Below are 53,415 nucleotides of genomic sequence, written 5' to 3'. Positions count from 1 at the left end.
ACGACAACCTGAACCAGAGCTTCCGGTTGAACAACGCGGTGAAGTTCCGCAGCGACACGATCGCCGGCTTCACGGCCGATCTGCTCTATGCATTCAGCAACCAGGCCAATGGCGGCACGGGCACCGGGTTCTCGAACAACAACGCGTGGGGCGCATCGGCGAACTACGTGAACGGCCCGCTGTCGATCGGCGGCGGCTATGTGCGGTTCAATCATCCGAATGCGGCGTCGAACACCAGCGGCGCGGTGGGCGGCGCGACCTCGACCACCGGCAACGACTACAGCGGCGCATTCTTCTACGGGCTGAACGGCGGCGTACTGAAGCAGCAGATCGGCGCGGTGGGCGCGAACTACGCGCTCGGCCCCGCGACGCTCGGCTTCGCATGGAGCCACACGCAGCTCAACTATCTCGACGGCTCGTCGCGCAAGTTCAACAACTACGACGTGAACGCGCGCTACCAGATCACGCCGGCGACGACGCTGATCGGCGTCTATACGTTTACCGACGGGCGCGCGAGCGGCCTGCCGGGCACGAGCGGCCAGACGCTGAAGCCGCGCTGGCACCAGTTCACGCTCGGGTTCGACTATGCGCTGTCGAAGCGCACCGATATCTACGTGTCGGGCATCTACCAGCTCGCGGCCGGCGATGCGAGCACCGCGACGTCGGGCGGCTATCGCAAGATCGCGGCGATCTCGAACATCGGCAGCGCGTCGTCGACGAACCGCCAGCTTGCGTTCGTCAGCGGGCTGCGCGTGAAGTTCTGAGGGCACGCGCGTCGGGCGCGGCGCAATCGTCACGATAAGCAAAGCGGGAATCGTTGTTTGCCGTGCCGCGCCCGGTTGCCGAGAATGATCGTTTGTCCGCGCGGCTCCCGCGCGCCACACGCATTCGACCATGACCGATTCCCGTTTTCCTCCCCGTGCGCCGCGCTCCGGCCGGCGTGCGGCGCTGCGCCAGCTCGCCGGCGGCTGGGCAGCCGCGATGCTGCCCGCCGGCGGTGCGCTCGCGAGCGAGCCGCTCGACGTGCCGCCGTGGACGCGCACGCCCGGTGCGCCGCTGCTGTCGCCACCCTACGGCGTGCCGGGGCAGCACGAGCGCGACGTGATTCGCCGCAGCGCCCGCACGCCGGCGCTGCCCGGTTCCGGCTCGTCGATGACGCCGCTCGCCGACCTGTTCGGCGACATCACGCCGAACGGGCTCGTCTATGAGCGTCATCACGCGGGCGTGCCGGACATCGATGCGCAACGCCATCGCGTCGTCGTGCACGGCCTGGTGCGCGAGCCGCGCGTCTTCACGCTCGACGACCTGCTGCGCTTTCCGTCCGAATCGCGCATTCACTTCCTCGAATGCTCGGGCAACACGGGCAGCGAATGGAACGGCCCGAGCGGGCTGCCGGTTCAGTTCACGCACGGGTTGCTGTCGTGCTGCGAATGGACCGGCGTCCGGCTGTCGACGCTGCTCGACGAGACAGGCATCGACGCCGACGCACGCTGGCTGCTCGCCGAAGGCGCGGACGGCGCGGCGATGACGCGCAGCCTGCCGCTCGACCGGATTCTCGAGCGCGCGCTGGTCGTCTATGCGCAGAACGGCGAACGGCTGCGCCCGGAGAACGGCTACCCGGTGCGGCTGATCGTGCCGGGTTTCGAAGGCAACACGAACATCAAGTGGCTGCGGCGGCTGAAGCTGGTGCGGGCGCCGGAGATGACGCGCGAGGAAACGTCGAAATACACGAATCTGCTGCCGGATGGCTGCGCGCGCCAGTTCGTGTTCGAGATGGACGCGAAGTCGGTCATCACGCGGCCGTCGGCCGGCCATCGGCTCGCCGCGCACGGCTACTACCCGATCAGCGGCTACGCGTGGTCGGGCCGCGGCCGGATTCGCGCCGTCGACGTGTCGACCGACGGCGGCCGCACGTGGCGACCGGCGCGGCTCGCCGGCGACGTACGCGATCGTGCGCTGACGCGCTTCGAAGCCGACTGGGTGTGGCGCGGCGAGCCGGCCGACCTGCAAAGCCGGGCGACCGACGAGACCGGCTACGTGCAGCCGACCCGCGACGCGCTCGTCGCCGCGCGTGGCCTGAACTCGCAGTATCACTACAACGGCATCCAGAACTGGCGCGTCGGCACGGACGGCGAGGTGCGCAATGCGTAAGCCGCTCGCCTGCCTCCTTGCAGCCTGCGCGATGACGTCGAGCGCGTTCGGCGCCGGCTTCGGTCTCGGCCAGCCGGTCGATCGCGCGGCGCTCGCCGCGTGGGACATCGACGTCGCACCGGACGGCAGCGGCCTGCCGCCCGGCGCGGGTACGGTCGCCCGCGGCGGCCACGTGTTCGCGGACAAGTGCGCGATGTGCCACGGCGCCGGCGGCGAAGGCGGCGTCGGCGATCCGCTCGTCGGCGGCGTCGGCTCGCTCGCCAGCGCGAAGCCCAAAAAGACGGTCGGCAGCTACTGGCCGTACGCGACGACGCTGTTCGACTACATTCGCCGCGCGATGCCGTACAACGCCCCGCAATCGCTGAGCGCGGACGACGTCTATGCGGTCACCGCGTACGTCCTCCACCTGAACGGCATCGTGCCCGGCGACGCCCGGCTCGACGCGCGCACGCTGCCGCGCGTGCGGATGCCGAACCGCGACGGCTTCGTGCCCGACCCGCGGCCGGGCAAGTTATGACGCGTCTCGCGCCACTTGCCGCCGCATCGGGCCGCGCAGTCGCGCGAGTCGCGTCGCACCTTTCAGCAAGGACCCTGTGATGAGCGATTCCACCCTCGCCGCCGCGCTCGCGCCGACGCCGTTCGTCGACGTTCGTTCGCCGGCGGAATTCCCCGACAGCCCCGTCTCGCGCACGCTCGCGCAGCCGCTGATGCTCGGGCTGTTCCTGCCGATCCAGGCTGGAGGATGGAGCGCATCGACGCTGCCGCGCTCGACCGACTGGACGTTCGACTACAACGCCGATCTCGTGGCCCGCGCCGAAGCGCTCGGCTTCGATCTCGTGTTCGCGCTGTCGCAATGGCTGCCGAAAGGCGGCTACGGCGGCGTGTTCGACGGCCAGGCGCTCGATTCGTTCATGACGCTGGCCGCGCTGACGGCGCGCACCGAGCGGATCATCCTCGTCGCGACGAGCCACGTGCTCTACGGGCCATGGCATCCGCTGCATTTCGCGAAGTTCACCGCGACGCTCGACCACATTTCGCGCGGCCGCTGGGGCATCAACGTGGTGACCGGCCACCGCGCGATCGAGCACGAGATGTTCGGCTGGAACCGGATCGAACACGACCGGCGCTACGAGATGGCCGCGGAATTCCTCGATGCGGTCCAGCAGTTGTGGGCGCAACCGGACAATTTCAGCTACACGCCCGAGCTGTCGAGCTGGCGGCTGGGTGGCGCATTCGTGACGCCGAAGCCGCGCTACGGCCGCCCGCTGCTGATCAACGCGACGGGTTCCGATGCGGGCATCGCATTCGCCGCGCGCTATTCAGACATCGTGTTCGTCACGAGCCCGGCTGGCCCGGACGCCGAACGCGCGATCGATGCGCTGCCCGCGCATACCGCCCGCGTGAAGGCGGCCGCCGCCGCACGCGGCCGCACGATCCGCGCCTTGCTCAATCCGCTCGTGATCTGCCGCGAGACGGCGGCCGAAGCGCGCGCCTACCGCGACGCGATCGTCGCGCATGCGGACGAAGGCAGCTTCCATCGCTTCGACAGCGACGCGCACGCGTGGCGCGGCGGGTTCGAGCAGCGTGCGCAGGCCGCCGCGCGCGCGATCGGCGGCAACATCTCGATCACCGGGTCGCCCGAAGAAGTCGCCGATACCATCGTGCGGCTGCACCGCGCGGGCATCGACGGCATCCAGTTGAGTTTCTACGATTTCAAGCCCGACCTGGACTTCTTCGGCGAGCGCGTGCTGCCGCTGCTGCGCGAAGCCGGCTTGCGGCGTTGAAGCCGGCGCTGAAACCCGGCACGACGGCGTAGCAGCCGCCGTCGGCGGCCACCGTCAGAACACGCGCCCTTCGGTGAGGTGCGTGGTCACGCCGTTCAGCACGTAATCGCCGACCACGCGCGCCTTGTGCAGCAACGGGTTGTGGCTGAAGATCGTGCGCAGGTTGCGCCAGTGGCGATCGAAGTTGTGCTCGCGCGCCGTCGCCGACGCGCCGCCCACTTCGAACAGCCGCTCGGCCGCATGCAGCGCGAGCTTGCTGACGATCAGTTGCGTGCGCGCCGTCGCGAGCGCGCTGTCGAGTACGAGTGCATCCGCATCGGCGGCGCCCACTTCGATCGCGTCGGCGGAACGGTCGAGCACGCGCGCGTTTTCTCGCACGAGCGCGTCGATCGCATGGCTGTGCGCGGACAGCTCGCCGACGATCTGCTGGATGAAATGATCGTCGCGTGCGGTCGGCGCCGGGCTGTGCAGCGCGGGACGGCCGTGCGCGAGCACGTAGCGGCGCGCATCGGCCACCACGTTGCGCACGATGCCGGCGCCCGTCGCGACGAGATGAAGCTGCCGCAGCGCGCCGCAATGACGGCCGACGAGCGTCGACCCGTCGCGCGGGACCACTTCGTCCGCGAACACCTGCACGTCGTTCAGCAACAGGCTGCCGCTCGCGGTCATGCGCTGGCCCATGCCGTCCCAGTCGTCGAGCACCTGCAGGCCGTCGCGCGCCACCGGAATGATCACGGCGAGCGCGTCGCCCTGCTCGTTCTCCACGTTGATGCGCGCGAAATCGGCGAACGCGGTGCCCGTCGAATAGTATTTGCGGCCCGTCACGCGGTAGTGGTCGCCGTCGCGGCGCAGCACGGTCGTGTTCTCGCCCGGGCGCGACGTGCCGCGCTCGGTCGACGCGCCGCCGAAGATCGCGCCAGCGAGCACGCGCTGGAGCTGCACGTCGTTGAACGCCGTCCGCGGCGACAGCCGCAGCGTCTCGGTCTGGTCGTAGTGGATGCGCAGCGCGTGCGCGAGATTCGAATCGGCGGCCGCCAGCGTCGCGATCGTGTCGAACAGGTCGACCAGCGTGCCGCCGAGGCCGCCGCGTTCGACCGGGATCCGCAGCGCGCCCAGCGCCGAGCGTCGGAAGAGCGCGAAGCCCTCGAACGGCAGTTCGCGACGCGCCTCGCGGGGTGCGGCATCCTCGCCGATCGCGGTCGCGAGATCGGGCAGCGCGGCAAGCGCGTCGCGCAATGCGTCGCGCGGATCGACGGCATCACGGGCAGTCATTCGGCAGGTCCTTGTTGGGGGAGATCGGGGGCGAGGCAACGCGCGACACGGCGTCCGTTACACGCATCCGCCGAGTATAAGGACGCCCCCGCCGCGCGTGATAAACCGATTTCAGCTTACGTTATATACAAGCGCCGGGATTGATCGCGGACCGCCCCGTCAGTGCTGAATGCCCCAGCGGCGCACGGTCGCGCGTTCGAGCGTATCGAACACCAGATTCTCGACCAGCAGCCCGATCACGATGACGGCCGCGAGCCCCGCGAACACGCGGTCGGTATACAGCTCGTTGCGGTTCTGGAAGATGTACCAGCCGAGCCCGCCCTGCCCCGCGCTCGCGCCGAACACGAGCTCGGCCGCGATCAGCGTGCGCCACGCGAAGGCCCAGCCCACGCGCAGGCCCGACAGGATCGACGGCAGCGCGGCCGGCACGAGGATCAGCGCGATCTGGCGCAGGCCCGTGAGCCCGTAGTTGCGCCCGGCCATTTTCAGCGTGGCGGGCACGCCGACGAAGCCGGTATAGATGCTGAGCGCGAGCGGCCACAGCACCGCATGCACGAGCACGAACAGCAGGCTGCCGGTGCCGAGCCCGAACCACAGCAGCGCGATCGGCAGCAATGCGATCGACGGCAGCGGATTGAACATCGACGTGAGCATCGTCAGCAGGTCGCGGCCGATGCGCGTGGATACCGCCAGCGACGTCAGCGCGAACGCCAGCAGCACGCCCAGCGCATAGCCGCGCAGCAGCACCGACATCGAGATGCCGGTCTTGACCAGCAGTTCGCCCGACTCGATGCCCTGCACGAACGCGGCCAGCGTCGCGCCGAAGGTCGGGACGAGCAGATCGTTCGCGACGATGCGCGCGACGATCTCCCATGCGGCGATCAGCACGAGCGCGATGACGCTGCGGCGAAACCAGGCGGCGCCGGCGATGCGGCGCAGCAGCGGCGCGGGCGCCGCGCGCTCGGCGTCGGGCAGCGCGTCGAGCGTGCGCGTGTATTCGGCGCGCACGGGCGGCAGCGGCGGCACGGCCGGATCGATCGTACTCATGATGCGGCGTCCTCCGTCGTCGCTGCGTGCGGTGCATGCGGTGCATGCGGTGCGTCGGTGTCGAACAGCAGGTGGTGGATTCGCGCGACATTGTCGCGGAAGTCGCCGGTATCGACGTTCTCCAGCGAATGCTCGTGACTGTTGAGCTCCGCGCGCACGCGGCCCGGATGCGGCGACAGCAGCAGAATCCGGTTGCCGACCACCAGCGCCTCCTCGATCGAGTGCGTGACGAACAGCAGCGTGAAGCGGAATTCGTCCCACAGCCGCAGCAGTTCCTCCTGCATCTTGCGGCGCGTGAGCGCGTCGAGCGCCGCGAACGGTTCGTCCATCAGCAGCACGCGCGGCTGCATCGCCAGCGCCCGCGCAATCGCGACACGCTGCTTCATGCCGCCCGACAACGTATGCGGATAGGCGTCGGCGAACGTGCTCAGACCCACCTTGTCGAGATAGTGCAGCGCACGCTCGCGTGCTTCGGCGCGCGACAGCTTCGCGGCGGCGCGCAACGGAAACGCGACGTTCTCGACGACCGTCTTCCACGGCGGCAACTGGTCGAACTCCTGGAACACGACGATGCGGTCGGGCCCCGGCCCGCGCACGGGCCGGCCGTCGAGCGTGATCGAACCCGAGACGGGCTCGATGAAGCCGGCGACCGCCTTCAGCAGCGTCGACTTCCCGCACCCCGACGGGCCGAGCAGCACGAAGCGGTCGCTGCCGTATACGTCGAAGCTCACCTGATGCGTCGCGCGAACGATCCGCGCGCCGCTGCGGTATTCGAGGCTGACCGCGTCGATGGCGAGCAAGCGTGCGCTGTGCGCGCCGGCCTGCGCGGCCTGCGCCGCCGGCCGCCCGGCGGCACCGGCCTCGGATGCGGCGGACGCGGCCGGCGACGCGCCGCCGCGTGCCGCATACGGCGGCAACCAGGTTCGGGGAGAAGTGGCGTTCACGATCGAATCTCTTGCGGGAAAAGCATCAACATACGGCCGGGCGTCGTGCGGACCAACCATCGATTGCACATATCGAAACCGCGCCGACGCATAAGCGTCGATCGCGGCGTCACGGCATCGGCGCCGCTCAACTGCCGCCGGCCGTCGCCGGATCGTCGAAGAAGTAGTCGCGCCACGACTTCGGTTCGTTGCGGATCGCGCCGGTGCGATGCATGAACTGCGCGAGCGGCAGCGTGTTCTGCGGCGCGGTCTTGAACTGCACCTGCGGATTGCGCAGGATCTTCAGCAGCAGCGCGCGATCGATCTTCGACCCGTTCACGCGAATATAGGTATCGGCCGCGCGCTCAGGATCGGCCGCGATCTGCCGGGCGGCGTCGGCCAGCGCGGCGACGAACGCGCGGTAGGTCTTCGGGTTGTCGTCGCGGAACTTCTCGGTCGCGTACAGCACCGTCGCGGAGCTCGGGCCGCCGAGCACGTCATACGAATTCAGCACGATGTGCGCGTTCGGGTTGCCGGCAAGTTCCTGCTCCTGGAACGGCGGATTGCCGAAGTGGCCGGTGATCACGTTGCTGTTCGCGAGAATCGCGGCCGTCGCGTCCGGATGCGGAATCGCCTGCGTGAGCGGGTCGAGTTTGTCGAACTGCTTGTCGCCCCACTGCTTCGCCGCCGCGTACTGCAGCACGCGCGACTGCACCGACACGCCGACCGCCGGCACCGCGATGCGGTCCTTCGCGCTCAGGTCGGCGATCGTCTTCACGTTCGGGTTGCTGCTCACGAGGTAGTACGGAAAATTGCCGAGCGACGCGACGCCCTTCACGTTCTGCCGGCCGCGCGTGCGGTCCCACACGGTCAACAGCGGCCCGACGCCCGCGCCCGCGATGTCCACCGCGCCGGACAGCAGCGCGTCGTTCACGGCCGCGCCGCCCGACAGCCGCACCCAGTCCACCTTGATGTCGAGGCCGGCCTTGCGCCCTTCCTTCTCGATCAGTTGCTGGTCGCGCGCGACGTTCAGCATCAGGTAGACGACGCCGAACTGCTCGGCGATGCGGATGCGGCCTTCCGCATGCGCGGCTTGCGGAATGACCGCGCCCGCGAAGGCGAGCGCGGCGGTGAGCGTGGCCGCCAGCGCACGACGCGCCGGCAAGAACGAAAACGACATCGGAACTCCGGTCAGGAAGAAGCAGAAATGAATGACGCGGCGCGCGGCTCAGAACGGCGCGTCGCCTTCGATCGTCGTGCGGTACAGCTTGCGGCGCAGATGGTCGGGCGTGCCGGCGGCGAGATGCATCAGCGAACGGTTGTCCCAGAACACCAGATCGTGGTCGCGCCATGCGTGCCGATACAGGTGCTCGGCGCGCACGCTGTGCGCAAACAGTTCGTCGAGCAGCGCGCGGCTTTCGTCGTCGGGCAGCCCGACGATACGCGTCGTGAAATGCTCGCTGACGAACAGCGCCTTGCGGCCGGTTTCCGGATGGGTGCGCACGATCGGATGCACGACCGCCGCGACCTGCGCGATCTGCTCGGGCGACAGGTTCGGCCGCCACGGGCTGCGCGCCTGCAGTTCCGCATAGCGCGCGAGATACGTATGTTCTGCGCGCCGCCCTTCGACCGCGCGGCGCAGGTGCGCGGGCAGCGTGTCCCACGCGAGATGCATGTTCGCGAACAGCGTGTCGCCGCCTTCCGCCGGCAGCTCCTGTGCGTGCAGCAGCGAGCCGAGGCTCGGTTTTTCCTTGTACGACAGGTCGGAGTGCCAGAAATGGCCGGCGTCGCCGAGCCCGACCGGTTTGCCGTTCTCGACGATGTTCGACACGATCAGCACTTCCGGGTGGCCGGCCAGCGCGAACTGGTGCAGCACGTGAATCTGCAGCGGGCCGAAGCGGCGGCTGAACGCGATGTGCTCGTCCGGCGTGATGCGCTGGTCGCGAAACACCAGCACGTGGTGATCGAGATGCGCGCGATGGATGCGCGCGAAATCGTCGGCGCCAAGCGGTTGCGACAGGTTCAGGCCGATCACCTCGGCGCCGAGCGGCGCGTCGAACGGCACGATGTCGAAATGCTGCGCCGCGCCGTCCGGCCGCAAGGCGGGAGGCCCGGCGGAAAGCGTTGCGGCGTCGCGGATGGCGGTAGTCGTCACGGCACGGCCCCTGATTCGGTCAAAACGCGAATCTACGAGGCCGTGCCGGCATGCGTCAACGAAGCGATTCGGATACGTTTATCTGCTGCGGTGATAAAGATCGCTGCTCGCGCATACGGCGCCGATTTGGGGGGCGGAATCGCCCAGGCGGTGTCGATGAACGGTGGCTCCGGCCGCATACAGCCGCGTCGGCCTGCACCGCGCTGCCGACTAAGGCTGCCCCGCCCCACCCGACGCGCCATAGATCTGCCCGGTCACGTAGCTCGAACGCGACGAAAGCAGTTCGACGTAGATCGACGCGATCTCGGCCGGTTGCCCCGGCCGCCCCATCGGCACCTGTTCGCCGAACGTTTCCACGTTGTGCGTGGTCTGCCCGCCGCTGACCTGCAACGGCGTCCAGAACGGCCCCGGCGCGACGCCGTTGACGCGGATGCCGCGCTTGACCATCTGCTTCGCGAGCCCCTTCGTGAAATTCGCGATCGCCGCTTTCGTCATCGCGTAGTCCAGCAGGTTCGCCGACGGGTCGTACGCATTGACCGACGTCGTGTTGACGATCGCCGAACCGGGCGGCATGTGTGGAATGGCGGCCCGCGTGATCCAGAACATCGCGTAAAGGTTGGTGCGCAGCGTCCAGTCGAACTGCTCGGTGCTGATGTCGAGGATCGATTCGTGGCTCTGCTGGCGACCCGCGTTGTTCACCAGAATGTCCAGCCCGCCGAGCGCGGCGACCGCCCGTTCGACGAGGCCGTTGCACGCGTCTTCGCTGCGAATGTCGACCGGCAGCGGCACCGCCTTGCGTCCCGAGCCGCGGATCAGGTCCACGACTTCGCGCGCATCGGGCTCCTCGTCGGGCAGATAGACGATCGCGACGTCCGCGCCTTCTCGGGCACAGGCAATCGCCACCGCGCGGCCGATGCCCGAGTCGCCGCCGGTGATCAGCGCCTTGCGGCCGTCGAGCCGGCCGCTGCCGCGATAACTGCGCTCGCCGTGATCGGGGCGCGGCGTCATGCGGCCCGCGAGGCCCGGCCAGGGCTGCTGCTGTTGCGGAAACGGCGCATGCGGATAAAGCGTGCGCGGATCGCGCGGCGCCGTATCGCCGGCGTCGGGCGCGCCGCCGCCCGTCTGCGCGAGCGTCGGCAGGGCGACGCTGGCGACCAGTCCGGCCGTCGTGCCTTGCACCCATTTGCGGCGCGATTCGGAAACTTCGTCTGATGACATGATGGACTCCGGTGCGTGGAGGGCGGAACGGAACGACGCGTGACGATTCGGCCGGCGCCCCGCTCCGGTGCGCTACAGCGGCCGCGGCCGGTTGCCCGAATCGTCGGGCGCATCGTGCTCGTCCGGCCACGGCTTGCCGGCCGGATCGTGCGCCTCGGTCTGGCGCGGGTCGTCCGGCACCACCTTGCGCGCCTGATCGTCGGGAATCGAATCGAGCTCGCCGCCGCCGGGCGCATGGCCGGGGCGCGCGGTCGATTCGCCGCCACGGGTCGGGTTGCGCCGCTCGGGCGTGTCGGCCGTCTCGTGCGCCGCGTCGGGCGACGCGGGGCCTGTCGTTGACTGTCCTGGGTCATGAATTTCTCCCTGTCCGGATGGGGACTGCGTTGCGCCGCACCGCGCCTCAATGGGCAGTGCCGCGGCCCGCAACGCTTCAAGCAAACGACATGCCGTCATCGGGCAGCCCCGCCTCACCGCGAGCGAATGAATCCGCTAAAGAAATTACAAGCGGTGCGTCATCCGGCGCAGCCTGCGCAACGCGAGTGGCAGCGCCGATACGAAACGCAACGCGGCACGCCGGATGCTCGAAAGCGACATGCCGGCTGCGCGCCGGCGCCCTGTCGACACCGAGGAGGACGATCATGAGCGCGACGCACACGACAAACGCGACACCGAACGACGACGAGATGACCGACACGCCGGATATTCCGCCGCCCGAGCCCGACGACGGGCGCCACGACGACCTGCCCGACTTGCCGGACCCGACCGAAGTGGGCGAGGACGGTTAGCCGATCGCGTCGCCGCAGTGCGTGCTGCGGCCCGATCGCGCACGTCGCGCCGTACGATGCGACGTGCGCCGGCCGCCCCTACTGCTTGTTGCCCGGCTCGCGCGTACGCTCGCCGTACGTGCCGTTACCGCAATGCGGGCACTTCGGGATCGGGTGTCCCGCCTGCACGTGCGTCGACCGATGGCATTTCTCGCATCGAAAGTCACCGGTCTTTTCCGCCTTTTCTCCTGCGTGCGCCGTCATCTTCGTCCTCCTTGCCGGCTCGCCGCGCACCGCGTTTCACCGCGTGCGCCGCCTTTCGTGCGCGACCTCGTCGGTCGGTATGGCATCGGTGTCCTGCAGCGGCTCGCCCGGAATGCGCCGCTTCGCGGACTGATCGGCCGGCACTTCTTCTGTCTGCCCGGCGGGCTCGTCCACTGCGATGCTGCCCTCGGCGTCGAGTTGCTGCTCGGCACGCTGCCAGTATTCGTCGGCCCTGCCGTCCGGCGCGCCGTCCGCCTGCCACAGCCGGTACGCGCGCTCGCGGATCTGCGTTTCCCTGTCTTCGTTCATGTCGTTCTCCGTGTCTGCCATGGCGATCACCGATCCGGGCGCGACGGCGCCGACACCGCGCCGAGCGTCGACGACATCGCGCCATCCGCGGCGCTCGCCAGATCACCCAGCGCGACGATGCCGACCAGCCGCTTCTGCCGGTCGACCACCGGCACGCGGCGGATCTGCGCGTCCTCCATCTTCTTTTGCACCACCGAAATGTCGTCGTCCTCGTAACACCAGTTCGCGGGCCCGCTGACGACACCTTCGACCGCCTCGTCCGGCGGCACGCCCATCGACACCGCACGCACGACGATGTCGCGGTCCGTCAGCATGCCGATCAGGCGCGTGCCGTCGCATACGGGCAGCGCACCGACGTTCAGGTCGCTCATCAACCGGGCCGCCTCGCGCAGGCTCTGCGTCGGGCCGATGGTCGCGGCGTCGCGTGTCATTACTTCCGATACACATGTCATGTTTCGCTCCTTGATCAACCGCCCACGGCGGCTTGCTGCACGAGCATCGCGCGTTCCGGCCGTCGGGCCGGTCAGTTCTCCGTCGAGCAGCGGACCGACGTCAGGCCGGCCGATTCGACGATCCGCATCAGTTGCTGCAGCATCACGTCGGCGCCGATCGCTTCGCGCCACTGCACGAACAGTTCTTCCTCGCGCACCGCCCGGGCGGCCGTTTCGCAAAAGCTTTTCGTCCGGCAGGTGAAACCCGCATCGCGCAGCTTCGCGGCCAGTTGCTCGCGCGCAGCCGAGCCCAGCGGATATTCGACCGTGACCAGGGCGGTCCTGACACCCCGCAAGCGTCGCTCGACGAACCGCAGCGGCCAGACGACCAGCAGCGCGAGCGCCAGCCCGAGCACGCCGAGCGACAACTGGCCGCCGCCGCTGCACAGCCCGATGACCGTCACGAACCATAGCGTCGCGGCCGTGGTGACGCCCGACACGAGGCCGTCGCGATGCAGGATCGCGCCGCCGCCGATGAAGCCCATCCCGGTCAGGATGCCGAGCGGCAGCCGCATCAGGTCGAGCACCGAGAACGCGCCCTCCGGTTTGCCCGCCTGCAGCAGCAGCGCATTGACCTGCAGCATCGACAGGCATGCGGCGAGACAGACGAGGATCGTCGTGCGCAGGCCGGCCGTCTTGCCGGATTCGCTGCGGTCGACGCCGATCAGCCCGCCCGCGACCAGCGCCAGCGCGATCCTGGCGAGCACGTCGTGCCACTGCAGTACGACCGGCATCGGTTCCATACGCCCTCCCGCGCAAATCGTCATGTGTCATGTGTCGGGGCGCGAACGCCGCCGACGACGCTTGCCGGCCGCAAGGATCGGGCCTGCTTTCCGGGTGCGACGGCGCGTGTAGCGTGTCGGGGGAAATTGTAGAAAGAGGCGTTCCGCGGACAGCGTGCCGCGGTGGCGAAAGGTTCGGGCCGAATCTGTTCGCGAACGATCGAGGATCGTCGCTCGGCGCGTGGAACGGCCGCGGACTGACTGCCGAGGCGGACATCCAGCGGGCGCCGTCGTCGGCGCGGCCGGGGGCGCGTGCAAAGGTGCCACGGTCTCCGCCTTCTCCGTATCCGACCGGATACGGACATCGTCACAGCATGCCTTTCTCGGCGATCCGTTCCCGATCGGGAACGAAATAAAGATGCAGCTGGCGGGTTCCGCCGTTCGTTCCCGTACGAATACGAATTGCTGCCGAATCCGATGAGGTATGCAATACTGTTCCCGATCAGATACGAAGCACGGAGAACGTCATGTCGGAGTCCCAATCCGTCGACACGATCGGCGCGCTCGCCCACTTCATTCGCGCCGCGCGAATCCAGCAGGGGTTCACCCGGGACGAACTCGCGAACGCGACCGGGCTGTCGCCGAAATTCATCAGCCAGGTGGAAGCCGGCAAGCCAACCGCGCAAATTGGCAAGGTCATGCTGCTGCTGGGCGAACTGGGCGTGCGGCTGTATGCCGAGTCGTCGATCGAGATCTCCGAAGCCACCGCGCTGAAGGCCGCGCAACGCCGCAGGAGCAGCCATGGCGGCTAGAACGCTGATCGCATCCGCGAACGGCGTGCGCATGGGCACGCTGACAGACGACAAGGGGATCTGGTCGTTCGCGTACGACCCGCAATGGCTCGCGTCACCCGTCGCATATCCGCTGTCGCCGGCGTTTCCGCTGCGCGCGGGCGTGTTCACCGACACATCGACCGATCGCCCGGTCCAGTGGTTCTTCGACAACCTGCTGCCCGAGGAGGGCATGCGCACGTCGCTCGCGCGCGAGGCGAAGGTCGATGCGGCCGACGCGTGGGGCCTGCTCGCATACTTCGGCCGCGAATCGGCCGGCGCGCTGACGCTGCTGGCCGATGGCGAGCAGGAAACGCCCGGCGGCCTGCAGCCGCTGTCGCTCGACGAACTCGAGCGCCGGATCCTGGCGATGCCCGAGCGCGCGCTGACCGCCACCGCGCCCAAGCGCATGTCGGCGGCCGGCGCGCAGCAGAAGCTGCTGCTGGTGTTGCGCGGCGATGCGCCCGACTACGCGCTGTTCGAGCCGGTCGGCAGCGAACCGTCGATGCACCTGCTCAAACCCGACATGCGCGCGGCCGGCTATCCGCATTCGGCGATCAACGAGTTCTTCTGCATGCAGCTCGCGAAGAAGATGGGGCTCGACGTGCCGGACGTGCATTTCCTGCGCGCGCCGTCCGCCTGCTACGTGATCGACCGGTTCGACCGCGACATCGCGTCCGAACCGGCCGGGCGCGTGCATACGATCGACGCGATGCAGTTGCTCAACTACGACCGCGGTTTCAAGTACCAGCGGGCGAATGCGCAGGAGCTCGCCCGCGCGATCGACCGCACCAGCACGCGCGCACTGACACGCCTGTCGGTGTTCCGCTGGACTGTGTTCAACGTGGTGGTCGGCAATGCCGACGCGCACCTGAAGAACCTGTCGTTCTTCGTCGACGCGCGCGGCTACCGGCTCGCGCCGTTCTACGACATCGTCAGCACGGTCGTGTATCACACGCCGACGCACCGGCCCGACCATCGCGGCGATCACTGGCCGCACTGCGAGCTGACGATGCCGCTCGGGCATGCGACGCGGGCCGATATCGACGCGAATGCGCTGGTCGCGTTCGGTCAGGCGCTCGGGCTCAGGGAGAAAGCGGCCGCCAGTGAACTGCAGCGCTTTCTCGAGCCGCTCGATCGTCACGTCGAGCAGACGCTCGATGAAGTGCGAAACATCGCGCATCCGGACGCCGGGGAAATGCGGTTGCTGAATTCAATCGTCGCGATGCCGATCGCGGAGATGGGGCGCGCGCTGCGGCAGGCGCGCGGCTAGCTTGCCGCGCGCGAGTATCGAACCGCCGCCGATACCCGCGCGGCGCCCGGCCTGGCGAATGCCTGGGCGTCAGCCCCGCGCCGCAAACGCATCGACGCCCGTCGCCGCCGCGGACCACGCCCACAGCCGCGCCGCGTCCTCCGGATCGATCGCATGCGGCCGCACGCCCGATTCCTCGTCGCCGAGCGTCACCGTCGCGACATCGCAATCCTCGCAATAGACGCCGCCGAGATCGGCCAGACGCGGCGACGTCGCCGCCCATACCTGGGTTGCCGCTCCCTGCGCGGGCGTCTTGAACGTCGGATCGATCGGCACGCCGTGTTCGTCGACCCAGCCCTGCGCCATCATTTCCTCGCGCGTCAAATGACGCTGCAGCGGCGTCGCGATCTTGCCCGGATGCAGCGAATACGCGCGAACGCCGAACGGCGCACCGAGCACGTCGAGCTGTACCGCGAACAACGCATTGGCGGTTTTCGACTGCCCGTACGCGAGCCATTTGTCGTAACCACGCGCGAAATCGATATCGTCCCAGCGGATCGGCGACAGCCGGTGCCCGAGCGACGACACCGCCACCACGCGGGCGCCGCCGCCATGCGCGAGCACGGGCCACAGCCGGTTGACGAGCGCGTAGTGACCGAGGTGATTGACGGCCAGCTGCGCTTCCCGACCGTCGCCCAAGCGAGTCTCCGGGCACGCCATGATGCCCGCGCTGTTGATGACGATATGCACGTGGCGTCCCGCATCGACGAACCGCGCGGCGAATGCGGCCACGCTCGCGGCGTCGGCAAGTTCGAGCGCCGCGATCTCCACGCCGGCGATGTCGTGCGTCGCCTCGCGCGCGGCCGCGACGCTCCGTGCGCCGACGACGACGTGCGCACCGGCCTGCGCCAGCGCCCGCGTGGTTTCGACGCCGAGACCCGAATGGCCGCCGGTGACGACCGCGGTCTTGCCGTGCAGGTCGAGGCCGGCCAGGACGTCGCTCGCCGTCGAGGCGGCGTCGAATCCGGAATGAAGGGGATGCTGCCTGCTCGTCATCGAAAGCTCCAGAAACGGTGCGCGAAGTACGCAGCCGCCCATCGGCCGCGTCACTGCACGAACGCATTCTCCAGCGGCGCATCCGGACTGTGAATGCAATAGAATCCGGTTTTTCGTCGAGATCGTCCGGGGAATGCGCGTGGACCCGCTATCGGAAGTGCTGTCGCTGCTGGAAACGCGCGACTCGTTTTTCACCGGCCTGCGCGCCGGCGGCCCGTGGGCGGTCGACCTTCCCCCGCCCGACGGAATCAAGTTCAACGCGGTGGTCGAAGGCAGCTGCTGGCTGACCGTCGACGGTGCGGGGCCGCCCGTTCGGCTGCGCACGGGAGACTGCTTCCTGCTCGCCGCGCCACGGGCATTTTCGCTGGCGAGCGATCCGTCGGTCGCGCCGGTGCCTGCGGCCGACGTGTACCGGCATCTCGAACGCGGTGTCGCGCACTACGGCGAGCCGGCCGACTGCTTTCTGATCGGCGGCCGCTTCGCGTACGAGGAACGCATGCCGCTGCTGCTCGGCAGCCTGCCACCCGTGGTGATCGTGAGCGGCGATTCCGAACCGGCGGCGGTGCTGCGCTGGTCGCTGCAGCAGCTCGCACGGGAATTCGGCGCGTCGTCGCCGGGCGGGTCGCTGATGGTTCGACATCTCGGACACATGATGCTGGTGCAGATCCTGCGGCGCTACGTGGACGCCGGCGCGAACGGCGATGTCGGGTGGCTGGCCGGGTTCGCGGATGCGCGGGTCAGCGCGGCGCTGGCCGCGATTCACGCGGCACCCGAGCGGCGCTGGACCGTCGACGCGCTGGCGGCCTGCTGCCACGTGTCGCGTTCGACGTTCGCGCTGCATTTCAAGCGGCGGCTGGGGTTCGGGCCACTCGAATACGTGCTGAGGTGGCGGATACAGCTGGCGATGCGCGAACTGCGCCGCTCGAATGCGTCGATCTCGGCGATCGCGCAGCGGCTCGGCTACGACTCGGATAGCGCGTTCGGCCATGCGTTCAAGCGCATCGTGGGCTGCTCGCCGCGCGCCTATCGTCATGACGTGACGAAGGAACCGGGAAACTAGCGTCGTGACCGCCCTCCTCGGGCGCGCGATGGTGCGAATCCGTCAACGCCACGCTTTCGCATCACGACCATCGGGATAAGTATTCTTATCACAATGGATCGATTTCAATTCAAAACTCGACCGTGCGACAACGCGTCGGCGCATCACCCGCTGGTATGCCGCAATTCCCCGTCGATGTGCTGCGGCAGCCGCAGCAGGTTGAAGATCGGGCACACCTCCTCGACCGCCTGATGCAATGCACGAATGGCATCCGCCGGCTCCGGCGACACGATGTCCAGCGTATAGCGAAGGTTGTGCGGGAATACCGGCACATGCTCGAACCCCGGCTGCTGCGCGAGCGGATGCTGGTCGCCGGTGACTTCGACTTCGATCGCGTCGATCTTCAGCCCCCGTTCCGCGGCCTGGATCAACGTGATGTGCGTGAGGCAACTGCCGAGCACGCCGAGCTGCAACTCCGGCGATGCGGGCCCGAGGTTGTAGCCCGCGAAATCGGGCGGGCTGTCGCTGATCACCTGGAAATCGCGAATCCGGATCTCGCGCACGCCGCTGCGGCCAAGCGCGCGCACGGTCGCCTTCAGCGGCGTCGCCTTGAAATCGGGATCGTTGCGGGCGGCCTGCTGCTTCGCGTGCCACGCATCGCGCTTTTGCGCGAGATAGTCGTTCAGGGTCGTCATGGTCGAGTCATGGGTAGGCGGCACGCAGGCGACCGATCGGTTCGCTGCATGCCAGCGCGATCAGTCGAGCGCCGGAATCCACGCGGCCGTCGCCGCGTCGCTCGCGCGGAACGCCGGAAACTTCGCGCCGAGCTCGGCCACGGTACGAATGTCGTTCTTCACGAGGTCGTCGCGCGTGATCAGCGTCGGCTTGACCGCGATGCGCGCGCCCGGATTTTGCCCGGCGACCAGCAACGCCGCGGCCCGCACCGACACCGCGCCGACGACCGCCGGATTGGTCGCGGCCGTCGCGACCCACGCGCTGTTCGGCGCGCGGATGGCCGCGATGTCGGCCGTGGACACGTCCGCGCTGTAGATGCGGATTTTCGACGACAGCCGGGCCTCGTCGGCCGCGAGCTTCGCGCCGCGCGCGAACTCGTCGTACGGCGCGAACACGACGCGAATGTCCGGATTCGCACGGTACGCAGCGGCCGCCTGGTTCGCGACCGACTGCGCGATCGGATTGTCGACGGTGCCCCAGCGCGCCTTTTCCTGCACCTTCGGGTGCGCGCGCTTGAAATCGCGCCACGCGGCGTCGCGGCGATCGAGCGGCGCGAATCCGGCCACATACACGTACCCGGCCGAGAACGCGTCGCCGTTGTCCTTCACGGCCTGATCGAGCAGCAGGTTCGCGAGGTCGCGATCGTTCTGCTCGATCTGCGGCACCTTCGGATTGGCGAGATCGACGTCGAACGCGACGACCTTGATGCCTTTGTCGAGCGCGCGCTGAACGACGTCCTTCAGCGATTCCGGCAAGCCGTGATTGACGATGATCGCGGACACGCCGATGCTGATCGCCTGCTGAATCTGCTCGCGCTGCTCGGCCGCGTCCTGCCGGCCTTCGTAGATGCGCAGATCGATGCCGAGCGCGCGTGCCTGCTTCTGCGCGCCGGCTTCGTAGGCCTGGAAGAAATCGCCGGTCGACAGGTAGTTGACGAGCGCGATCTTCACGCCGCCCTTGTCGAACGGCGCGGGCGCGCCCTTGAGCGGGCCGGCGTGTGCCGCGGGCACACCGAGCGCGAGCGCGGCGCCCAATACGAGTGCACCGAGTTTCGGTTCGAGGCGCGACTTTCGGCGAAGCAACGAGCGCATGACGTGTCTGTCTCCGTACAGGACGATATCGACTCAATCTATCAGCACGGCACACGAACTCAAACCGACCGATTCGGCAATCGATATTACTTTGGATGACAAACGGTTCAGGCCGCCGATTCTCCGCACTCTTCCGTGCCAGCGCGACCGCCAGGCGACCTCACCCGTCACGCCCGGGCATCCGCCCGGCGACCGATGCCGAACGTAAACGCGAGGGCCAGCACGAGCAGCACGCCCTTGATGAAGTCCTGCATATAGTAGGGAGCGTTCAGCATCGTGAGCCCGTTGAGCAGCACGCCGACGAACACCGCGCCGACGACCGTGCCGAACACGTTGGGCCGCTTCGCGCCCCACACCGCGTAACCGATCAGCGCGGCGGCCACCGCGTCGAGCAGCAGCGAGTGTCCCGCACTCACGTCGCCGCGGCCGACCCGCGCGGCGATCAGCACGCCGCCCAACGATGCGATCGCGCCCGACACGACATACGCGGCGATACGGTAGCGCGCGGCCGGCGCGCCGGCCAACCGCGCAGCCGTTTCGTTGCCGCCGATCGCATAGATCACGCGGCCCCAGCGCGTCGCTTCCATCGTGACGCAGGCCAGCACCGTCACCGCCGCGAGCAGCAGCACCGGCAGCGGTACGACGTCGAACACGCGCAGCCGGCCGAGCGCAAGGAACGCGTCGGGGAACACGCCCGTCGCGTCCGTGCCGTCGGGCAGCACGGAGCCGGTCGCGAGCGAGCGGCCGCCGGTCGGGATCAACTGCAGGCCGGCCAGCAGGAACAGCGTGCCGAGCGTCGCGAGCTGGTCGGGCACGCGCAGCCGCGTGATCAGCAAGCCATTGAACAAGCCGGCGGCCACGCCGAGCACGACGCAGGCGAACATGGCCGCCCATGTGCTGCCGTGCCAGACGACCAGCACGTAGCTCGCGGCCATCTGCGCGGTCGCGGCCACGCTGCCGACCGACAGGTCGAAACCGCCGGCCGCGAGCGTGACCGTCACGCCGATGCCGAGCAACGCGACGATCGACACCGCCTGGAGGATGCTGAACAGATTGTCGAGGTTCAGGAACGCGGGTTCCTTGAGCGCGAACACGACCACGAGGACGGCCAGCACGAGCAGGATGCCTGTCCGCTCGAGCGCATCACGGATGCGCGCCGGCCCGGGGCGCGACGACCGTTCGACGGATGCTGCTTGACGTACAGCGGAAGAAGTCACGGGTTTCATGAGCAGGCACCCACGATGGAAGAAGTCGGAGGCAGGCCATCGAGCGTCGCGCGATCGAACCGCACGATACGATCGGCGATCTCGGCGGCTTCCTCGAGATCGCTGACGAATACGATCGTCGCGCGCTCATGCGCATGACGCCGCAGCGTATCGACGATATCGGCGCGCGCGCCCGCATCGATGCCCTGGAACGGTTCATCGAGCAGCAACAGCCGCGCCGGCTCGGCGTGCCAGCGCGCGAGCACGACCTTCTGCTGGTTGCCGCCGGACAGGTGCGCGACGCGATCGTCCGGCCCCTCGCAACGAATCCCGAACCGCGCGATCGCCACGGCGGCCGCCGTGCGTTCGCGCGCTCGACGCACCGCGCCACTCGCGAACCAGCGCGACAGGAACGGAAAGCCGATGGTGCCCGCGATCGACGCGAACGGGACGCTGTCGGGAAACAGCGACGTGCGCCAGCGATCCTCGCCGGCCAGGAATACGCCGGCGCGAATCGCATCGGCCGGTGAACGTGGCCGCCACGGCCGGCCGTCGAGCGTCATCTCGCCGGCGGCCGCCCGCACCGCGCCGAAGATCGTCCGCGCGAAGCGCGACTTGCCGCCGCCGACCGGGCCCGCGATCGCGACGATCTCGCCGCGCCGGACATCGAGGTCGAACGGCGTGCTGGTCGGCGTCAACCGGATCTGCCGCACGCTGAAGCCTGATCCGGGCCCGGATTCGGCCGGTGCGACCCGCTCCGACGCCACCGCACGCGTACGCGGCAACGGCCGGCCGATCATCGTTTCCACCGCAGCGTCGAAATCGATCGGCGCGGCCAGATCCGCGACGATCCGGCCATCGCGGACGATCGCCGCGCGATCCGCGATACGACGCAAGTCGCCGAGCCGATGCGACACCAGCAGGATGGCGACGCCATCGCGGCGCAACGCATCCACCAGCTCGAACAGTCGATCGGCCTCCGCCGCCGACAGGCTGGCGGTCGGCTCGTCGAGGATCAGCAACGACGGCTGGCCGGCCAGCGCACGGGCCAGAGTCACGCGCTGCTGATCGGCCAGCGACAGCGTGGCGAGCGGCGCCGCCAGATCGACGTCGAGCCCGACCCGCGCGGCGAACGAACGCGCCGCGGCACGCCGCGCGGCTGGCGGCGCGCGCCATGGCGAGGCCGGGTCGCACAGCCGGTCCAGCAGCAGGTTGTCGGCGATCGACAGCGTCGGCACGACGGCGTCAGCCACCGACTGGTACACGGTCGCGACGCTGAGCCGCTTGGCCACGTGCGGCGACGCCGGCCGATACGGTTCGCCGCGCAGCGTCAGCGTGCCGCCGTCCGCTTGCAGCGCGCCGCTCAGGATCTTGACGAAAGTCGACTTGCCCGCGCCGTTCGCGCCCATCAGCGCGACGACTTCGCCGGCGCCGATCGACAGGTCGAGCGCCGCCAGCGCGACGGTCGCGTCGAAGCGTTTCGCGATGCCCGCGGCGCTCAGGACGGGCGGCAATGCCGATCGATGGGGTCGAGCTTCGCGCCGCGTCGCCTCCATGGTTTCGTTCGTCGCGCTATTCATGCCGGAAGATTCCGGTCGGCACGATGCAGTTGCGGCAGGAACAGTATGTCATCGATCATGTCACGCCACTCCGATGAAAGTCGTTCGGCATTGATCGGTTGGTCAGCCCGCTTCCGGCACGGGAAACCGGAACGACGCGCCATAAGCCGTGTCCGGCAGGCGATCGCGGCCGCCCAGCCGTGAACGGAAGGTACCGCTCGCCGGCGTCGTCCGGTACAGGCCGCGCTTCTTCAGTTCCGGCACGATCAGTTCGGCGAAATCGTCGAGCGTGCCCGGGCTGATCAGCGGATTGAGCATGTAGCCGCTCGTCGTCGACTGCCGCGCATGCTCGGCAAGCTGGTCCGCGACTTCGTCCGGCGCGCCGACGAGGATCAGGTCCGTGCCGCGCGTGACGCTCGCGAACTTGCGCCGCACGTCGCCGGCGGTGAGCGGCTTGCCGCTGCCGTCCGGCCGCATCACGTAGGACGTCAGGCCTTCCGTCTGCGTCGTCAGCGGTTCGTCGTCCGCATAGCGGTCGATGTCGATGCCGGTGTCGCCCGCATAGCTGACGAGTTGCGCGTGCTGGTGATAGTGCTGCTGCAGCGAGTGATACTTCTCCTTCGCGTCGCTCGACGAGCGCGCCGTCACGATCCGCAGCACCGTCAGCGACTTCACGTCGTCCGCCGCGCGGCCGCGTTCGGCCGCGAGCCGCCGAATCTCGTCGAGGCCCGCGCGAATCTCGTGCGGATTCGATTTCGCGACGAACACCACCTCCGCGTGCTTCGCCGCGAACGCGCGCCCGCGCCCCGACCAGCCGGCCTGGATCAGCACGGGCGAGCGCTGCGGCGACGGCGCGCACACGTGCGGCCCCTGCACGCGATAGTACGCGCCTTCGTGCGCGATCGGCCGCACGCGGTCGCCACGCGCATAGCGCGGCGCGTGCTTGTCGGCGACGACCGCGTCGTCCGCCCAGCTTCCTTCCCACAGCTTGTACACGACGTCGAGAAATTCCTCGGCGCGTGCGTAGCGTTCGTCATGGCCGATCATCTGGTCGAGCCCGAAGTTGCGCGCCGCGCTCGTCAGGTAGGACGTCACGATGTTCCAGCCGATCCGGCCGTTGCTCAGGTGATCGAGCGTGCTGAAGCGGCGCGCGAGCGCGAACGGATGCTCGTAGGTCGTGCTCGCCGTCACCCCGAACGCGAGCCGTTCGGTCTGGGCGACGAGCGCCGGAATCAGCATCATCGGATCGTTCGCGGGCGCCTCGACCGCCCACTGCACCGCCGCGTCGGCCGACCCGCCATAGACGTCGTACAGGCCGAGCACGTCCGCGAAGAACAGCATGTCGAGCTCGGCCTGCTCGGCCGTGCGCGCGAGGTTCGACCAGAACGCAAGGGTATTCGCGCGCAGCCGCTCGTCGGCCGGATGAGTCCACAGGCTCGGCGCGCCGCCGCAGCCGACGCTGGCTTGTTCATACAGGGAAAACAGCAAGGGGCGAGGATCGGACATCGTCGAAATCGGTACCAAGGCAGGAATCAGTTGGGTGCCGCCCACGCGCCCGACGACGCGCGGCGGCGCCGGGCAGGCACGCGTTCGTCGGGCTGGCGCGTCAGGTAGCGATTGATGCGCTGCTCGAGACGGGCGGCAGGAATGGTCAGCAACGCGACCAGCACGACATAGACGATCGCCGCACCGGCCAGCGGTTCGTACACGCGCAACGTCTCGAAGCGCAGCGTATTGGCCGTGCCCATCACGTCGAACACGGTCACGGTCGACGCGAGGACGGTCGATTTCAGCAGCAGGATGGCCTCGCCGGTGAGCGCGGGCAGCGCAAGCCGCCACGCACGCGGGCCGACGATGCGGCGCAGCACCTGCAGGCGCGTCATCCCGTATGCGTGGCCGGCCTCGATCTCGCCGGCCGGCACGCCGGCGATCGCGCCGCGCAGGATCGTCGCGACGTACGCGCTCTCGTTCACGCTCAGCGCGACGATCGCGTACCAGAACGCGTCGCGCAGCAGCGGCGACGCCCAGCTGTCGCGCATCCATTCGCGCGGGACGATCTGCCCGAATCCGTAGTACAGCAGATAAAGCTGAACCAGGAGCGGCGTGCCGCGGATCAGCATCAGCCAGCCGCGCGCGGACCAGCGCAGCGGCGTATGGCGCGCACCGGCGGCAAGCGCGAGCGGCACGCCCAGCAGCACGCTGGCCGCACCCGATACGAGCGTCAGCGCGAGCGTCGTCGGCACCGCGGCGAGCAGCTTCGGCATCACCGTGTCGAGCAGGAACGGCAGCGAGAAGATCATGTCGTCGCGCGCCTCGTGCCGCGGTTCGCATGCCGCTCGAGCACCGCGAAAATGCCGGTCGACGTGATGCTCAGCAGCAGGAACAGCGCGGCCGTGACCAGATAGAAGAATACGTAGTGCCGCGTCGCACCGGCCGCGAGCTGGCTCGCCTTCAGCAGATCCGTGAACGATCCGAGCACGCTGATGAACGACGCGTCCTTGGTCGCGTTCAGCCACACGTTGCCGACGCCCGGCAGCGCGAGCCGCGCCGCGGCCGGGAGCCGGATGCGCGTGAACGTCTGCCAGGGCGTCATCCCGTACGCGTGCGCGGCTTCGATCTGGCCGACCGGCACGTTGAGGAGCGCCGCGCGGAAGATGTCGGTGAGATACGCACCCTGGATGAAACCGAGCGACAGCGCGGCGACGACGAACGGGTCGAACGCGAAGTCGCCGGAGACGATGCCGCTGCCGCGCAGCGCGTTCTCGATGGCCGGTGCGACCGCGTAGAACGCGAGCAGCAGGCACAACAGCTCCGGCAGCGCGCGCACGAGCATCGTGTAGAGCCGCGCCAGCCACACGAGCGCCGCGTATCGCGACAGCTTGCCGAGCGCGCCTGCGATGCCGAGCAGCACGCCGGTGCAGAACGACGCGGCCGCGACGCCGAACGTCAGCACGAACGCGCCCGCGAACACGCGGCCATACCCGCCGTCGCCGAAGGCGAGCAACGCGAGCAGCGAATCGTCCGCGGCCATGCGCTCAACGACCCTTCTCGATCGTGCCCTTCAGGTTCGGATAGCGGGCGGTGATCGCATCCCACGTGCCGTCCCGCTGCAATTGCGCGATCGCGGTCGACAGCTTGCCGCGCAGCGCATCGCCACGGCGCACGCCCGCGCCGATGCCGAGGCCCAGCACCGGATTGTCCGCGCACGTGGCCTTGACCTCGAAGTCCTTGCCGTCGCGCGACGCAAGGAACGCAGTGAACAGCCCCTTGCCTTCCTGCACGTAGTCGACGCGGCCGGACACCAGATCCGCGAGCGCATTGTCGAACTTGTCGAACGCCTTGATCTGCGCGTCCTGCTTGAAGCGGGCATCGAGGAACGCCGAGAAGTTGGTGCCGGCCTCGACGCCGATCACGCTGCCCTTGAAGGTCGCGGGCACCGCGCAGTCGACGCGGCGCCGGTCGCTTTTCGCGCCGACGAACACCGTCGGCGATTCGTAATAAGCACGGCTGAAATCGATGGCTTTCTGCCGCTCGCCGGTGATCGTCATCGACGACCAGATCACGTCGATCTTGTGGTTCTGCAACGCCGGAATCAGGCCGTCCCACGCAATGTCGGTGAGCTCGCACCGTACGTTCAGCTTGCCGCACGCGGCATCGAGCACGTCGATTTCCCACCCCTTCCACTTGCCGCCGGCATCTTTCGAAAAGAACGGCGGGTACGACTCGGCGTCGATGCCGACGCGCAACGTCGGCTGGGCCGCATGGGAAATCGGCGCAAGGCCGAGCACGAACAGCGCGGCCGCGACACGGCGGACCCTGGAACGCATCAAACGATTCATGTGGCGCATTTCTGAAATAACGTCGGAACGACCGGCGTGGCAGCCGGCAGGAGGCGTGACTGTAATGCGCGCCGAAGCGTGTACCAAATGGTTATTTTTGCGATGGATATCTGATCGCGCGATATGCGCCGAACCGCGCACCGGCCAACGGCCTCGCCCGGTACGCGGGTCATCCGCTCACGCCGCCACGGCCTCGCGCCGCAACGCCGGCAGTTCCAGATTCGCGCGGAAATCGCCGCCCACATAGTCGGTATCGAGCAGATCGCGCCGCCGCAATTCGGGCAGCAAGCCGTTGAGCAGCAGGTCCTCCTGGTCCGGCTGGCCGAGCCCGTGCAGCGACAGCACGTCGACGAGCCCCGCGCGATAACGCGTCTCGATCGCGTCGGCGAGCTGCTCCGGCGTGCCGGCGACGAACCAGTGGCCGGTCTCCTGCGCGCGGATGATCAGCTCGCGCAGCATCAGCCGCTGGCGCGCGTAGCCGACGAAGATCGCCACGCGTCCGCGCCGACGGTGCACGCTGTCGATCGCCGGCAGCAGCGATGACGGCAACGGCTGGTCGAGCGGCAGGCCGCTCAGGTCGACGCCGCCGCCCAGCATGTCGGCGAGCTTCAACCTGCCCTGCTCGTAGTCGATGCGTTCATGCTTGTCGCGCAAGCGCCGCGCGACGTCGGCATCGGATTCGCCGATCACCGAATGAAACGAGTTCATCACGAGCGGCGGCCGGTCGCCGCGGCCGAATGCGGCCGCCTGCCGGTGCAGCTCGGCGACGAACAGGCGCGCATCGTCGAGCGTCGGCTGCGACGTGTAGACGACTTCCGCATACCGCGCGCCGAGCGCCACGCCGCTTGCCGACTGCCCCGCCTGGAACAGCACCGGCCGCCGTTGCGGCGACGGCGGCACGTTCAGCGGCCCTTGGACCTGGAAATGCGCGCCGCGATAGTCGATCGCGCCGAGCTTCAACGGATCGACCGAGATGCCGCCGCCCGGCCCGCGCCGCGTCGCGCGCGGATCGTTCGCGTCGAACAGCGCGTTGACGACTTCGACGAATTCGGCCGCGCGCGCATAACGCTGCTCCGGGTCGGGCAACGCGGCATCGCCGAAATTCTCCTCGCCGACCGACGACGTGACCGCGTTCCACGCGGCGCGGCCGCCGCTCACGTGATCGAGCGTGCCGATCAGCCGTGCGAGGTTGTATGGATGGTGATATGTCGTCGACACAGTCGCGACGAGCCCGATGGCCGATGTCGCCTGGCTCAGCGCCGCCAGCGCGACGATCGGCTCCTGGCTGCCGGTGGTCCCGGCGAGGCCCGCCGCATCGGCCTGCAACAGGTCGGCGGTAAAGAGGCCGGTGATCTTCTCGGCTTCCGCCTTGCGCGCGAGCGACGCCGCGCGCCGCACGCCCTGTGCGACATCCGCATCGCCGGGCGCGTAGAGCACGCTCGCCGCGCCGACGAGCGTCTTCAGCCGTCTGCGTGCGCCACTCATGACGCGGCTCCGGTCGCCGTGAGGGCCTTACGTCGTTCGCGTTGCTGGTTCATTCGCATTCCTCGTGATTCCGTTCGATCGGAGAATCGGAGCGTGCCCGCGAACAGCGCGACGGCGAGCGTACGCGCGTCGGATCGTCGGGCAGGCTCCACGCACGCGCCGCGAGGCGCGCAGCCAACGACCATAGCGCAAGCCCCCCGGGCGGCCGGAACGAATATTTTCGGCTTTCGATATTCTTCTTGATTGTTTGACCGTGCGAACGTCGACGCAAAATAATTCGGCATGCAAAATCCGTTGATCAGGCCGTTTCGACCCGCGCCGATCGCATCATCATGACGTTCGACGCCCTCCGTTCCCACTTCGATTTGTCCGCTTTGTCCGCGCTGCCGTTCCGCTTGAGCGTGCTCGACAAGAGCCCCGCCGCACCTGGAGAAACCGCCGCCGACGCACTGGCGCGCAGCGTATCGCTCGCACGCTTCGCCGATACGGCCGGCTATCACCGCTACTGGCTCGCCGAACATCACAACACCGCCGCGCTCGCGTGCCCGTCGCCGGAAATCCTGATCGCCCACGTGCTCGCGCATACGCGACGCATTCGGGTCGGATCGGGCGGCGTGATGCTGCAGCACTACAGTCCATACAAGATCGCGGAAAACTTCAACCTGCTCGCGTCGCTCGCGCCCGGTCGCGTCGATCTCGGCATCGGCAAGGCGCCGGGCGGCCTGCCGCTGTCGACGCGTGTGCTGCAGGCCGGCTACGATCCGGCGCGGCGCGCGTCGTTCGCCGATCTGGCCGACGAGTTGAATCGCCATCTCAAGGGTGACGATGCGACAGCCGATGCAGCCGGCCAGGATGGTGGCGCTACGCTGCATGCGACGCCACGCCCGCCCGAGCCCGCGCAACCGTTCCTGCTCGGCGCGAGCGCGGAAAGCGCCGCGCTCGCCGCGCGGCTCGGCTGGGCGTTCGTCTACGCGTCGCACCTGAATGCCTCCGCGACGGATCTGGAACGCACGTTCGACACTTATCGCCAGGCGTCGGGCGGCCGCACGCCGCTGCTGGCCGTCTCCGCGATCGTCGCCGACACCCGCGACGCGGCGGCGCAACTCGCGAGCGGACATCAGGGCTTTCGCGTGCAGGTGGGCGACACACCCGGCGTCAACGTCGGCAGCCTCGAACAGGCGCATGCATACATTCGTCAGGCCGGCGGCGGCCCGCACCGGATCGAGCCGCGCGAAACGCGGATCGTGCACGGCACGCGCGACGACGTGCTGCGCGAGTTCGACGCATTGCATCGTCGTCACGGGATTGCCGAATTCGTCGTCGACACGCCGGTCGCCGATGCCGCGCCGCGGATTGCGTCGCTGCGGTTGCTCGCCGGCGTCCCTGCCGACGACGATCACGACACCGCGGCGGCGCGCGACACGCTCGGCGGATCGAACGCGCGAGCCCCGCACGCGCGCACGACCACGCATCAACCGGACTTCGAAGGCACCGCGCCATGACCGATACGATCCGCATCGCCGGCGCGGACGACGTGCCGGCCGTCTACGCGTTGCTGCAGGACGCCTACGCGCCGCTCGCCGCGCAGGGCGTGCACTTCACGATCACGCGCTCGCCGATCGAACGCGTCGCGCAGACCGTCGCGCGCGAAACGACGTTCGTGCTCGAACACGCGACACCCGACGGCCGCACGACGCTCGCGGCCACGTTGACCGTGCGGTTTCCGTGGGTGTCCGGCGAACGCCATCGCACGCCCTATCCGTTCCTGCACTGGTTCGCGGTCGCCCCCGCGTTCAAGCGACAAGGATTCGGAAACGCACTGATCGCGCACGTCGAGACGCGGTTCCTGGCGTCGCAAATCAAGGCGCCTGCAACGTACCTCGCGACCGCGACCAACCATCCGTGGTTGCAGTCGTACTACGAGCGCGGTGGCTACCAGCCGTTCGACCGCTCGACGAACGCGCTCGGCACGCCGCTCGTCTGGCTGAGAAAAATCCTGATCCCGGATCTCTATCCGGCCCCGACAGCGGACGATACCGCCCGGGACCACGAGCGCATCCACGCGAACGCATGAAGTGACGTGCCGCGCGACTAAGCGAACCGCATCCACCGCTATCCACCTCGTAAAAGGCTTTCTCGCATGACATTCGCATTTCCGGATTCCGCGCTGCGCGCGTCGCGCCGCACCGTATCGGCTGCGCTGTTGCTCGCGCTCGCGCTGCCGCATGCGGCTTTCGCCCAGGGCGCGCCCGTCGCGGGCGGCACGCTGACCTGGGGCGTCGAAACCGAGCCCCGTACGCTGAACCCGCAACTGAACGGCCAGGACAAGGTCGAGCTGCTGCTGCGCAACGCGTACGAAAGCCTGCTCGCGCAGAAGCCCGACGGCAGCTACGTGCCGTGGCTCGCGACCGGCTACAAGATCTCCGCCGACGGCAAGACCTATACGTTCACGCTGCGCGACGGCGTGAAATTCACCGACGGCGCGCCGTTCGACGCGAAGGCCGTCGCCCGCAATTTCCTGAATGCGCGCGAATTGTCGTATGCGGCCGGCAGCCAGCTCGCGCGGCTGATCTCGCACGTCGCCGACGTCAAGACGCCGGACGAGCACACGGTCGTCATCACGCTCGACGCGCCGTATGCGCCGTTCCTGACGTTCGCCGGCCGGCTGCCGCTGCTGTCGCCGAACGCGTTCGACCGGCCCGGCCTGAAATCGGGCGGCCCCGACATCGCGGGCACCGGCCCGTTCATCCTGCGCCGCTACGTGAAGGGCCAGGAAATCGAGTTCGCGAAGAATCCCGACTATCGCTGGGCGCCGCCGACCGCCGGCCACCAGGGCCCCGCGTATCTCGACCGGGTCGTCTACCGGTTCCTGCCCGAATCGTCGGTCCGCACCGGCGCGCTGCTGTCCGGCCAGGTCGACGTGATCGAGGGCGTGTCCGGCAACGACGCCGCGCTGATCCGCAAGAACGCCGATTTCACCTACCGCCGCGCGCTCAACACCGGCACGCCGTACTCGCTGTTCCTGAACGTCGGCTACGGCCCGACGCAGGACGTGAAGGTGCGCCGCGCGCTGCTCGAAGGGCTCGACACGACCGGCATCGTGCAATCGATCTACCGCGGCGAGCGCACGCGCGCATGGGGCATCACGTCGCCGATCGATCCGTTCTACGACGCGTCGATCGAAAAGACCTACGGCAACAACCCGAAGCTCGCGAACCAGCTGCTCGACGAAGCCGGCTGGAGCGCACGCGACAGCGGCGGCTTCCGCACGAAGAACGGCGAGCGGCTGACGATCGCGGTCGTCCAGGCGCAGGCGACCGTGCGCGACCAGCGCGACGTGCTGCTGCAGGCGCTGCAGGCGCAAGCGCGGCAACGACTCGGCGTGGACCTGAAGATCCAGTACGTCGACGACGGCACGTACGTCGAGGCGCGCAAGAGCGGCAAGTTCGGCTCGATCGCGAACTCGAACACGCCGCCGGACGGTATCGATATCGAAGGCCACTACCTGCCCGTCGATCGCGGCGGCGCGCTGAACTACAGCCGTGCGGCGGCGCCCGAGCTGACGCGCTGGCTGCAGGCGGCCGCGCGCACGCAGAACGTCGCCGAGCGCAAGAAGCTGTACGGCGAGCTGCAGCACTTCGCGATCAACGAGCAGGCGTACGCGCTGCCGCTGTACGAGCCGGAAGACCAGATCGCCGCCGCGAAGGCGGTCCAGGGCCTGCGCTTCCGCTCGTTCGCGCAGATGCCCGAGAACCCGTACGACGTGTGGGTGAAGAAGTAAGCCGACGCTTGCCGGCCTGCTTCGCATCGCCCATCGCGCCGCCCCGACAGGAGAATCGACCATGAACCGTCCGTCGTCCGCTTTCGTCTCCGTCCCGGACGCGCGGCCTGCCGCTGCGCCGCCGGCCGCATGGCGCCGCTGGCTGCGTTCGCCGATCGCGACGCGGCTCGCCACCGGCGCGCTCGTGCTGTGGGCCGCGGTGACGCTGTCGTTCGCCGCCGTGCATCTCGCGCCGGGCGATATCGTCAGCATCCTGATCGGCGAGCAGTTGAGCACGCCGGAGATCGAAGCCGCGATCCGCCAGGAATGGGGGCTCGACGAGCCGCTTGCGCTGCAATACGTGCATTACCTGTGGCGCGTGCTGCACGGCGAGTTCGGCCGCTCGTACATTCTGAACACCGACGTCGCGCCGCTCGTGCTCGGCCAGCTGTGGCCGACGCTGAAACTGACGGGCGCGGCGCTGGTGGTGACGATCGTGTTCGCGGTCGGCCTCGCGGTGCTGACCGCCGGCCGCCGCTGGGCCGGCCGCGCCGCGTCGGGCGTCGAACTGCTGCTCGCGTCGACGCCGTCGTTCTGGCTCGGCATCATGCTGCTGTTCGTGTTCAGCTTTACGCTGAAGCTGTTCCCGGTAGCCGGCGATCGCGGCTTCGCGTCGCTCGTCCTGCCCGCGCTGTCGCTCGGGCTCGCGCAGGGCGCGGTGATCGGCCGCGTACTGCGGCAAGGCATCGAGCGCGCGCTCGACGAGCCGTACGCGCTGACGGTACGTTCGTGGGGTATCGGCGGACTCGCGCTGCGCGTGCGCCATGCGCTGCGCCACGCGGCGCTGCCGGCCGTCACGCTCGCCGGCTGGCTCGTCGGCGGCCTGCTGAGCGGCGCGGTGATCACCGAGCAGGTGTTCGGCCGGCCCGGCCTCGGCAAGGTGACGGTCGACGCGGTGCTGTCGAAAGACATGCCGGTGATCCTCGCGATCGCGATCCTGTCGGCGGCCATCTATGTCGCGCTCAGCACGGCCGTCGACCTGCTGTACCTGCTGATCGATCCCCGCCTGCGCGATCGCCGCGCAGCGCGTTGAACCGGAAACTTCGATGTCCACGCCCATCGACTTCACGTTGCGCCCGCCCGCGACATTCGCCGCCGCCGGCTGGCTGCGCCGCCATCCGGGCCTCGCGCTCGCCGCCGTCTATCTGCTGCTGAACGCGATCGCCGTCGTCGCACCGGGCTGGCTCGCGCACTACGACCCGCTGGCGGCCGATCCGCTATCCGCGCAGCTCGGCAGCAGCGCCGAGCACTGGCTCGGCACCGATCAGCTCGGCCGCGACATCTTCTCGCGGGTGGTGTACGGCGCCCGCTACTCGCTGTCGATCAGCGCGGCCGCGATCGGCGTCGCGACGCTGTTCGGCACCGCGCTCGGGCTGTTCGCCGGCCTCGCGCGCGGCTGGCTCGACGAACTGATCACGCGCGTGCTCGACGTCGTGTCCGCGTTTCCCGACCTGCTGCTCGCGCTGATGCTGATCTCGTTCACCGGCCCCGGCGCAGTCAACCTCGTGTTCGCGCTCGGCGTCGCGTCGGTGCCGCGCTTCGCACGCGTGGTGCGGGCACAGACCTTCGTCGTCGCGGCATCCGGCTATGTCGAACACGCGCGCACGCTCGGCCTCGCGCCGGCGGTGCTGGTGTGGCGGCACGTGTTGCCGCATGCGATCGCGCAGGTACCGGTACTCGCGACGATCGGGATGGGCACCGCGATCATCGGCACGTCGGGACTGAGCTTCCTGGGGATGGGACCGCAGCCGCCCGCCGCGGAATGGGGATTGATGCTCGCCGAGGGCCGCAACTATCTGTACAACGCGTGGTGGATCGCCGTATGGCCCGGCCTCGCGATCACCGCGGCCGTGATCGCGGTGAACGCGCTCGGCGGCTACTGGCAGGCGCGCTTCGAACATCGGGAGGCGGCATGAGCACGCCCTATACCGTTGCGCGCGCAACGACCTCATCCGCCGCGCCGCTGGCCCGCATCGAGCGCCTGACGATCGGGTTTCGCGGCCCGCGAGGAACGCAGCCCGTCGTCGGCCCGCTCGACCTTGCCGTGCATGCCGGCGAATGCGTCGCGCTCGTCGGCGAATCGGGCTCCGGCAAGTCGGTCACCGCGCGCAGTCTGGTCGGGCTGAACGGCCCGCACGCGGTGATCGACGCCGACCGGTTCGAGATCGCCGGCATCGATGCGCGCGGCCATCGCGAGCGCGACTGGCGCGCGATACGCGGCCGCCGGATCGGCTACGTGCTGCAGGACGCGCTGGTGTCGCTCGACCCGCTGTGGCGCGTGCGCGACCTCGTCGCGGAGGCGTTGCACGATACGCGCCGGCGCGATGTCGCCGCGCGCAGCGCCGACCTGCTGCGCTCGGTCGGCATCGACGATCCCGAGCGGCGGCTGCCGCAGTATCCGCATCAGTTGTCGGGCGGCTTGCGGCAGCGCGTGCTGATCGGCACCGCGATCGCGGGCGGCGCGTCGCTGCTCATCGCCGACGAGCCGACCACGGCGCTGGACATGACCGTGCAACGCCAGATCCTGTCGCTGCTGCGTGCGCGCCGGGACGCCGGCGACGCGATCCTGCTGATCAGCCACGACCTCGCGGTCGTCGCGGAGCTGGCCGACCGCGTGCTCGTGATGCGCGCGGGCCAGGTCGTCGAACAGGGGCCGGCACGCGACGTGCTGAGCGCACCGGCGCATCCGTACACGCGTGCATTGCTCGCGGCGATTCCCACCGCCGCGTCGCGCGGGTTCCGGCTGGCGACCGCCGAACGCGTGCCGCTGCCGCCGAAGCGCATCGACGCGCAGGCACCGGTGCTGGCCGTGGACGCGCTGACGAAGCGCTACGGCGGCCGCGATGCGCCGGCCGCCGTCGACGGCGTGTCGTTCTCGCTCGCGCGCGGCGAGACGCTCGGCATCGTCGGTGAATCCGGTTCCGGCAAATCGACGGTCGCGCGGATCGTGCTCGGGCTCGTCGAACCCGACGCCGGCACCGTCACGCTCGACAGCCAGCCATGGAGCGGCATCCCCGAAGCCGCGCGGCGCACCCGCCGTGCGCGGCTGCAACTGATCGCCCAGGACCCGTACAGTTCGTTCGATCCGCGCTATTCGGTCGGCCGGATCATCGGCGAAGGGCTCGAGGTGGTCGGACTCCACGGCGACGCGCGCCGCCGCCGCGTGCTGCAACTGCTCGACGAAGTGCAGCTCGGTGCGGCGTGCCTCGACCGTTATCCGCGCGAATTGTCCGGCGGCCAGCGCCAGCGCGTCGCGATCGCGCGCGCGTTCGCGTCCAACCCGGCGCTGCTCGTCGCGGACGAACCGGTCAGCGCGCTCGACGTGTCGATCCAGGCGCAAGTGCTCGACCTGCTCGCCGATCTGCAGGCCGAACACGGCACCGCGATGCTGTTCATCTCGCATGACCTGGGCGTGGTGCATCACGTGGCCGACCGGATTCTCGTGATGCGACGCGGCCGCGTGGTCGAAAGCGGGCCGGTCACGCAGGTATTCGACGCGCCGTCGCACCCGTATACCGCGTCGCTTCTCGATGCACTGCCCACGCTGCCCGGCGGCACGGCTACCGCGCCGACGCTCACCGCGCTCGCATGACGGTTGCCTGCCCCGGTCGAACCGCCTCGTCGGGCTGATCGACCACCGGTGCTCGCCGTCAAGTCCGCTTCGGCGCGATCACGCGGAATCGAACCGCCCGGCGCGGCAACCGCGCGTCAGCGCCCGATCGGCAACCCGGTCGGCTCGATCCAGCCGAGCTTGTACGCGATCAGCAGCGACAGGAACAGCGTGACCGACAACCCGACGCGCGCGGCGAGCGACCACGCCATCCGCTTGGACTTGCCGCGATCGTGATTCATGAAGTACAGCGCGAAGATCAGGCTCGCGATGATCATCGCGAATGCCACAGAAACCAGCAGGGTTTTCATTGCCGTTGCCTTTGAAGATCCGAATCGGCCTGAATCAGTTCGGCCAGTTTTTGCCGCTCGTCGGCGACTCCGCCGACGCCCGACGCCGGCCAGTCCAGCGCGACGCCATTGCCCAGCGAATCGCGCACCAGCGCCTGGTAGCGCCGGTCGTTGATCGTGCCGTGCGCCATCGTGTCCGAGATCTCGCGCCTAAACGGCAGCGGGAAACTCGCGTACGCGCGCGACAGCGCCGCGTATTGTCTCGCATCGATCTCTTTCGACGATGGTATGACAGTCCAGATCACCACGGCGACGATGGCCGTGAACGGGATCGCCGTGTAGCGAAGGATGAACTTGATCGGGGTCATGAAGCGGTGGGCAGAAGGAAATCGCAGGCGCGCGCCGCGCAGCGGCGAAACAGCCGGCCGGTGGCGCATTGCACCATTGTACTGAAAGCACCATCCGGCCAACAGGGTATGATAATGACATTATCATGTTCATCACATGATTCGACAGCCCGGTATCCGGTGCAAGCCGCGTGCCCGTCACGCCGCCCGGCACCGGTTTTCCGCCTGTGCCCGCGAATCCGCGACGATCGAGCGAAGCCCTTATGCCAGCGCAGTACTTTCGAAACCTGACGGGAAAACACCGCAGCGCGACCGCGAACCGCCAGCTCGGGTTTTCGCTCGCGTTCGTCGCCGGCGCGGCCAATGCCGGCGGCTTTCTCGCGGTCAAGCAATACACGTCGCACATGAGCGGCATCGTGTCAGCGATCGCCGACCAGACGGCGCTCGGCGACGTGCGGCTCGCGCTCGCCGGCATCAGCTCGCTGGGGTCGTTCCTGATCGGCGCCAGTTGCTCGGCGATCCTCGTCAACTGGGGGCGCCGCCGGGGCCTGCACAGCCAGTTCATGCTGCCGCTGCTGGTCGAAGCCGCGCTGCTGTTGCTGTTCGGTCTGCTCGGCAGCCACCTCGCGCTGTGGGAAACGTTCTTCGTGCCGGTGACCGTGACGCTGCTGTGCTTCATCATGGGGCTGCAGAACGCGACGATCACGAAGCTGTCCGGCGCGGAAATCCGCACGACGCACATCACGGGCATCGTGACCGACCTCGGCATCGAGCTCGGGAAGCTGTTCTACTGGAACCGCTCGGCCATCGACGTCGACGCGCACGCGGTAATCGCCAACCGTTCGAAACTGCGGATACACGCGACGATGCTCGCGTCGTTCTTCGTCGGCGGCCTGGCCGGCGCCATCGGCTTCAAGCATGTGGGCTACGTGTCGACGGTGCCGCTCGCCGCGGTGCTCGTCACGCTCGCCATCGTGCCGGTGATCGACGACCTGCTCGCGCTGCTGCGCAGCCAACGCTGATGGTGCGCCACGGGCAGTGCGCGCGGTGCGTGCGCGGTAGCGCCGAAAGCGGATCGATTATAATTTGATTAACATACCGACCACCCTCGCCCCGTCATGGAAACGAAAACCGCCCGCCTGACCGTCCTGATCGATCCCGCGAAGAAGGAAGCCTTCGAGATGCTCTGCGCGGAGCAGGATCTTACGCCGTCGCAAGTCGTCCGGCAGTTGATCCGCGAATATCTCAACCGGCACGGCGTCACGTACAAGACCCGCAGCGCGATCGGCAAGCGCGTGAAGTAAGCGCGGCCGTCAAGGCCGCGCGGCGCCGGCCGGGTACCCCCGGCACCCCGGCACCGTTACGCGCCGATCTCCCAACGTTCGTGCGATTGCGCACGCCACACCAGCCGCCGCGGATCGATGCCCTCGCCGTGCTTCATGCGCCGCGCGGTGGCAGCAAGCTTCAGTTCGCCGGCCTGCGGGCAGGCGAGCGCCCGCTCCAGCAGGATACGCAACGACGGCAGCCGGCTGCCGTCCTTCCACGCGAATGCAACGAAGTTGTTGTCGTCGCCACACGGCACCAGCGCATACGACGAACCGAATACCGATCGCAGTTGCTCGAGGTGCTCCGGCAAGGCCGGATCGTCGTCCATGAAGTTGATCGCGAGCACGCCGGATTCGCTCAGGCGCGCGCGGCACATATCGAGAAATGTGCCGCCCGTACAGCGCCCGCGCCTCCCGTCGGCGACGAACGCATCGTGCAGGATCACGTCCGTCCGGACGTCCGCCCGCTCGAGATGATCCGCGCCGTCCGCGCACACCACGCGAAAACGCGCATCATCGGCAGGAATCCTGAACACGTCGCGCAGCGCGATCACGTCCGGATTGATCTCGACCGCGTCGAGCGTCGTGCCCGGCAGGTAGCGGTAGCAGTACTTCGCGAGCGACCCGCCGCCGAGCCCGAGCATGCAGATGTGCGCCGGCTCGGCCTGCAACAGCAGGAAACCCATCATCACGCGCGTATAGCCGAGCGCGAGCCGCACCGGATCGCGCAGCGACATGAAGCTCTGGGTGCCGAAATGATCGAAGTGCAGCGAGACCGCGTGCTGCGTCTCCAGCACGAACGGCCGGCCGTCGTTCAGCGGCGTCGCCAGGAACCTGACGAACGCGTCGTAGGAAGTTCGATCCTCGGCCATGTGCGGGTAATCGGCTGGAAATGCGGCGGATGAAAACGCGGCTGCAGCGGCTGCCTGAACCGTGCGCTCAGACCTTCTTCAGATAGCACGCCTTCAGCATGAAGCCGCCCATGTCGGTCTTGCAGTCGACTTCATGATCGCCGCCAACGAGCCGGATGCTCTTGACCTTGGTGCCCATTTTCAGCGTGATCGACGAACCCTTCACGCGCAGGTCCTTGATCAGCACGACCGAATCGCCGTCCGACAGCACGTTGCCGTTGGCGTCCTTGACGACGTCGCCCGCCGGTTCGTCGCCGGCCTCGGCGCCGGCGTCGGCCGACCATTCATGGCCGCAGTCCGCGCACACGGTCAGTGTGCCATCCGGGTAAGTGTTCTCCATCGCGCATTGCGGGCAGGCGGGGGCATTCATTGCAGCTTCCATTCGGGGAGAGGTTCGGGTCGATCGACGATGCCGGGCGAGCAGGTTGCATGCCCGGATGCGCCGCCATGCGGCCGCCGGCAGTGCCACGGGCCGCCAGAGGCGCACACGGCATTATAATACAATTCACATGATATGCCCGATGCATTATAATCACCCACTTCCCGACAATCCGCGCACTTGAATGCGCCTTCGCAGCGGATGTCGGCATGTTCGCGCCGAATGGCGCGCGCACTCCGCCCGGCCGGCGCCCCGCGACCCTGCGGGAAATCGTGACATGCCGGCCGCCCGATGTCCGCAACACGCGCGCCACCGTGCAGGTCGCGCGCCGCCCCGTCCACCTGTCCGGAGGCTTTCCAGCATCGTGGCAACTGTCGTGTACGTTCAAATCGGCCCCGCATGGAACCGCAATCGAGGCCGCGCCGCGCGCGACGCGACCGTCGACGCGGCACGCCGTTTCGACAGCGATATCCAGCTGATCGCGAACGGGCACGGCAGCAACGCAAAAGACAGCGGCGCGATCGCGTCGCTGCAGGTTCACGGCGGCACGTCGGTCCAGGTGCTCGCCACCGGCCCCGACGAGGAAGCGGCGCTGCAGGCGCTGTTGCCGTTGCTGCAAGCAGGCTGACGCTTGCGCCGCCGATCCCGCGGCCACGCGCCGTCCATCCCGAAACGCCATTTCCCGAGGAAGCGATGAACGACAATCTCACGTCCAATACCCCCAACCTGTCGGCCTCCGCGATCTGGGCGCTCGAACGCCTCGCCGATGTTCGCTACGGCCGCGATGCGCCGGCGCTCGGCTGGTCGGTCGCGCGGGAACTCGTCAGCGCCGGGTTCGTCAGCCATCCCGTGCACGGCCGTTCCGGCGCGTCGATCACGGCCGAAGGGCGTTCCTTCCTGAAAAGCCGCAAGTAACGACCCTACGGGACGGGCACGATCGCACGTCATGCCCCGATGCGGGCGGGGCATTGCGCCCCGCTCGCCGTTTACGCGGTATCGTACGGAGCCCAAGCGCGGCAACCGTGCCGCTTTCCCTCATGGAACGCCCGATGACATTCAGCGCCGTGCCACCCGTCTCGTCCCCGCCCGTTCTCGACACGCCGCGCCTGATTCTCGAAGGCCATCCGCTCGGCGACTTCGACGCACTCGCCGCGATGTGGGCGGAGCCCGGCGTCGTCGCGCACATCTTCAACGGCACGCCCTCCACACCGCGCGACTCGTGGATGCGCATGCTCGCGTATCGCGGGCTGTGGCCGCTGCTCGGCTATGGCTACTGGGCGATTCGCGAAAAGGCGTCGGGCCGTTATGTCGGCGATCTCGGCTTCGCGGATTTTCATCGGAACATCGAGCCGCCGATTCGCGGCGTACCGGAAGCCGGCTGGGCGCTGGCGACGTGGGCGCAAGGCAATGGCTACGCGACCGAGGCGCTCGCGGCCGCGCTCGCATGGCTCGACGCACAGCAGCGGTTCGAGCGCAGCGTGTGCCTGATCGCGCCGACCAACGTCGCCTCGATCCGGGTCGCGGAGAAAGCCGGTTACGGCGAGCCGCGGCGCATCCGCTTCAACGACGCCGATTCGCTGATGTTCTCGCGCAAGAGCCGGTAAGCGCGGCGAACCGGCAGCCGGGTCAGTCGGCTGCCGGTTCGTAGCAATGCATGAAGAGGCCGTCTTCCATCGGCCAGCAGTTGCCGCATTCATCGCGCACGATCCAGTCGCCCGGCTTCACCGATCGCCAGCCTTCCGGCGTCGCGACCGCCCACTTGCCCTCACGACGCTCTACCCGTTCATGGTCGCCCTCGGCGAACCATCGTGTTGCATCGACCTGACTCGTGCGTTTTCTGAATCTCATGCCGCCACCGAAGGAAACGAATCTCAATGTCGCGTTGCCGCGGCGCCGGTCTCGAGCGACCGCTGCTGCACCCTCAGCGCGTTCGTTGCCGCGCGGGTTGCGTGCAACGCCGTCCAGCCCTCCGCGAGGAGCGCCTCCAGCGTTTCGCGCGCGACGGTGGAGATCCGGACATCGATCTCCTGCACTTTCATCAGCGCCGACATGACCTCGTCCGGTTGATCGGGTGCAAGCGCAACGATGAACGCCGAACGCATCTCGGCAGCGCGGACGGCCTCGTTCCAGTCGGCGCGCGCCACCGCGGCTTCGATCGCATGCGTGAGTGCATCGAGACTCAGGACGACTTGCAACGGCGTCATTTCGCTTCCCCGTGAATCCCGTGATTTCCGTGAATCATTCGTCTTGTCCGCTTGCCGGCCCGTCGCGAGCCGATGCGACATCGATCCGACCCGCGCGCATCCCGGTTCCGCACGCGAGCCGCCTGACTCGACGTGTCGTCGAAACCGGCGGTCGATGTAACCGGAGAGCAGATGCCATCGCAGTATGCGATGCGCGTAAGTCAGGTTCGGGAATTGTAGGGACCGAGACACGCCAACGTCGGTAATATTTTGTAATGATATGTCGACTAACCTTGCCTGGCCTGGGTTCGGCCGGTGCAAGCGAGGTTCGCCGACGCCGGATCGGCGCAAACGTTTTCGTCTGAAGGATGCCCGCTCGCGCATCATCGCGCGCGCCGCGCCGGACCTCGCATCGACCTGTTTCAACCTCACAAGCGGCCTGACGCTCCCCACCCCGCGCTTTCCACCCGGCGGCAGCGATTGGCCCACAGCTAAGCTCACCGAACGATCCAGATTTCGTCACATTTCGTCGGAATGTTGCGCAGTATCATCCACGTCGCTTCGGCTACGACGCGTTCGGACTGGGCCTGACCGCTCGCCACCTTCCCGTTTTGCCCCTTCGTTTACCGATGCCCATTCGAATCCTGCTCGTCGAAGACGACGTCCCGCTGTCCGCGCTGATCGCCGACTATCTGCGCAAGCATCATTACCGGGTCGAGACGTTGTTCGACGGCGCCGGCGCGGTGCCGGCGATCGTCGCGAGCCGCCCCGATCTCGTGCTGCTCGACGTCAACCTGCCGGGCAAGGACGGCTTCGAGATCTGCCGCGAGGCGCGCATGCATTACGACGGCATCGTCATCATGGTGACGGGCCGCGACGAGCCGTTCGACGAATTGCTCGGCCTGGAACTCGGCGCGGACGACTTTCTCCGCAAGCCGGTCGAGCCGCGCCTGCTGCTCGCGCGGATCAAGGCGCAGTTACGGCGTACGCGCGTGCCGGCCGGCGAGCCCGTGCCGGATTCGCCGCAGCGATACGTGTTCGGCAAGTTCTCGATCGACCGGGCCGACCGTCGCGTACATCTTCCCGACGGCAGCATGCCGCGCCTGACGTCGACCGAATTCGACCTGCTGTGGGCGCTCGTATGCCGCGCGGGCGAGGTGGTCAGCCGGGAAGACCTGACGCTGCTGCTGCGCGGCATCGCGTTCGACGGCCTCGATCGCTCGATCGACGGCCGCATCTCGAAGCTGCGCCGCAAGCTGCGCGACGATGCGAACGAACCGAAACGGATCAAGACCATCCGCTCGAAGGGCTATCAGTTCAGCAAGCACGCATGGGATTGAAGCCGCGCGCGGGCCGGCGAACGACGTTGCGCGAGCGCGGCTCGCGAAGCCCGGCACGCGCTTGCGGCTATCTGGTGCGTGCCGCCTCTGCCCCCGCATCCGAGTTCGTGCCCGAGCCAGCCTGCCATCCGCCGCCGAGCGCCTTGTACAGCGCGACGAGATCGGTCGTCTTCTGCAACGCGCCCTGCTCGGCCTGCTGCCGACCTTCCGACCATTGCCGCTCGGCGTCCAGCACGTCGAGGAACGGCGACAGCCCTTTCCTGTAGCGATCGCGCGCGAGATCCAGCGCGCCCTGTTCGGCCTTCACCGCATCGTCGAGCGCGGCCGCGCGCGCCTGGTCGGTGCGGTACACGGCCAGCGCATTGTCGACGTCGCGCAGCGCGACGAGCACGGCCTGTCGGTAGGCGAGCGCGGCTTCCGCCTGGCGCGCCTGCGACAGCCGCAGGTTCGACACGAGCTGCCCGCCGGAGAAGATCGGCAGCGAGATGGCCGGCCCGAACGAATAGAACAGGTGCGACCAGTGCGCGAGTTCGCGCACGTGCGACGCACGCAGCCCGACTTGCCCGGTCAACGAGATGTCCGGATAGAACTGCGCGACCGCGACGCCGACGTCGGCGGTGGCCGCATGCAGTTCGGCCTCCGCGCGTCGGATGTCGGGCCGCCGGCGCGCGAGCGTCGACGGCAGCCCGACCGGCACGGTCGGCGGCACGTCCGGCAACGCGCGCGGCGCGTCGAGCCAGTCGTCGAGCGCGCCCGGCGCGCCGCCCACCAGATACGCGAGCCCGTTGCGCAGCAGCACGATCTGCTGGTCGAACTGCGGCAGTTGCGCGCGAATCTGCGCAAGCCGCGCGTCGGCGCTGCGCACGTCGAGATCGCTCGCGAGACCGTGCGCGGCCTGCTCGCGCGTCAGGTCGAGCAGTTCACGCTGCGCGCGTTGCAGATCGTCGGCCAGCGCGCGCTGCGCTTGCGCGCCGCGCAGTTGCAGATAGGTTTGCGCGACTTCGGCCTCCAGCGACAGCAGCGCATCGTCGCGGCTCGCGATCGCCGCGCTCGTCTGCGCGCCGGCCGCCTCGACCGAGCGACGCACCCGGCCGAACAGGTCCAGCTCCCACGATGCGTCGAACCCGGCCTGCCACAGGTTGACCGGCGCTTCGAGCGCATCGAGCGCGCCGCGCGCGCCTTGCTGCACGCTCGCGCCGGTGCCCGGCCCGAACCGGTCGAGCGGCGAGCCCGGCGCGCCGAGACGATCGACCCGCTGGTCGATGCCCTGCTCCTCGACGATCCCTTTCAGGCCGAGTTGTTCGCGCTGGTAGCTCGCCGTCGCACGCACGTCCGGCAAACCCTGCGCGGCGGCCGCGCGGACCTGCGCGCGTGCCTGGGCAATGCGCAGCACGGCGGCCTGCACGTCGAGGTTGTCATGTGCGGCACGCTCGACGAGCTGGTCGAGCAACGGATCGCCGAACGCGCGCCACCAGCGCGGATCGGGATCGGCGCTCGTCACCGGCGACGACGGCGCATGCGCGCCGGGGGCCGATGCAGCCGATGCCGCTGACGCGCCCGATGCCGGCGATGCCGCGTTCGCGGCCTGCAAGTCATGCCAGTTGGCCGGCGCGTCCGCCTGCGGCGGCTTGAAATCCGGTCCGACGATACAGCCCGCCAGCACCGCGCAGGCGGCGAGCATCGCGGCGATCCCGCGTGCAGGTAGCGAATGTCGGCGACGGCCGCGTCGATGCATCGTCATCGTCAATGCCCTCCCGCGCCGCCCGCGGCCTTCGCCGACGAGAACAGGAACGTCAGCGGAATGCTGAACGCGCAGAACACCGCGAGGATCGCGAACACGTCGATATACGCGAGGATCGTCGCCTGTTCGATGAAGGTCTGGTACAGCCGCCCGTTCGCGGTCTGCAGCGCGGCCGACGGCTGCGCGCCCGTCAGCGCGCCGATCGCGCGCGCATTCTCCTGCAACGCGTCCTGGAAGTTCTGCGACAGCGTCGACATGTGCGTGGACAGGTGCGCCATGCGCGCCTGCGTGCGCTCGCGGATCAGCGCGGTCGACACCGAGATGCCGATCGAGCCCGCGACGTTGCGGAACATCGTGAACAGCGCGGACGCATCGTCGTTGAGCCGCTGCGGCACGGTCAGGTACGCGAGCGTCGTGATCGGCACGAACATGAAGCCGATCGCGAGCGACTGCGCGCACCGGATCATCATCAGGTGCGTGTAATCGATGTCCGGCACCAGTGTGCGCGAATAGATCAGCGAGCCGCACAGCAGCACGAAGCCGAATCCGACCAGATAGCGCGTCTGCACGTGCGGCATCAGCCGGCTCACGAGCGGAATCTCGAGCGTGATCAGCAGCGCGCCGGGCGACAGCACGAGCCCCGCGAGCGTCGCCGTGTAGCCGAGACGCTGCTGCGCGAGCTGCGGCACGATCACCGCGCTGCCGTACAGCACGGCCGCGAACGTCGCGATCGTCACGCAGCCGAGCGCGAAATTGCGGTCGCGCAGGCACGACAGGTCGACCACCGGTTTCTTCGTACGCAGCAGCCACAGCGTCGCGCCGACCAGCCCGAGCACGGACAGCACGGCGAAGACGCGGATGAAGTTCGAGCCGAACCAGTCCTCGTCCTCGCCGCGATCGAGCATCACCTGCAGGCAGCCGAGGCCGATCGCGAGCAGCCCGATGCCGATGTAGTCGATCGAGATCCCGCGTTCGGCGCCGCGCCGCCACGGCGGGTCCTCGACGAGCTGCATCACCGCGAGCACGGTCAGCGCGCCGATCGGCACGTTGAGCAGGAACACCCAGCGCCACGAGAAATGGTCGGTGATCCAGCCGCCGAGCGTCGGCCCGAGCACCGGCGCGACGACGATCGCGATCGCCGAGATCGAGAACGCGCGGTTGCGCTGCTCGGGCGGAAACGTATCGAGGATGATCGACTGCTGGTTCGGCTGCAGCCCGCCGCCGAACAGCCCTTGCAGCACGCGGAACACGATCAGTTCGCCGAGGTTGGTCGCGACGCCGCACAGGAACGAGCACACGGTAAACGCGGCGATGCACAGCAGGAAGTAGCGCTTGCGGCCGAGCAGCCGCCCGAGGAACCCCGAAATCGGCAGCACGATGCCGTTCGCGACGAGATACGACGTGAGCGTCCAGGTCGCCTCGTCGTAGCTCGCCGACATCGTGCCGGCGATGTGCGGCAGCGCGACGTTGACGATCGTCGTGTCGAGCACTTCCATGAACGCGGCGAGCGTGACGACGATCGCGATGAGCCACGGGTTCGCGGCGGGTCGCCAGGTGCCGCCGGACGCGCCGCCGCGCTCGGGCGGCCGGCTCATCGGCGGGCCTCGCGAAACGGGAACGGCATGCGGGTATCGGGCATCGGATCGCTCCGGTCGACACCGGCCGCGGCACGGCGGCCGGTCATTTGAGGTGAACGGTCGGCACGGCCGACAGGCCGAGACCGAGCGGTGGACGGGTCGGCAGCGGGCCATCGAGCACGATCTTCACCGGCACGCGCTGCACGATCTTCACGAAGTTGCCGGTCGCGTTCTCGGTCGGGAACGCGGAGAAGCGCGAGCCGCTGCCGAGCTGGATGCTGTCGACGTGGCCGTGCAGGTCGAGATCGGGATACGCGTCGACCGACACGTCGACGCGGTCGCCGATGCGCATCCGCTCGAGCTGCGACTCCTTGAAATTCGCGGTGACCCACACGCGCGGCGTGACGATCGAGAAGATCGACGTGCCAGGTTGCAGGAACGAGCCCAGTTGCACGTTGCGCCGCGTGACCCAGCCGTCGGACGGCGCGCGCATCTCGCAGTACGACAGGTTCAGGTTGGCCGTCTCGAGCTGCGCGCGTGCCTGCAGCACCTGCTGGCGGCGTTCCTCGACGGCCGTCTCGGCCTGCCGGATCTGCTGCGGCACGAGGCTCGCGGTGCGCGCCTGCGCCTGGGCCATCGCGACGTTCGCGTCGGCGGTCGCGCGCTGCGCATCGGCCGCGTCGATCGCCTGCTGCGAGGTTGCGCGCGCATCGACCGCCCGCTGGCGGGACTGCGCGGCGAGCGCCTGCCGGTACGCGGCTTCCGCCGATTCGATCTGCGCGCGCGCCTGCCGGTACTGGGCCGGATACTGCACGCGCGCGATATCGAGCTGCACGCGCGCCGCGTCGAGCTGCGCCTGCGCGAGACCGAGCTGGGCCTGCGCCGCGTCGACCTGCGCGCGGTAGTCGCGCGGATCGATCTCGACGAGCACGTCGCCGCGCCGCACGAAGGTGTTGTCGTCGACCGCCAGGCGCGTCACGTAGCCGGACACGTGCGGCGCGACCGCGATCGCGTTGCCGTCGGTATACGCATCGTCGGTGCTTTCCTGGTTGCGCGTCGCGAACCACCACACGAGCCCGCCGATGAGCAGCACCAACACCACCGCGCCCAGGATGATCAGCGGCTTCTTGCCGGGCCGCTTGCGTTCGCCGTCGCCGTCGTTGCCATCCCCGTCGCCGCCGGTGCGGCCGCCGCGATCGTCGTGCGGATGGTCGTCGCCGCCGCCGCCGCCCGGCGCGTCGGTCGAGTGCTCGCCGTTGCGGCCTGGCGCGGCGCCCGAGCCGCTGCCGCCGCCGGACTGGCCGTCGCCTGCACGGGCGATGGCGGTGGACCAGCGCTCGAACGCAGGCGCTAACGCCGGCCACGGCACGCGCATCGGCCTCATCGGCGTCGACAGGGCGACACCGGCCACCGCCGGCGCGAACGCGTCCGGCGCGCCGGTGCGTCGCGGTCCGGGCGTCAACGCGCGCCGGACCGCGACGCACCATCGCTCACGAACGGACAACGGGCACAGGATCGCATCGGGCATGAAACGGGGCTCCAGGCGGCGGCCGCGGGCGACATTGCTCGCGCCGACCTCAAGCGCGCGATCAAGCAAACGGCGGGCCCGGCCACCTGCTTCGTCCGACCGCGGCATGCAGGATGCGCGACGCGTGCACTTCGACCGCCCCCGACAGGACTCGCGAACCATGACACGCTCCACCTCGCTCGACACCGATACACGCGGCGAAGATCGCGGCGACAGCACGCCCGGCCCCGAAGGCAAGCGCCGCGGCACGGGCACGCCGCCGCCGCGCAGCACCCACGACCCCGCCGAAGGCAAGCCGACCGAGCCGGAAAGCGGAACGCCACCGCATCGGCCCGACGAACCGGACGACTCGCGATAGGTCGCACGTCGCGCCGCACCGCTCGTCCGCCCTCGACGGCCGGCGGCAGAAATGACAAGCCGTTGAAAAATCGCGGACGACGATCAGCGCGTGGCGCCGAAACGTTCGCATGCCGGGCAGCGCGGCGGCGAAGCGGGCATGCACGTTGCTGTACAGGGTCATGGATCTTTCAATCACCCGCCGCCTGCCTTGCATGACGCTACCCGACCCGGCCGATTTCCCTGTTCGCGCGGTGCCCTTGGCGCCATTGGCCAAGGAACGCGCCACGATCATCTGCCATCGCAACCAGCGTGTGCTGCTGGTCGCGCGCGGGCGAGCGTCGCGCTGGACGTTGCCGGGCGGCGTGATTCGGCGCGGCGAATCGGCGCTCGACGCCGCGCATCGCGAACTTCGGGAGGAAACGGGGCTCGCCGATCTCGAACTCGCGTATTTCTTCTACGTGGACGGCAGCGTGAAACGCCATCACGTCTTCGTCGCGAGCCTGCCGCGCGGCGCGCACGCGTGCCCGGGCCGGGAAATCGCGCTGTGCCGCTGGGTCGGTATCGACGCGGTATCGCACTGGCCGGCCAGCGCGCCGACGCAGCGCATCATCCGTCAGTTCGCCGGCCTGTGCGCCGCGAGCGACCTGCAACCGCGCGCGCTCACGCGCCTTTCGTCGTCTCGTTGAGGCCGGCGACCGGCGACCGGGCATCGCGCGCGAGCCCTTGCGCGAAGACCTTCAGCCCTTCGAGCAGCGGCGTCAACGCATCCCACAGCGCCTCGTCGTGCAGCAGCCGGTAGACGCCGCGCACGCCGGGCGCGACATGCTCGTGCTGAGACGGCTGCCACGAGCCGACGTGATGCAGCGCGTCGGCTGCCGCGAATGCGGCACGGCTGAACTGTTCCGGCGGAATGCGCGACAGCGCCGTCACGAGCACCGCGAGATTCTCCATGCCGCTCTGCATGCCGGGCTTGTCGAGCGCGTCGACGAACGTGTCGGCCAGTCGCGCGTTCGCGCTGACGACCTCGTTCGCGAAGCGCAGGAAGCCGTGCCGATGCAGGCTGCCGAGCAAGTGTTCGAGCGCGTCGTGCGCGCCGGGCTCCGGAGGCGGAGGCGTCGTGTCGGGGGGCTGGCGGTCGATCATGGGCTTGCTCCGGTTGGGGCGCCAGGCTGCCGTCGTGCCGGCAGCCGTGCGTGCGCCGAATGCGTGTCGTACTCGTTCACCGGCCCCCCGCCGGTGCGGGCAGCCGCGGCCGCGTCAGTGCGAATGGCCGTCGGGCGACGCCTTGTATTCGCTGCGCGCGCCCATCGCGTCCTCGACGTGATGCACGCCATGCAGCGCGGCGACGCCGTCGATCAGCGCCTGACGTTCGGCTTCCTCGACCTGTCCGGTCAGGCACACGTTGCCGCGCTCGACGCTCACGTCGATGTCGCGCGGACGGGCGACGAGCCGGCCAAGCGCCGCACGCACGCGCTCGGCCACCTGCACGTCGCTCGCATCGCCCGCGAGCCAGTCCGCCCGCAGGCCGGCGATCGCGCCGCGCGCATGGTCGGCCGCCCGCTTCACCTGCGTATTCGCATAATCGGCCACGTCGTGCCGGCCCGCAACCGCCTTGTCGCGCAGGTAAGCGCGTCGGCGCCGGCCGGACGCCGGATCGAGGAAGTACATCGCGGCGGCCCCGCAAGCGACGGCCACCGCAAGATTCAGCAACGGATTCGAAGGGGTTCTGGAGTTCATGAAGGCACCGTAGGCAATACCCGGAACGACCGGGCTTCGTTTCGGCATGCAGCACGTGCCGTTCCCTGCTGCGAGCGGCGCATGCGAGCCGTCGCGCCGCGGTGTGCCGACCGAAACGACAAACGTTTGAAAAATCATCGGGCCGCGCCTCGCTCGATCGGAAGATCCGACGATCACGATTCGGGCGGCGCGTCGGTCGTTTCCGCGCGCTTGCCGGCCGGTTCGTCCTCGCCGCGCTCGGCTGCGCGCTGCGCCATCTCGACGTAGGTCTGCGCCAACGCGCGCAATTCCTCCTCCGACGCATCCTCGATCCCGATCAGCCGGTCGCTCGCGGCGCGCGTGACCGCGAGCAGTTCGTCGAGTTTCAGGTGCAGCGCCACGCTGTCGCGGTTCTGGTTGCGCTGCAGCAGGAACACCATCAGGAACGTGATGATCGTGGTGCCGGTGTTGATCACGAGTTGCCACGCGTCGGAGTAATGAAACACCGGCCCGCTCACGAGCCACAGCACGGTGATCGCGACCGCGCTGCCGAACGCCACCGGCGAGCCGGCCCAGGTGGTCACGCTCGATGCAAACCGTTCGAACGCGCGGGTGACGGCGTGCCCGGACGGCCGGGAACCGGCACCGGGCCCGCACGCCGTGTCGCGACGCTCGCTCGGTGGTTCGTTGGGTTCGCGCATGAAAGCCTCCGGATTCGATGTTCTGTTTGAATGCGCGCAGGAGCCGCCGCGCCGCCCGCCGCGAACCGGTCGCAAGCAAGGCGCTTGGGGTTCGGTCCCGTGCACGCGCCGTCGAGACAAGCATCGCGCGTGCCCGGCCGGCAGCCCGTGTGGGCTTTACCGCGGCGCGTGTGTGTCCTCGTCGTCCGGGAAATAGCGCGCGTCGGTCAATTGCGCGATGCCGTCGAGATCGGGGAAGATCGTCGCGATGCTCACGCCGACGCCGGCCAGTTCCTGCCGGATCGTCGCGAACCGGGCGCCCGGCACGACGATGCGCATCAGGCGGCCGGCGAAGTCCGCATGCTCGTCGAGCGGCACGAAGCGCTCGGCCCCGGCGTCGTAACAGTGAATCGTGAACCAGCCGTCCTGCGCGGTGATCCTCGGCATCACGTGGCGCGGCCGGAATACCTTGGTGCGCGTGACCTGCAGCGGCGCGCGCCGTTCGGCGGCGGTCGCGATGTCGTCGGCGTCGTGCGACAGGCACCACACCACGCCGTCGCCGCCGGATTCGCCCGCGCGCCGGACCGCGAACCACAGCGCGGCCAGCGCGTTGCCGGACCAGTCGAGCAGGCGCGTGCGCATCCCGTGCTGCTGCGCGAGCGCGAGCCAGTCGCACGCATCGAGGTTCTGCCCGGGTTCGAGATGCGGCAGCGCGCGCCGCGTGAATTCTTCGAGCATCCGCGCCTCGACGTCGGGCGACGCGCGCTGCCGCGCGATGCCGGGAACGAGCGGCCAGCCGGCGTTGCACTGGCCGCGAAAGAGCCGCAGCGCCATCGTCTGCCGCTGCGCGCCGATCACGGCCATGTAGTCGGCCACGCTGTCGATCGAGCAGCCTGCCGTCTCGTGCTTACCGTCCATGCATCGCGCCTCCTGTCGCGGCCGATAGGACGCACGGCCATCGCCTCGGCGCGTGTCCGATATCGCCACTCATCGGATGCCGAACCGTCGGTACAGCCGGCTGCCTGTCGCCGTCTCGCATCGCGGTTCACGGCGTCTTGCCGTGCTCCTTCTGCCAGCGCTCCATCAACGCGATCTCGTCGCGCTGCGCGGCGACGATCCGGCTCGCGAGCTGCCGCAGCGTCGGGTCCTTGCCGTATTTGAGCTCGACCTGCGCCATGTCGATCGCGCCCTGGTGATGCGGCGCCATGTGTGAGACGAAATCGCGATCGGCGTCGCCCGTGTACGGCGCACTCTCCATCGCTTCCATCATTTTTCGGTCGGCGCGCTTGAACGCCTGCGTGGACGTGTCGGGCACGCTGGCGGGATTGGGCGGGCGCAACTGTCCGGCCGCGGGTAGCGCCGACGCGCACGCGGCCAGCAGTGCGCAGGCGGCAGAACGGCGTATGGATGAACGGTTGAATGCAGGCATGAGATGAATCCTCGACAAGAGATTGAACGGTTCGCGTACGGCGCCCTCTCTCGCACGCACACGTCGTACCGGCCGTTGGCGGAGCCGCGCCGCGCGATTCACCGCCATCGCGCACGCGCATGCGCGTCGCCGCGTGCCACCAGCGCGCGGATGCGGTCGGCGGTACGGCACGCGATCGCCTGGATCGTCAGCGACGGATTCACGCCGCCCACCGTCGGAAACACCGAGCCGTCGCACACCCACAGGTTCGGGATGTCCCAGCTTCGGCAGTCGGCGTCGACGACGCTCGTCGCCGGGTCGTCGCCCATCCGCACGGTGCCGGCGAGATGGCAGGTATCGTCTTCCTCGTGCCAGATGTCGCGCGCGCCGGCCGCTTCCAGCGAACGCGCCATCTGCGCGAGCGCATGGCGGATCATCCGGCGGTCGTTGTCGTCGTACGAATAGGTGACGCGCGCGACCGGCAGCCCGAACGCGTCGCGCTCGTCGGCGAGCGTCACGCGGTTGTCCGCGCGCGGCAGCGTCTCGCCGACGATCTTCAGGCCGGCCTGGAAGTTGTAGCGCGCCATCTCGCGCTTGAGCGCATCGCCCCACAGCCCGCGCGCGGCGACCTTGCGCGCCCATTCGATCGGCAGCGGCCCCTGGCTCATCCAGCAGTAGCCGCCGAAGAAGTCCTTGCCGTCGTCCGCGTAGTTCCAGTGCTCGGTGATCGACAGCGACGGAGGCCCCTTGTACCAGCGCACTTCGTCGTCCATCGTCCCCCACGATGCCTGGTTGAGCTGCGCCATCAGGTAGCGGCCGACGAGACCCGAGCTGTTCGCGAGCCCCTGCGGATGGCGCCCGTTCGCGGACAGCAGCAACAGGCGCGGCGTCTCGATCGCATAACCGGCGACGACGACGTTGCGCGCGCGCTGGAACCGGGTGCGGCCGTCGCGCCGGTAGTGCACGCCGGTCACGCGATCGCCTTCGGCGTCGATCCGCAGCGCCATCGCGAGATCGCGCACTTCGGCGCCGGCCGCGACCGCGCGCGGAATCCACGTGACGAGCGCGCTCTGTTTCGCATTGGTCGCGCAACCGGCGATGCAGAAGCCGCGATACACGCACGGATGCGCGCGGCCGCGCGGCGCGGACAGCGTCGCGAGCGGCGTCGGCGTCCAGTCGATGCCCATGGCCTCCGCGCCGCGCGCGAGCACGAGCGCGGCCGCATTCAGTTCGTGTGCGCGATACGGGTAGCGCGGCCGCGGCGGGCCCCACGGGTAGTTCACCGGCCCGCTGATCTTCAACGCCTGTTCGACCTCACGGTAGTAGCGCCACATCTCGCGCCAGTCGAGCGGCCAGTCGACGCCGTAGCCGAGCGCGCTGCGCGAGCGAAACCACTCGGGCCGGAAGCGCAGCGACACCATCGCGAAATGCACGGTGCTGCCGCCGATCGCCCGGCCGCTGTTGTTGGTGCCGAGCGTGAGCGGATCGGCGCCGTCGCAGATCCGCTCGTCGGTCCAGAACAGCTTGTGCTGATGCGTCTCGTCCGACGCGAATTCCTCGAGCGGCCGCCACCAGGCGCCCGCATCGAGCGCGACGACCGAGAAACCGTATTCGGCGAGCTTGCACGCGAGCGTGCCGCCGCCGGCGCCGGTGCCGACGATCACGAAGTCGACCGCATCGTCGTCGCGGAACATCCGCATCGGCGACCAGCCGCCGACGCGCAACGGATCGGGCGCACGGCCGTCGCGGCCGCGCGGCGTCGGGGCGGGCAGCGGATCATCGGCGGCCATCGCGATCGCCCTCCTCCACGCGCATTTCCGCTTCCCACGGGTCGCGCCGGTTGAAGTCCATCCGCACGTAGCCGCGCGGGCTCGCGGGGCCGCCGAAACCGATCTCGTTCCACGCGAACGGATGGCCGTAATACGCGCCGCAGATATCCATCAGCACGCGCTTCATGAAAAACGTGTGCGGGTCCATGCCGGCCCAGGCCGGCGCTACCTGCGGATCGACGTCGCCTTTCTGGACCGCCTGCAGCAATGCATCGGCATCGCATGGACCGAGCGCCGCGAACAGGCAGCCATACGCGTGCCGCGCCATCGCGTCGAGCGCGGCGAGACCCGTCTGCCAGGCAGCGCGCAGCGGCGGCAGGCGTGCATCGCGATAGCCGTCGCCGCCGTCGGCCGCGAGCCGCGCGTCGACCAATGCCGCGGTCGGAATCGCGCCAGCGCCGCCCGGCTGCTGCGGGACGATGCGCGCGCACAACGCGCCGAGCGTCGCGAATCGTTCGGAGTCCAGATAGCGCGGCGCATTGGCCGCGACGCGCAGCCGCGCATCGATTGCGCGCCGCGTCGCGTCGTTCCACGACGGCGTATCGCGCTTGGCGAGCACGTCGTAGCCCGGGTAGCGCGGCCGCGCGATGGGCTTGCGGTTCACGTCGCTCATGGCGCCTCCCGTTCGGCGAGCGCGGTCGCGGCGAGCCCCGCGATCGCGAGCGCGGTGAAGCTCGGCGGCGCCGGCAGCGGCGGGCCCGACAGCAGGTTCTGCGACCAGTTGTGCCAGCCGCCCATCTGCCGCGCGACGCCGCGCGCATGGAAGGCAACGCCGACGCACCCGAGCACGGCCGTCGCGCGCAGCCATCCGCGACAGAAGCGTCGGTCGGCGCGCGGGCGCGATAGCGCGAGCTGCGCGGTCGCCAGCGCGGCGAGCGGCGGCACGACGAGCGGCGCAAACATCGCGCGATGCTGGAATGCGCCGCGAAAATGCAACAGCCCGACTTCGCCGAGCGTGCCGATCAGGCCCGCCGTGACCAGTGCGGCCAGCGCGCGCCCGGCCGGCAGTCCGGCGAGCCGCGGCGCGTCGGCCGGGCTCTCGCGCAGCCGCTCGCCCGCCGCGCCCAGCGCGCCCGACAGCAGCAGCGCGAACGGCGCGCCGAGCGGTGCGCCGTAGAACAGGTTGTGCCAACTGAATCCACCGGGGCGCTTCGTCACGTTGTACAGGTGGAACGCCGAGCCGGCGACGCCCACCGCGGCC

General features: G+C 69.0%; 60 protein-coding genes (1 of these 60 only partly in view). 22 read left to right on the top strand and 38 right to left on the bottom strand.

All coding sequences use genetic code 11. From position 1 onward, the window contains the following. Positions 1 to 38: 38 nt before the first annotated feature. From SY91_RS35650 to SY91_RS34075, 4 genes are all read left to right on the top strand, one after another. Positions 39 to 764 (top strand): porin, encoded by a 726-nt coding sequence (locus SY91_RS35650; protein ID WP_409557541.1) that lies wholly within the window; start codon positions 39 to 41, stop codon positions 762 to 764. Between the two features lie 130 nt (positions 765 to 894). After that, positions 895 to 2,151 carry a sulfite dehydrogenase gene (soxC, locus tag SY91_RS34085; RefSeq protein WP_006481260.1) on the top strand — a complete coding sequence of 419 codons (1,257 nt, stop codon included), beginning with the start codon at positions 895 to 897 and terminating at the stop codon, positions 2,149 to 2,151. After that, positions 2,144 to 2,668, top strand: coding sequence for a c-type cytochrome (locus SY91_RS34080; protein WP_043887735.1), 525 nt, complete (start codon positions 2,144 to 2,146; stop codon positions 2,666 to 2,668). The genes soxC and SY91_RS34080 overlap by 8 nt, the downstream gene beginning before the upstream one ends. Positions 2,669 to 2,747: 79 nt before the next feature. Continuing rightward, positions 2,748 to 3,935, top strand: a complete 1,188-nt coding sequence (locus SY91_RS34075) for an LLM class flavin-dependent oxidoreductase (protein ID WP_023476614.1) — start codon at positions 2,748 to 2,750, stop codon at positions 3,933 to 3,935. Between the two features lie 54 nt (positions 3,936 to 3,989). Here the strand turns inward: SY91_RS34075 and SY91_RS34070 are convergent, their stop codons facing one another. The 7 genes from SY91_RS34070 to SY91_RS34040 all read right to left on the bottom strand — a co-directional run bounded on the left by SY91_RS34070 (position 3,990) and on the right by SY91_RS34040 (position 11,003). Next, positions 3,990 to 5,207 (bottom strand): acyl-CoA dehydrogenase family protein, encoded by a 1,218-nt coding sequence (locus SY91_RS34070; RefSeq protein WP_023476613.1) that lies wholly within the window; start codon positions 5,205 to 5,207, stop codon positions 3,990 to 3,992. Between the two features lie 159 nt (positions 5,208 to 5,366). Beyond that, the gene (locus tag SY91_RS34065; RefSeq protein ID WP_023476612.1) at positions 5,367 to 6,254 is read right to left on the bottom strand and encodes an ABC transporter permease; all 888 of its coding nucleotides are present in this window, start codon (positions 6,252 to 6,254) and stop codon (positions 5,367 to 5,369) included. Further along, positions 6,251 to 7,258 (bottom strand): ABC transporter ATP-binding protein, encoded by a 1,008-nt coding sequence (locus SY91_RS34060; RefSeq protein WP_023476611.1) that lies wholly within the window; start codon positions 7,256 to 7,258, stop codon positions 6,251 to 6,253. Before SY91_RS34060 ends, SY91_RS34065 begins: the two co-directional genes overlap by 4 nt. Positions 7,259 to 7,325: 67 nt before the next feature. Further along, entirely contained in the window at positions 7,326 to 8,357 is a 1,032-nt protein-coding gene (locus SY91_RS34055; protein ID WP_011545454.1) for an ABC transporter substrate-binding protein, read from the bottom strand. 48 nt (positions 8,358 to 8,405) lie between these two features. Further along, positions 8,406 to 9,332: a TauD/TfdA dioxygenase family protein gene (locus SY91_RS34050; RefSeq protein WP_043887732.1), complete on the bottom strand. Its 927-nt coding sequence runs from the start codon at positions 9,330 to 9,332 to the stop codon at positions 8,406 to 8,408. A 210-nt stretch (positions 9,333 to 9,542) separates the two neighbouring features. After that, positions 9,543 to 10,550, bottom strand: coding sequence for an SDR family oxidoreductase (locus SY91_RS34045; protein WP_023476608.1), 1,008 nt, complete (start codon positions 10,548 to 10,550; stop codon positions 9,543 to 9,545). A gap of 72 nt (positions 10,551 to 10,622) precedes the next feature. Then, positions 10,623 to 11,003: a hypothetical protein gene (locus tag SY91_RS34040; protein ID WP_260632512.1), complete on the bottom strand. Its 381-nt coding sequence runs from the start codon at positions 11,001 to 11,003 to the stop codon at positions 10,623 to 10,625. Positions 11,004 to 11,188: 185 nt separating this feature from the next. On the opposite strand from SY91_RS34040, the gene SY91_RS34035 reads away from it, so the two are divergent. Further along, positions 11,189 to 11,335, top strand: a complete 147-nt coding sequence (locus tag SY91_RS34035) for a hypothetical protein (RefSeq protein WP_023476607.1) — start codon at positions 11,189 to 11,191, stop codon at positions 11,333 to 11,335. Between the two features lie 78 nt (positions 11,336 to 11,413). Here the strand turns inward: SY91_RS34035 and SY91_RS34030 are convergent, their stop codons facing one another. The 4 genes from SY91_RS34030 to SY91_RS34015 form a co-directional block, all read right to left on the bottom strand. Further along, positions 11,414 to 11,578: a zinc ribbon-containing protein gene (locus SY91_RS34030; protein ID WP_023476606.1), complete on the bottom strand. Its 165-nt coding sequence runs from the start codon at positions 11,576 to 11,578 to the stop codon at positions 11,414 to 11,416. 36 nt (positions 11,579 to 11,614) lie between these two features. Then, on the bottom strand, positions 11,615 to 11,908 hold the full coding sequence (locus SY91_RS34025; protein ID WP_034175486.1) for a DUF2934 domain-containing protein: 294 nt from the start codon (positions 11,906 to 11,908) through the stop codon (positions 11,615 to 11,617). Positions 11,909 to 11,913: 5 nt separating this feature from the next. Next, entirely contained in the window at positions 11,914 to 12,339 is a 426-nt protein-coding gene (locus SY91_RS34020) for a CBS domain-containing protein (protein WP_023476604.1), read from the bottom strand. Positions 12,340 to 12,410: 71 nt separating this feature from the next. Beyond that, the gene (locus SY91_RS34015; protein WP_023476603.1) at positions 12,411 to 13,121 is read right to left on the bottom strand and encodes an MgtC/SapB family protein; all 711 of its coding nucleotides are present in this window, start codon (positions 13,119 to 13,121) and stop codon (positions 12,411 to 12,413) included. Between the two features lie 506 nt (positions 13,122 to 13,627). On the opposite strand from SY91_RS34015, the gene SY91_RS34010 reads away from it, so the two are divergent. Together SY91_RS34010 and SY91_RS34005 are read left to right on the top strand one after the other, a co-directional pair. Further along, a complete protein-coding gene (locus tag SY91_RS34010) occupies positions 13,628 to 13,912 on the top strand; it encodes a multiprotein-bridging factor 1 family protein (RefSeq protein ID WP_011545460.1) in 285 nt (94 codons plus the stop codon). Then, on the top strand, positions 13,902 to 15,203 hold the full coding sequence (locus SY91_RS34005) for a HipA domain-containing protein (RefSeq protein WP_023476601.1): 1,302 nt from the start codon (positions 13,902 to 13,904) through the stop codon (positions 15,201 to 15,203). Before SY91_RS34010 ends, SY91_RS34005 begins: the two co-directional genes overlap by 11 nt. Positions 15,204 to 15,272: 69 nt before the next feature. Here the strand turns inward: SY91_RS34005 and SY91_RS34000 are convergent, their stop codons facing one another. After that, positions 15,273 to 16,238, bottom strand: coding sequence for an SDR family NAD(P)-dependent oxidoreductase (locus tag SY91_RS34000; RefSeq protein WP_023476600.1), 966 nt, complete (start codon positions 16,236 to 16,238; stop codon positions 15,273 to 15,275). Between the two features lie 139 nt (positions 16,239 to 16,377). On the opposite strand from SY91_RS34000, the gene SY91_RS33995 reads away from it, so the two are divergent. Continuing rightward, positions 16,378 to 17,298, top strand: a complete 921-nt coding sequence (locus SY91_RS33995) for an AraC family transcriptional regulator (protein WP_023476599.1) — start codon at positions 16,378 to 16,380, stop codon at positions 17,296 to 17,298. A 143-nt stretch (positions 17,299 to 17,441) separates the two neighbouring features. Here SY91_RS33995 and SY91_RS33990 read toward each other — a convergent pair whose 3' ends face one another. From SY91_RS33990 to SY91_RS33950, 9 genes are all read right to left on the bottom strand, one after another. After that, the gene (locus SY91_RS33990; protein ID WP_023476598.1) at positions 17,442 to 17,972 is read right to left on the bottom strand and encodes an OsmC family protein; all 531 of its coding nucleotides are present in this window, start codon (positions 17,970 to 17,972) and stop codon (positions 17,442 to 17,444) included. A gap of 60 nt (positions 17,973 to 18,032) precedes the next feature. Continuing rightward, positions 18,033 to 19,103, bottom strand: a complete 1,071-nt coding sequence (locus SY91_RS33985; RefSeq protein WP_006481279.1) for a substrate-binding domain-containing protein — start codon at positions 19,101 to 19,103, stop codon at positions 18,033 to 18,035. A 167-nt stretch (positions 19,104 to 19,270) separates the two neighbouring features. Then, a complete protein-coding gene (locus SY91_RS33980; RefSeq protein ID WP_043887729.1) occupies positions 19,271 to 20,329 on the bottom strand; it encodes an ABC transporter permease in 1,059 nt (352 codons plus the stop codon). Beyond that, positions 20,326 to 21,888 carry a sugar ABC transporter ATP-binding protein gene (locus SY91_RS33975; protein ID WP_185921491.1) on the bottom strand — a complete coding sequence of 521 codons (1,563 nt, stop codon included), beginning with the start codon at positions 21,886 to 21,888 and terminating at the stop codon, positions 20,326 to 20,328. The genes SY91_RS33980 and SY91_RS33975 overlap by 4 nt, the downstream gene beginning before the upstream one ends. A gap of 102 nt (positions 21,889 to 21,990) precedes the next feature. Next, positions 21,991 to 23,373, bottom strand: a complete 1,383-nt coding sequence (locus SY91_RS33970; protein ID WP_043887726.1) for an LLM class flavin-dependent oxidoreductase — start codon at positions 23,371 to 23,373, stop codon at positions 21,991 to 21,993. 26 nt (positions 23,374 to 23,399) lie between these two features. Further along, complete coding sequence (locus tag SY91_RS33965) at positions 23,400 to 24,167, bottom strand: ABC transporter permease (RefSeq protein ID WP_023476592.1); 768 nt, start codon at positions 24,165 to 24,167, stop codon at positions 23,400 to 23,402. Then, positions 24,164 to 24,898, bottom strand: a complete 735-nt coding sequence (locus tag SY91_RS33960; protein ID WP_023476591.1) for an ABC transporter permease — start codon at positions 24,896 to 24,898, stop codon at positions 24,164 to 24,166. Before SY91_RS33960 ends, SY91_RS33965 begins: the two co-directional genes overlap by 4 nt. Before the next feature lie 4 nt (positions 24,899 to 24,902). Continuing rightward, a complete protein-coding gene (locus SY91_RS33955) occupies positions 24,903 to 25,706 on the bottom strand; it encodes a transporter substrate-binding domain-containing protein (protein WP_034175607.1) in 804 nt (267 codons plus the stop codon). A 177-nt stretch (positions 25,707 to 25,883) separates the two neighbouring features. Further along, a complete protein-coding gene (locus SY91_RS33950) occupies positions 25,884 to 27,191 on the bottom strand; it encodes an NtaA/DmoA family FMN-dependent monooxygenase (RefSeq protein WP_043887724.1) in 1,308 nt (435 codons plus the stop codon). A 332-nt stretch (positions 27,192 to 27,523) separates the two neighbouring features. Here SY91_RS33950 and SY91_RS33945 point away from each other — a divergent pair, with 332 nt between their 5' ends. The 6 genes from SY91_RS33945 to SY91_RS33920 all read left to right on the top strand — a co-directional run bounded on the left by SY91_RS33945 (position 27,524) and on the right by SY91_RS33920 (position 34,603). Beyond that, positions 27,524 to 28,693, top strand: coding sequence for an MsnO8 family LLM class oxidoreductase (locus SY91_RS33945; protein ID WP_023476589.1), 1,170 nt, complete (start codon positions 27,524 to 27,526; stop codon positions 28,691 to 28,693). Then, complete coding sequence (locus SY91_RS33940) at positions 28,690 to 29,265, top strand: GNAT family N-acetyltransferase (protein WP_023476588.1); 576 nt, start codon at positions 28,690 to 28,692, stop codon at positions 29,263 to 29,265. Before SY91_RS33945 ends, SY91_RS33940 begins: the two co-directional genes overlap by 4 nt. A gap of 66 nt (positions 29,266 to 29,331) precedes the next feature. Further along, positions 29,332 to 30,972 (top strand): ABC transporter substrate-binding protein, encoded by a 1,641-nt coding sequence (locus SY91_RS33935; RefSeq protein WP_023476587.1) that lies wholly within the window; start codon positions 29,332 to 29,334, stop codon positions 30,970 to 30,972. 61 nt (positions 30,973 to 31,033) lie between these two features. Beyond that, positions 31,034 to 32,044 (top strand): ABC transporter permease, encoded by a 1,011-nt coding sequence (locus SY91_RS33930; RefSeq protein WP_006481286.1) that lies wholly within the window; start codon positions 31,034 to 31,036, stop codon positions 32,042 to 32,044. A gap of 13 nt (positions 32,045 to 32,057) precedes the next feature. Next, positions 32,058 to 32,927 carry an ABC transporter permease gene (locus SY91_RS33925; RefSeq protein WP_023476586.1) on the top strand — a complete coding sequence of 290 codons (870 nt, stop codon included), beginning with the start codon at positions 32,058 to 32,060 and terminating at the stop codon, positions 32,925 to 32,927. Beyond that, positions 32,924 to 34,603 (top strand): dipeptide ABC transporter ATP-binding protein, encoded by a 1,680-nt coding sequence (locus SY91_RS33920; protein ID WP_043887721.1) that lies wholly within the window; start codon positions 32,924 to 32,926, stop codon positions 34,601 to 34,603. The genes SY91_RS33925 and SY91_RS33920 overlap by 4 nt, the downstream gene beginning before the upstream one ends. A 116-nt stretch (positions 34,604 to 34,719) precedes the next feature. Here the strand turns inward: SY91_RS33920 and SY91_RS33915 are convergent, their stop codons facing one another. Both SY91_RS33915 and SY91_RS33910 read right to left on the bottom strand, forming a co-directional pair. Then, complete coding sequence (locus SY91_RS33915) at positions 34,720 to 34,932, bottom strand: twin transmembrane helix small protein (protein WP_006489184.1); 213 nt, start codon at positions 34,930 to 34,932, stop codon at positions 34,720 to 34,722. Beyond that, on the bottom strand, positions 34,929 to 35,279 hold the full coding sequence (locus SY91_RS33910) for a hypothetical protein (protein ID WP_027806248.1): 351 nt from the start codon (positions 35,277 to 35,279) through the stop codon (positions 34,929 to 34,931). Before SY91_RS33910 ends, SY91_RS33915 begins: the two co-directional genes overlap by 4 nt. Positions 35,280 to 35,521: 242 nt before the next feature. Between SY91_RS33910 and SY91_RS33905 the strand changes: the two genes are divergently transcribed. Further along, a complete protein-coding gene (locus SY91_RS33905) occupies positions 35,522 to 36,280 on the top strand; it encodes a YoaK family protein (RefSeq protein WP_023476584.1) in 759 nt (252 codons plus the stop codon). A 96-nt stretch (positions 36,281 to 36,376) separates the two neighbouring features. Next, entirely contained in the window at positions 36,377 to 36,562 is a 186-nt protein-coding gene (locus SY91_RS33900; RefSeq protein ID WP_023476583.1) for a ribbon-helix-helix protein, CopG family, read from the top strand. Between the two features lie 56 nt (positions 36,563 to 36,618). Here SY91_RS33900 and SY91_RS33895 read toward each other — a convergent pair whose 3' ends face one another. Together SY91_RS33895 and SY91_RS33890 are read right to left on the bottom strand one after the other, a co-directional pair. After that, positions 36,619 to 37,455 (bottom strand): spermidine synthase-like protein, encoded by an 837-nt coding sequence (locus SY91_RS33895; protein ID WP_023476582.1) that lies wholly within the window; start codon positions 37,453 to 37,455, stop codon positions 36,619 to 36,621. Positions 37,456 to 37,522: 67 nt separating this feature from the next. Next, on the bottom strand, positions 37,523 to 37,876 hold the full coding sequence (locus SY91_RS33890; protein WP_404990004.1) for a zinc ribbon domain-containing protein YjdM: 354 nt from the start codon (positions 37,874 to 37,876) through the stop codon (positions 37,523 to 37,525). Positions 37,877 to 38,249: 373 nt separating this feature from the next. Here SY91_RS33890 and SY91_RS33885 point away from each other — a divergent pair, with 373 nt between their 5' ends. The 3 genes from SY91_RS33885 to SY91_RS33875 all read left to right on the top strand — a co-directional run bounded on the left by SY91_RS33885 (position 38,250) and on the right by SY91_RS33875 (position 39,477). Further along, on the top strand, positions 38,250 to 38,501 hold the full coding sequence (locus SY91_RS33885; protein ID WP_023476580.1) for an HPr family phosphocarrier protein: 252 nt from the start codon (positions 38,250 to 38,252) through the stop codon (positions 38,499 to 38,501). A 65-nt stretch (positions 38,502 to 38,566) separates the two neighbouring features. Beyond that, on the top strand, positions 38,567 to 38,788 hold the full coding sequence (locus SY91_RS33880; protein WP_023476579.1) for a hypothetical protein: 222 nt from the start codon (positions 38,567 to 38,569) through the stop codon (positions 38,786 to 38,788). A 122-nt stretch (positions 38,789 to 38,910) separates the two neighbouring features. Then, the gene (locus SY91_RS33875; protein WP_012336702.1) at positions 38,911 to 39,477 is read left to right on the top strand and encodes a GNAT family N-acetyltransferase; all 567 of its coding nucleotides are present in this window, start codon (positions 38,911 to 38,913) and stop codon (positions 39,475 to 39,477) included. 22 nt (positions 39,478 to 39,499) lie between these two features. Here the strand turns inward: SY91_RS33875 and SY91_RS33870 are convergent, their stop codons facing one another. Both SY91_RS33870 and SY91_RS33865 read right to left on the bottom strand, forming a co-directional pair. Beyond that, a complete protein-coding gene (locus SY91_RS33870; RefSeq protein ID WP_226241330.1) occupies positions 39,500 to 39,748 on the bottom strand; it encodes a hypothetical protein in 249 nt (82 codons plus the stop codon). Continuing rightward, complete coding sequence (locus tag SY91_RS33865) at positions 39,745 to 40,077, bottom strand: hypothetical protein (RefSeq protein WP_043887713.1); 333 nt, start codon at positions 40,075 to 40,077, stop codon at positions 39,745 to 39,747. Before SY91_RS33865 ends, SY91_RS33870 begins: the two co-directional genes overlap by 4 nt. 608 nt (positions 40,078 to 40,685) lie before the next feature. Here SY91_RS33865 and SY91_RS33860 point away from each other — a divergent pair. Continuing rightward, the gene (locus tag SY91_RS33860) at positions 40,686 to 41,396 is read left to right on the top strand and encodes a response regulator (RefSeq protein WP_027806241.1); all 711 of its coding nucleotides are present in this window, start codon (positions 40,686 to 40,688) and stop codon (positions 41,394 to 41,396) included. Positions 41,397 to 41,463: 67 nt separating this feature from the next. Here SY91_RS33860 and SY91_RS33855 read toward each other — a convergent pair whose 3' ends face one another. The 3 genes from SY91_RS33855 to SY91_RS33845 all read right to left on the bottom strand — a co-directional run bounded on the left by SY91_RS33855 (position 41,464) and on the right by SY91_RS33845 (position 46,242). Further along, entirely contained in the window at positions 41,464 to 43,137 is a 1,674-nt protein-coding gene (locus SY91_RS33855) for an efflux transporter outer membrane subunit (RefSeq protein ID WP_185921490.1), read from the bottom strand. A 2-nt stretch (positions 43,138 to 43,139) separates the two neighbouring features. Next, entirely contained in the window at positions 43,140 to 44,732 is a 1,593-nt protein-coding gene (locus SY91_RS33850; protein WP_185921489.1) for a DHA2 family efflux MFS transporter permease subunit, read from the bottom strand. A gap of 85 nt (positions 44,733 to 44,817) precedes the next feature. Next, on the bottom strand, positions 44,818 to 46,242 hold the full coding sequence (locus SY91_RS33845) for an HlyD family secretion protein (protein WP_185921488.1): 1,425 nt from the start codon (positions 46,240 to 46,242) through the stop codon (positions 44,818 to 44,820). Positions 46,243 to 46,402: 160 nt separating this feature from the next. Between SY91_RS33845 and SY91_RS33840 the strand changes: the two genes are divergently transcribed. Beyond that, entirely contained in the window at positions 46,403 to 46,600 is a 198-nt protein-coding gene (locus SY91_RS33840) for a hypothetical protein (RefSeq protein ID WP_023478045.1), read from the top strand. Positions 46,601 to 46,793: 193 nt separating this feature from the next. Then, on the top strand, positions 46,794 to 47,267 hold the full coding sequence (locus tag SY91_RS33835) for an NUDIX hydrolase (RefSeq protein ID WP_043888668.1): 474 nt from the start codon (positions 46,794 to 46,796) through the stop codon (positions 47,265 to 47,267). On the opposite strand, the gene SY91_RS33830 is transcribed toward SY91_RS33835, so the two are convergent. From SY91_RS33830 to SY91_RS33795, 8 genes are all read right to left on the bottom strand, one after another. After that, a complete protein-coding gene (locus SY91_RS33830) occupies positions 47,242 to 47,724 on the bottom strand; it encodes a hypothetical protein (RefSeq protein ID WP_043888669.1) in 483 nt (160 codons plus the stop codon). The two genes, SY91_RS33835 and SY91_RS33830, sit on opposite strands and share 26 nt — an antisense overlap. A 114-nt stretch (positions 47,725 to 47,838) precedes the next feature. Further along, positions 47,839 to 48,318 (bottom strand): BON domain-containing protein, encoded by a 480-nt coding sequence (locus tag SY91_RS33825; RefSeq protein ID WP_027806235.1) that lies wholly within the window; start codon positions 48,316 to 48,318, stop codon positions 47,839 to 47,841. Positions 48,319 to 48,491: 173 nt separating this feature from the next. Beyond that, entirely contained in the window at positions 48,492 to 48,998 is a 507-nt protein-coding gene (locus SY91_RS33820) for a low affinity iron permease family protein (protein WP_023478047.1), read from the bottom strand. A gap of 156 nt (positions 48,999 to 49,154) precedes the next feature. Next, the gene (locus SY91_RS33815; RefSeq protein WP_023478048.1) at positions 49,155 to 49,895 is read right to left on the bottom strand and encodes an FRG domain-containing protein; all 741 of its coding nucleotides are present in this window, start codon (positions 49,893 to 49,895) and stop codon (positions 49,155 to 49,157) included. A gap of 127 nt (positions 49,896 to 50,022) precedes the next feature. Beyond that, the gene (locus tag SY91_RS33810; RefSeq protein WP_023478049.1) at positions 50,023 to 50,406 is read right to left on the bottom strand and encodes a DUF305 domain-containing protein; all 384 of its coding nucleotides are present in this window, start codon (positions 50,404 to 50,406) and stop codon (positions 50,023 to 50,025) included. A 98-nt stretch (positions 50,407 to 50,504) separates the two neighbouring features. After that, positions 50,505 to 52,175 (bottom strand): GMC family oxidoreductase, encoded by a 1,671-nt coding sequence (locus tag SY91_RS33805; protein ID WP_023478050.1) that lies wholly within the window; start codon positions 52,173 to 52,175, stop codon positions 50,505 to 50,507. Beyond that, positions 52,162 to 52,827, bottom strand: a complete 666-nt coding sequence (locus SY91_RS33800) for a gluconate 2-dehydrogenase subunit 3 family protein (RefSeq protein WP_023478051.1) — start codon at positions 52,825 to 52,827, stop codon at positions 52,162 to 52,164. Before SY91_RS33800 ends, SY91_RS33805 begins: the two co-directional genes overlap by 14 nt. Then, positions 52,824 to 53,415 carry the 3' portion of a hypothetical protein gene (locus SY91_RS33795; RefSeq protein ID WP_185921487.1) on the bottom strand. It continues 260 nt past the right edge of the window, so 592 of the gene's 852 nt are visible here — the last part of the coding sequence; its start codon lies off the right edge, out of view — the gene reads right to left on this strand; it ends in the stop codon at positions 52,824 to 52,826. The genes SY91_RS33800 and SY91_RS33795 overlap by 4 nt, the downstream gene beginning before the upstream one ends.

It is taken from the genome of Burkholderia cenocepacia (assembly GCF_014211915.1).
Taxonomy (GTDB): Bacteria; Pseudomonadota; Gammaproteobacteria; order Burkholderiales; family Burkholderiaceae; genus Burkholderia; species Burkholderia orbicola.
The sequence above is the reverse complement of the archived record's forward strand: the minus strand, read 5'-3'. Positions and strand labels throughout refer to the sequence as shown.

Excerpts from the sequence above, each read along its gene's own strand:
- soxC (WP_006481260.1), top strand. The coding sequence starts at position 895 with ATGACCGATTCCCGTTTTCCTCCCCGTGCGCCGCGCTCCGGCCGGCGT.
- SY91_RS34080 (WP_043887735.1), top strand. The coding sequence starts at position 2,144 with ATGCGTAAGCCGCTCGCCTGCCTCCTTGCAGCCTGCGCGATGACGTCG.
- SY91_RS34075 (WP_023476614.1), top strand. The coding sequence starts at position 2,748 with ATGAGCGATTCCACCCTCGCCGCCGCGCTCGCGCCGACGCCGTTCGTC.
- SY91_RS34070 (WP_023476613.1), bottom strand. The coding sequence starts at position 5,207 with ATGACTGCCCGTGATGCCGTCGATCCGCGCGACGCATTGCGCGACGCG.
- SY91_RS34065 (WP_023476612.1), bottom strand. The coding sequence starts at position 6,254 with ATGAGTACGATCGATCCGGCCGTGCCGCCGCTGCCGCCCGTGCGCGCC.
- SY91_RS34060 (WP_023476611.1), bottom strand. The coding sequence starts at position 7,258 with ATGGTTGGTCCGCACGACGCCCGGCCGTATGTTGATGCTTTTCCCGCA.
- SY91_RS34055 (WP_011545454.1), bottom strand. The coding sequence starts at position 8,357 with ATGTCGTTTTCGTTCTTGCCGGCGCGTCGTGCGCTGGCGGCCACGCTC.
- SY91_RS34045 (WP_023476608.1), bottom strand. The coding sequence starts at position 10,550 with ATGTCATCAGACGAAGTTTCCGAATCGCGCCGCAAATGGGTGCAAGGC.
- SY91_RS34040 (WP_260632512.1), bottom strand. The coding sequence starts at position 11,003 with ATGACGGCATGTCGTTTGCTTGAAGCGTTGCGGGCCGCGGCACTGCCC.
- SY91_RS34035 (WP_023476607.1), top strand. The coding sequence starts at position 11,189 with ATGAGCGCGACGCACACGACAAACGCGACACCGAACGACGACGAGATG.
- SY91_RS34030 (WP_023476606.1), bottom strand. The coding sequence starts at position 11,578 with ATGACGGCGCACGCAGGAGAAAAGGCGGAAAAGACCGGTGACTTTCGA.
- SY91_RS34025 (WP_034175486.1), bottom strand. The coding sequence starts at position 11,908 with ATGGCAGACACGGAGAACGACATGAACGAAGACAGGGAAACGCAGATC.
- SY91_RS34020 (WP_023476604.1), bottom strand. The coding sequence starts at position 12,339 with ATGACATGTGTATCGGAAGTAATGACACGCGACGCCGCGACCATCGGC.
- SY91_RS34015 (WP_023476603.1), bottom strand. The coding sequence starts at position 13,121 with ATGGAACCGATGCCGGTCGTACTGCAGTGGCACGACGTGCTCGCCAGG.
- SY91_RS34010 (WP_011545460.1), top strand. The coding sequence starts at position 13,628 with ATGTCGGAGTCCCAATCCGTCGACACGATCGGCGCGCTCGCCCACTTC.
- SY91_RS34005 (WP_023476601.1), top strand. The coding sequence starts at position 13,902 with ATGGCGGCTAGAACGCTGATCGCATCCGCGAACGGCGTGCGCATGGGC.
- SY91_RS34000 (WP_023476600.1), bottom strand. The coding sequence starts at position 16,238 with ATGACGAGCAGGCAGCATCCCCTTCATTCCGGATTCGACGCCGCCTCG.
- SY91_RS33990 (WP_023476598.1), bottom strand. The coding sequence starts at position 17,972 with ATGACGACCCTGAACGACTATCTCGCGCAAAAGCGCGATGCGTGGCAC.
- SY91_RS33985 (WP_006481279.1), bottom strand. The coding sequence starts at position 19,103 with ATGCGCTCGTTGCTTCGCCGAAAGTCGCGCCTCGAACCGAAACTCGGT.
- SY91_RS33980 (WP_043887729.1), bottom strand. The coding sequence starts at position 20,329 with ATGAAACCCGTGACTTCTTCCGCTGTACGTCAAGCAGCATCCGTCGAA.
- SY91_RS33975 (WP_185921491.1), bottom strand. The coding sequence starts at position 21,888 with ATGAATAGCGCGACGAACGAAACCATGGAGGCGACGCGGCGCGAAGCT.
- SY91_RS33970 (WP_043887726.1), bottom strand. The coding sequence starts at position 23,373 with ATGTCCGATCCTCGCCCCTTGCTGTTTTCCCTGTATGAACAAGCCAGC.
- SY91_RS33965 (WP_023476592.1), bottom strand. The coding sequence starts at position 24,167 with ATGATCTTCTCGCTGCCGTTCCTGCTCGACACGGTGATGCCGAAGCTG.
- SY91_RS33960 (WP_023476591.1), bottom strand. The coding sequence starts at position 24,898 with ATGGCCGCGGACGATTCGCTGCTCGCGTTGCTCGCCTTCGGCGACGGC.
- SY91_RS33955 (WP_034175607.1), bottom strand. The coding sequence starts at position 25,706 with ATGAATCGTTTGATGCGTTCCAGGGTCCGCCGTGTCGCGGCCGCGCTG.
- SY91_RS33950 (WP_043887724.1), bottom strand. The coding sequence starts at position 27,191 with ATGAGTGGCGCACGCAGACGGCTGAAGACGCTCGTCGGCGCGGCGAGC.
- SY91_RS33945 (WP_023476589.1), top strand. The coding sequence starts at position 27,524 with ATGACGTTCGACGCCCTCCGTTCCCACTTCGATTTGTCCGCTTTGTCC.
- SY91_RS33940 (WP_023476588.1), top strand. The coding sequence starts at position 28,690 with ATGACCGATACGATCCGCATCGCCGGCGCGGACGACGTGCCGGCCGTC.
- SY91_RS33935 (WP_023476587.1), top strand. The coding sequence starts at position 29,332 with ATGACATTCGCATTTCCGGATTCCGCGCTGCGCGCGTCGCGCCGCACC.
- SY91_RS33930 (WP_006481286.1), top strand. The coding sequence starts at position 31,034 with ATGAACCGTCCGTCGTCCGCTTTCGTCTCCGTCCCGGACGCGCGGCCT.
- SY91_RS33925 (WP_023476586.1), top strand. The coding sequence starts at position 32,058 with ATGTCCACGCCCATCGACTTCACGTTGCGCCCGCCCGCGACATTCGCC.
- SY91_RS33920 (WP_043887721.1), top strand. The coding sequence starts at position 32,924 with ATGAGCACGCCCTATACCGTTGCGCGCGCAACGACCTCATCCGCCGCG.
- SY91_RS33915 (WP_006489184.1), bottom strand. The coding sequence starts at position 34,932 with ATGAAAACCCTGCTGGTTTCTGTGGCATTCGCGATGATCATCGCGAGC.
- SY91_RS33910 (WP_027806248.1), bottom strand. The coding sequence starts at position 35,279 with ATGACCCCGATCAAGTTCATCCTTCGCTACACGGCGATCCCGTTCACG.
- SY91_RS33905 (WP_023476584.1), top strand. The coding sequence starts at position 35,522 with ATGCCAGCGCAGTACTTTCGAAACCTGACGGGAAAACACCGCAGCGCG.
- SY91_RS33900 (WP_023476583.1), top strand. The coding sequence starts at position 36,377 with ATGGAAACGAAAACCGCCCGCCTGACCGTCCTGATCGATCCCGCGAAG.
- SY91_RS33895 (WP_023476582.1), bottom strand. The coding sequence starts at position 37,455 with ATGGCCGAGGATCGAACTTCCTACGACGCGTTCGTCAGGTTCCTGGCG.
- SY91_RS33890 (WP_404990004.1), bottom strand. The coding sequence starts at position 37,876 with ATGGAAGCTGCAATGAATGCCCCCGCCTGCCCGCAATGCGCGATGGAG.
- SY91_RS33880 (WP_023476579.1), top strand. The coding sequence starts at position 38,567 with ATGAACGACAATCTCACGTCCAATACCCCCAACCTGTCGGCCTCCGCG.
- SY91_RS33875 (WP_012336702.1), top strand. The coding sequence starts at position 38,911 with ATGGAACGCCCGATGACATTCAGCGCCGTGCCACCCGTCTCGTCCCCG.
- SY91_RS33865 (WP_043887713.1), bottom strand. The coding sequence starts at position 40,077 with ATGACGCCGTTGCAAGTCGTCCTGAGTCTCGATGCACTCACGCATGCG.
- SY91_RS33860 (WP_027806241.1), top strand. The coding sequence starts at position 40,686 with ATGCCCATTCGAATCCTGCTCGTCGAAGACGACGTCCCGCTGTCCGCG.
- SY91_RS33855 (WP_185921490.1), bottom strand. The coding sequence starts at position 43,137 with ATGACGATGCATCGACGCGGCCGTCGCCGACATTCGCTACCTGCACGC.
- SY91_RS33850 (WP_185921489.1), bottom strand. The coding sequence starts at position 44,732 with ATGAGCCGGCCGCCCGAGCGCGGCGGCGCGTCCGGCGGCACCTGGCGA.
- SY91_RS33845 (WP_185921488.1), bottom strand. The coding sequence starts at position 46,242 with ATGCCCGATGCGATCCTGTGCCCGTTGTCCGTTCGTGAGCGATGGTGC.
- SY91_RS33840 (WP_023478045.1), top strand. The coding sequence starts at position 46,403 with ATGACACGCTCCACCTCGCTCGACACCGATACACGCGGCGAAGATCGC.
- SY91_RS33835 (WP_043888668.1), top strand. The coding sequence starts at position 46,794 with ATGACGCTACCCGACCCGGCCGATTTCCCTGTTCGCGCGGTGCCCTTG.
- SY91_RS33830 (WP_043888669.1), bottom strand. The coding sequence starts at position 47,724 with ATGATCGACCGCCAGCCCCCCGACACGACGCCTCCGCCTCCGGAGCCC.
- SY91_RS33825 (WP_027806235.1), bottom strand. The coding sequence starts at position 48,318 with ATGAACTCCAGAACCCCTTCGAATCCGTTGCTGAATCTTGCGGTGGCC.
- SY91_RS33820 (WP_023478047.1), bottom strand. The coding sequence starts at position 48,998 with ATGCGCGAACCCAACGAACCACCGAGCGAGCGTCGCGACACGGCGTGC.
- SY91_RS33815 (WP_023478048.1), bottom strand. The coding sequence starts at position 49,895 with ATGGACGGTAAGCACGAGACGGCAGGCTGCTCGATCGACAGCGTGGCC.
- SY91_RS33810 (WP_023478049.1), bottom strand. The coding sequence starts at position 50,406 with ATGCCTGCATTCAACCGTTCATCCATACGCCGTTCTGCCGCCTGCGCA.
- SY91_RS33805 (WP_023478050.1), bottom strand. The coding sequence starts at position 52,175 with ATGGCCGCCGATGATCCGCTGCCCGCCCCGACGCCGCGCGGCCGCGAC.
- SY91_RS33800 (WP_023478051.1), bottom strand. The coding sequence starts at position 52,827 with ATGAGCGACGTGAACCGCAAGCCCATCGCGCGGCCGCGCTACCCGGGC.